Source organism: Cryptosporangium japonicum (genome assembly GCF_039524755.1).
Classification (GTDB): domain Bacteria; phylum Actinomycetota; class Actinomycetes; order Mycobacteriales; family Cryptosporangiaceae; genus Cryptosporangium; species Cryptosporangium japonicum.
Genome location: NZ_BAAAGX010000046.1, coordinates 382,374 through 437,858 on the forward strand (window position 1 = coordinate 382,374; position 55,485 = coordinate 437,858).

Sequence of the window (55,485 nt, forward strand, 5' to 3'; positions counted from 1 at the left end):
CGGCCGCCGAGGGCCGGCGGGACACCGACGGCCGCCGGGCCAAACTCAGCCGCTGACCGCGCGGACGAGCGCCGCGGTGGCGGCGGCCAGGACGACCACCAGCAGGAACGGCGCCCGGAACAGCACCGCGACGGCGGCGACCGCGACACCGGCCGCGCGGGCGTCGAGCACGAGCGCGCGGCCGTTCCCGAACGTCTGCGCCGCGACCAGGGCCGCCAGCAGGGCGACCGGCAGCAGGGTCGCGATCCGCAGCACCCGGGGATCGTCCAGCCAGGCCGAGGGCAACGACATCCCGACGACCTTGAACAGGTAACAGCCCGCCGCCGCGAGCCCGAGCGCGACCCAGATCACCGGGTCCTCACCGCGACCAGGACCCCGAACGAGGCGAGCAGGACGGGGACGCCCGGCGGGAGCCACGGCGTGGCCAGCAACGCGATCACGGCACCGGCGGCGGCCACGCGCCACACCCCGCCCCCCTCGCGCAGGCGCGGTGCGAGCAACGCGAGGAACCCCGCCGGAGCGGCGGCGTCCAGCCCGAGCACCGCCGGGTCGCCGACCGCGGTCGCCCCGACCGCGCCGATCAGCGTCGCGAGGTTCCACAGCACGAACACGCTCGTCGCGGTCGAGACGAACGCCAGCCGCGCGGCCCGCGGCTCGGGGCGCGCCAACGCCATCGCCGCGGACTCGTCGATCATCCCCTGCGCGGCGACCAGCCGGCGCCAGCCGGTCCAGCCCAGCACCCCCGAGAGCCGCACGCCGTACAGCGCGTTGCGTGCCCCGAGCAGCAGCGCCGAACCGACGGCCGCGGCGGCCCCGCCCCCCGCACCGATCACTCCGACCAGCGCGAACTGACTCGCCCCGGTGAAGACCAGCAGGCTGCTCAGGCACGTCTGCAGGACGCTGAACCCGGCCGCGACGCCGGCCGCCCCGAACGCGACCCCGTACGCGCCCGTGGCCATCCCCACCGCGACCGCGTCCCGCACGATGCTTCTGCGCTCCATGGCCGAACCGTAGATCGCGCCCGGGCAGGACTGGCCGGACCCCTACCCGCACGTAGAGTAGGGCTCATGGCGCTCTCCTCCACGCTCCCCGACGAAGCCGAGATCCGGACCGCGCTCGCGGGGGTCAACGACCCCGAGATCAAACGGCCGATCACGGATCTGGGCATGGTGGAGTCCGTCGCCATCCACTCCGACGGCGTCGTCGAGGTCGCGGTGCTGCTCACCGTGGCCGGCTGCCCGATGCGCGACACGCTCACCAACGACGTCACCGCCGCCGTGGCGAAGGTCTCCGGCGTCACGAACGTCCGGGTGAACTTCGGCGTCATGAGCGACGCCCAGCGCAAGGAGCTGCAGTCGTCGCTGCGCGGCGGCAAGGGCGAGCCGGTGATCCCGTTCGCCCAGCCCGGTTCGCTCACCCGGGTCTACGCGGTGGCCTCGGGCAAGGGCGGCGTCGGCAAGTCGTCGGTGACCGTGAACCTGGCGGCCGCGCTGGCCGCGCGCGGGTTGTCGGTCGGCGTGGTCGACGCGGACATCTACGGGTTCTCGGTGCCGCGCATGCTCGGCGTCGAGGGGCGCCCGACGCAGGTCGAGCAGATGATCATGCCGCCGCAGGCCCACGGCGTGAAGGTGATCTCGATCGGCATGTTCACGCCGGGCAACACCGCCGTGGTGTGGCGCGGGCCGATGCTGCACCGGGCGCTGCAGCAGTTCCTCGCCGACGTGTTCTGGGGCGACCTGGACGTGCTGCTGATGGACCTGCCGCCGGGCACCGGTGACATCGCGATCTCGGTGGCGCAGCTGGTGCCGAACGCGGAGATCCTCGTCGTGACGACACCGCAGCAGGCCGCGGCCGAGGTGGCGGAGCGCGCGGGGTCGATCGCGCTGCAGACGCACCAGCGGCTCGTGGGTGTGGTCGAGAACATGTCGTGGCTCGAGCTGCCGAACGGCGAGCGGATGGACGTGTTCGGGTCCGGAGGTGGTGAGGCCGTGTCCGCGGCGCTCAGCCGGACGCTCGGGGCGCAGGTGCCGCTGCTCGGGCAGATCCCGCTGGACCCGCGCGTACGCGAGGGCGGCGACTCGGGTGTGCCCCTGGTACTCGCCGACCCCGAGGCCCCGGCCGCGAAGGCCCTCCGTGCCGTCTCCGACAAGCTGGCCGTCCGCCAGCGAGGCCTCGCCGGAATGTCCCTGGGCCTCAGCCCGGCCCGCCGCTGATCTCCGCGCCGCCGACCGAATGAATCAGCCCCCTGCCCATGAGGGCAGGGGGCTGGTTTGTTCGCGTCAGGTCGCGTCGCTGTCGTACCGAGCCGCTCGGGATTCGGGTGTGGCGGGGTGGGCCTTGCCGTTCTTGGCGGCGCCGTCGTCGCGGTAGGCCTCGGTCACCTCGTCGACGTGCTGCAGTTCCTCGAAGTCACGCATCGCGTCCTTCAGCGGCTTACGCAGCGCCGCCTCGTCCTCCTCGCTGAGGAGGTGCTTGCGCACGAACCGCTTCGGGTGCAGATCTTCGATCTCGAAGTCGGTCCCGAGCTCGTCACGCAGCTCGGCGCTGGCCCCGCGGGCCATCTGCCGGAGCGTACGGAGCATCCGCCCCGCCTCGCCGATCACCTTCGGCAGCCGATCGGGCCCGAACACGAACAGCCCGATCAGCGCCAGGACGATGATCTCCCACCAACCGAGATTCTCGAACACCGCTGCTCCTCACCGCGGTCACCGCCGTGTCGACAGCTCGGTACCTGGCCGCTCAACCGCAGCCTAAACCGTGCCCCGAACGACCGGCAGACCACCCGGCTGTGGATCCTCTTACTTCTGCCCCAACGTCACCGTCGCCGTGACGGTCTGCCCGCCACGGCGATACGTGACCCCGACCTTCGTGCCCGGCGCCTGCTTGCGAACCAGGGCGATGAGCGCCACGCCGTCCTCGATCGGCCGATCCGCGAACTTCGTCACGATGTCCCCGGCCTTCAACCCGGCCTTCTCCGCCGGACCGCCCGCGACCACCGTGCTGAGCGGCGCGCCGCCCTCGGTCTGGTCGCCGCTCAGCGCGATCTCCGCGCCGATGATCGTCGTCCGGGCCTCCCCGGTGCCGATGATCTGCTCGGCGATGCGCTTGGCCTGGTTGATCGGGATCGCGAAGCCGATACCGATGTTGCCGCTCGTGCTCGACCCACCCTGGCTCGGCAGCGCGGCGATCGCGGAGTTGACGCCGATCACCCGGCCGGCCCCGTCGACGAGCGGGCCGCCGGAATTACCCGGGTTGATCGCCGCGTCGGTCTGGATCGCCGCGAGGTAGGCCGCGTCGTCACCACCGGCCTGGTTGCCGCCGCTCTCCCCGGCGGTGCGGACCGGGCGGTCCACCGCGCTGACGATGCCGCTGGTGACGGTGTCGGCCAGCCCGAGCGGCGAGCCGAACGCCACGGTCGGGTCGCCGATCGCGATCTTGTCCGAGTCACCGAACCGGACCGGCTTCAGGTTGTCCTTGTCGATCTTGAGCACCGCGATGTCGGACCCGACGTCACGGCCGACGATCGTCGCGGCGGCCGAGGACCCGTCGGAGAACACCACCCGGAGCGTGCCGCCGGAAGCAGCCGGAGCGGCGACGTGGTTGTTCGTGAGGATGTGCCCCTCGGCGTCGATGACGAAGCCGGACCCGTTGCCGTTGCCGCTGGCCGACCGGATCACCACGGTGACGACGCTGGGCTGCACGGTCTTCGCGATGCCGGCCAGCGACGTCGGCGGGCGCTCGGCCAGCGGCGGCGTGGAGCCCGAACTGCTGCCGAGCGAGAACGAGTTGCCGGCCGTGCGCGCGGCGACCACGTAACCGAGCGCACCGCCGAGCAGACCGGCGACGACGGCCACCACGATCGAGACCAGCATCATCGAGCCCATGCCGCCCCGGCGCGACGGCCCGTCGGACCCCATCGGCGGAGGCGACGGCGGCACCGGGCCGGGCGGCGTCGGCGCCAGCCAGGACGGCGACGCGGACGGATCACGCCAGGGGTCACGCGCGCCGGCCTGCGACCAGAACGGCGAACCGGGCGGCGGCGAGCCCGCACCGGGCACCGCCTGCGTGGGCTGCTGGCCGTAGGAGGGCTGCGACCCGTAGGACGACTGCGGCCCGTAGGACGACTGCTGCCCGTACGCGGGCTGCCCCGGGTAACCCGACGACGGGTAACCACCCGAACGGGGCTGAGCGGGCACGCTACCGGTGTTGTAGGCCTCGGACGGGGGTGCGTACCCCGGGTCGGGCTGCGGATCGATCCACGGCGAGCCGCCTGCGCCGCGACTCGGCGTGCCCTCTGCTGACGGCACGCCGGACACCGGCGGTTCGGCCGGTCGTCCGTCGACCCGGCTCGCGTCGGTCAAAGGGGTACCTCCGCCTCGGAACGCCAGGCCCGGTCGCTCGGCGTTTCCTCCAGTGTTCCTTGCTCGGTCCACGAATGCACACGGGCGGATCAGTGGAAAGGATCGACCCAGGATCCCACTCGGCGGATGCCCTTACTCATTCGGGCGAGTACGCCGGTGTCCTCCGCTACCGTCGGCAGCGACCCGACCACGGTCGTGACGGTGGCATCCGAAGCATCGGTGACCAGCGTATACACCATCCCCGACCCGGCCCAGCTGAGCTCGCGGTAGAGCCCGCAGCGCAGGTACACCTCGGTGTCGCCGACCTGCTGCCTGCTGAAGCCGCCGGGCACCGCGGAATCCAACCGGCCGCGCTGGGCGAAGAGCGAGAGCGCGAACAGCCCGTCGGAGTAGCTCAGCTGGATCGACCGGTCCGCCCCGGTGCCCACCGTGCGCGCGCAGACCCGCGTCAGCCCGGCGAGCTGCGTCCCGGGAAGGTCCCAGCCCTGGCCGTCGAGCTCGGCCAGCTGACGGGCCGACAACCCACCGGCGCACTCGTCCGGCCCGGCGGGGGCCGCGGGGGGCGGCGTCGACGTGGTGGGCAGGACGCTCAGGCCGGTGAACGTCGTCCGGCGGATCACCCGGCCGGCGGTGTCGAGCAGCTCACGCTGGACGGCGAGCCCGGTCGCGTCGTCGAGCCAGATCCGGCCGACGATCGTGCCGCTCAGCCGCAGGACGTCGACCCGGGTGACCGGCCGCTCGAGCATCCGCTCGGCCGCCGCGACCTGGATCTGGTAGGCCGACGTGAGCGTGTCGAGCGTCTCGTCGGAGAGGTCGAAGCTGTCCTCGGCGGTATCGATCTGGACGCCGCGCTGACCGCTCGCGCTGCGTGCCGACCCCTCGTCCGAGGCCACCGTGACGCCCTGCCCCGGCACGTTGCGGACGAACGCCGTCGCGGTCAGCTCGCCCCACCGCGACCAGCTCCGGAAGAGCTTCGTGCCCTGGTAGCTGGTCTCGGACTGCGCGCGGCCGGCCCGGCGCAACAGCCGGAGCGCCTCCTGCTCGGCCGGGCCCAGCGGCCGGCCGGCCGTGAACGGCGTGCTGCGCGGGGCGGAACCGCCGGACTGACCGGCGCCGAGCGTCTCGGTGGGCGCGGGGACGAACAGGTAGACGCCGGTGGAGCACACCACGGCGCCGAGGGCACCGGCGCCCACCACCAGCACCAGGCGTCGGGCCGCACGCAGCAGCCCGGCGCGTGGGTCGACCAGTTTCACTCGTCGGTGTCCGCGACGTCGACGACCGAGGCCTCCCGATCGCCGCCGGGCACGCCACTGGTGACCGCGCCGTGCTCCTTGATGTACGTCAGGACCGGCGGGTTGACGGTGCTGGTGGGCTGGTCGCCGCCGAGGACGACCACGGTGCCGAGGCTCAGCGCGAACGCGGCGACGCCACCGACCGCGGTGGCGACGACGCTGCGGCGCAGGCGGCGGCCGGCCGGACGGGCGCCACCCGGACGACGCCCGGACGGACGACGCCGGCCCGGAGCGACGGAGATCGGCCGGCGACCGGACACCGGACGACCGGCGGGCGCGACCGACCGGAAGCTGGCCTCCAGGCGCACCGGCGGCAGCTCCGGGGTGGCCCGCTCGGTGGGCGTGCACTCGGGCAGCGCCCGGAGCCGCTCGAGCAGCGAATCGGGGCACGGCGGCGGCGCGAGCCTGGCCAGCCGGGCCTTGACCTGGCGGTGTCCCTCGACCTCGGCCCGGCACTCGACGCAGTGGGCCAGGTGGACGAGGACCCGGTCGCGGGTCGTCGGGTCGAGCGCGTCGTCGGCGAAGGCGGACGCGAGCTCTCCGAGGTGCGGGTCTCGGCGCGGTGCGGTCATGAAACACCGTCCACGGGGTTGGAGCTGCGCGGTGCGCGGTGGGCCAGTGCCTCGCGGAGCTGGCTGCGGCCGCGGTGGATTCGGCTGCGCACGGTGCCGAGCTTCACGCCGAGCGTCGCCGCGATCTCCTCGTAGGAGAGACCCTCGATGTCGCAGAGCACGACCGGGGCCCGGAAGTCCGGCGGCAACGCGGCCAGCGCACGCTGGACGTCGTCGTCGAGGTTCTCGTCGATGTAGACCTGTTCGGGGCTGCGCTCGCGGCCGGGCACCCGCTCGGCGTCCTCGGGCAGCGCCTCGAACCGGATCCGGGCCCGGCGCCGGGCCAGGTCGAGGAAGAGGTTGGTGGTGATCCGGTGCAGCCAGCCCTCGAACGTGCCGGGGCGGTAGCGGTCGAGCGCGCGGAAGACCCGGACGAAGACCTCCTGCGTGAGGTCCTCGGCGTCGGGCCGGTTGCCGGTGAGGCGGTAGGCCAGCCGGTAGACACGCGCGGAGTGCTCGCGAACGACCTCGTCCCACGCGGGTGGGTCCCAGCTCACGGGCTCGGTGAAGTTGGCCTGGGCGGGAACCGAATCGTCAGCGGAGTCCCCGGAGGCTGGCACCAAGGCGACCTCCTTCTCAGGCGCTACAGGTGTGATCACCATTGTGCCCGGGCCCTCCCAATTCTCGCTGAGACGCGGCTGAGGAAACTCACGCCGCACCAGTGCCTTCCTGCCTGCCAACGGATCGCAGGCTCAGCGCGTTCCCCTACCCTGTCCGAGGCGACGCTGGGACGGGAGGACTGTGATGGATGCCTCAGCGCGCCCTGGTCCGCCTTCCATGCCCGATAGATCCGGCAATTCCGGGCTCGGCCTGGGGCGGTTGGACGTCGCGGCGGAGGACTCGATCCTCACCGCCGCGCGGGCCCGGGCCGAGGAACTCGGCTGCCTGGCGATCTCACCCGACTGCGGCGCCGCTCTCCGCCTGCTGGCCGCCGCGATGCGCGCCAGGGCGGTCGTCGAGGTCGGTACCGGCACCGGCGTCAGCGGGCTGTGGGTGCTCCGCGGCATGCGCCCCGACGGCATCCTGACCAGCATCGACGCCGAAGCGGAGCTGCAGAGCGCGGCCCGGTTGGCGTTCCGCGAGGCCGGCGTACCGGCCAGCCGCGCCCGGCTGATCAACGGCCGGGCGCTCGACGTGCTCCCCCGGCTGGCCGACGGCTACTACGACATGGTGCTGATCAGCGACGCACCCGTCGCCGAGTACCCGGAGTACCTGGTGGAGTCGCTCCGGCTCCTACGGCCGGGCGGCGCGGTGGCGTTCGGCGGCGTCCTGCTCGGCGGCCGGGTCGCGGACTCGTCGGTCCGCGACCCGATCACCGTGCTGCTGCGTGATCTGCTCCGCACGATCCGCGACCACCCCCGGCTGACGCCGGCGATCCTCCCGGTCGACGACGGCCTGCTGGTCGCGGTTCTGAACTCTTAGAGCTCGACGGGCTGGCCCTTGCCGAGCACGACGACGCCGCCCTCGCTCACGCGGTAATGGTGCCGGTCGAAGTCGGGGTCGACGCCGATGCGCGCACCGGGCGGCACGACCACGTTCTTGTCCAGGATCGCGTTGCGCACGATCGCGCCCTCACCGATGACGACGCCGTTGAGCAGCACGGACTCGGTGACCTCGGCCTTGGCCCCGACGAGCACGCCGGGCGAGAGCACCGAGTCGCGCACCTCACCGGTGACGATGCAGCCGGCCGAGACGATCGACTCGGTGGCCCGCCCGGTGAGCGCGAACTTCGCCGGGGGCAGCTGCGGCATGCTGGTGAGGATCGGCCAGGCCCGGTTGTAGAGGTTGAAGATCGGGTGCACGGACGCCAGGTCGCGGTGGGCCTCGTAGTACGAGTCGATCGTCCCGACGTCGCGCCAGTACCCGCGGTCACGATCGGTCTGGCCGGGCACGTCGTTGTGGGAGAAGTCGTACACCGCGGCCTCACCCTTCCCGACCAGCATCGGGATGATGTTGCCGCCCATGTCGTGCGCCGACGAGGGGTCCTCGGCGTCCAGCCGCAGCGCCTCCAGCAGCGTCTTCGTCGTGAAGACGTAGTTGCCCATCGACGCGTAGGCCACGTTCGGGTCGTCGGGGACGCCCGGCGGGTCCTTCGGCTTCTCCAGGAACTCGGTGATCGTGCGGCCGTCGTCGGCGGTCTTGATCACCCCGAACGCGGTGGCCTCGTGGCGCGGCACCCGGATGCCCGCGACCGTCACGCCGGCACCGGAGAACACGTGCTGCTCGATCATCTGCGCCGGGTCCATCCGGTACACGTGATCGGCGCCGAAGACCGCGATGTACTCCGGGTCCTCGTCGTAGACGAGGTTCAGCGACTGGTAGATCGCGTCGGCCGAACCGGTGTACCACCGGGGGCCGAGCCGCTGCTGCGCCGGCACCGGCGTCACGTAGTTGCCGAGCAGGGTGCTCATGCGCCACGTGGTGGTGATGTGCCGGTCCAGCGAGTGCGATTTGTACTGCGTCAGTACGCAGATCTTTCGAATCTCCGCATTGGCCAGATTCGAAAGCACGAAGTCGATCAGCCGATACGGACCGCCGAAGGGGACCGCGGGCTTGGCCCGGTCCGCTGTCAGCGGCATCAGCCGCTTGCCCTCGCCACCGGCCAGGACGATGCCGAGAACTGAACGTGTCACCGAGCCACCCACCATAATGCGACCCTAGTTCCCCGCAACCCGTGGACCTAGTCGCCTTCGTGGCTTCCGGTTTAACGCCGTTGACACACTCGGGAACAAACGGGTCGACACCGTAGGGTGTGCGCATGCGCGTCGCGGTCCTGACGAACGAGTACCCGCCCGAGGTGTACGGGGGGGCCGGCGTCCACGTCGACTTCCTCGTCCGAGAACTCCGCCGGCTGGTCGAGGTCGAAGTGCACTGCTTCGGCAAGCCCCGGAAGGACGCCCGCGCCTACCAGGCGCCGAGCGAGCTGGCCGACGCGAACGGCGCGCTGCGCGCCCTCGCCATCGACCTGGAGATGGCCGACGGCGTCGGCGACGTGAGCGTCATCCACTCCCACACCTGGTACGCGAACCTCGGCGGCCACCTGGCCAAGCTGCTGCACGACAAGCCGCACGTGGTCACCGCGCACTCGCTCGAGCCGCTGCGCCCGTGGAAGGCCGAACAGCTCGGCGGCGGGTACCGCATCTCGTCGTGGGCCGAGCGCACCGCGTACGAGGCGGCCGACGCCGTGATCGCGGTCAGCAACGGCATGCGTGAGGACGTCCTCGCCGCCTACCCCGCTCTGGACGCCGCCCGCATCCACGTGGTCCACAACGGCGTCGACACCGAGCTGTACGCGCCGACCACCGACGACGCCGCGCTGTCCAAGGTCGGCATCGACCCCGACCGGCCCTACATCCTCTACGTCGGCCGCATCACCAAGCAGAAGGGCATCACGCACCTGCTGGCCGCGGCCGAGCGGCTGGACAAGGACGTGCAGCTGGTGCTGTGCGCGTCGGCGCCGGACACCCCGGAGATCGCGGCCGAGGTCACCGAGCGCATCGAGCGGCTGCGCGCGAACGGGCACACGGTGCTGCACCAGGCCGAGATGCTGCCGCGCGAGGAGGTCATCTCGCTGCTCAGCCACGCGGCGGTGTTCGCCTGCCCGTCGGTGTACGAGCCGCTCGGCATCGTCAACCTGGAGGCGATGGCCTGCCGCGCACCGGTGGTGGCCAGCGCGGTCGGCGGTATCCCCGAGGTGGTGCAGGACGGCGTCACCGGGCTGCTCGTGCCCTACACGCCCGACGACCTGCCCGCGTTCGAGGCCGGCCTGTCCGACGCACTGGCGTCGGTCGTGGGCGACCCGGTCCGCGGCAACGAGCTGGGCCGCGCCGGCCGGCAGCGCGCCGTGGACCTGTTCAGCTGGGAAGCCATCGCCGAACAGACCACGACGGTCTACATGTCGCTGGGTTAGAGCGACTCGAGGTAGCGGGCCAGCGTGCGGGTGCCCCAGCCGGTGGCACCCTTGGTCAGCTCGTCGTTGGGGCCTTCGGACCAGGCCGGGCCGGACATGTCGATGTGGACCCACCGGTCGCGGGCCGCTCCGGTGAACGGCCGTAGGAACAACGCGGCGGTGGCGGTCTGCGCACCGCGTCCGCCCGAGTTGTTGGCATCCGCGACGTCCGAGTCGATCTGCTCCAGATAGTCCTCCGGCAGCGGCAGCTGCCAGACCCGCTCGCCGGCCTGCTCGGCCGCCTCGAACAGCGCCTTCGCCAGGTCGTCGTTCTCCGAGAACAACGCCGCGGTGCGCTTGCCGAGCGCGACCGACTGGCCGCCGGTCAGCGTGGCCAGATCGATGACGACGTCGGGCTGCAGGGTCGCGACCGCGTACGCCAGCGCGTCCCCGAGCACCATCCGGCCCTCGGCGTCGGTGCTGAAGATCTCCGACGTCCGCCCGCCGTAGTGGCGCACGACGTCGCCGGGGCGGTAGGCCGTGCCGCTGGGCATGTTCTCGGCCAGCGGCACCAGCACCGTGACCCGCAGCGCGAGCTCCTGCGCCGCCGCGGCGAGCACCGCGCCGACCACGGCCGCACCGCCGCCCATGTCCTTCTTCATCATCTGCATGCCCTGCGCGGGCTTGATCGAGATGCCGCCGGTGTCGAACGTGATGCCCTTGCCGACCAGCACGACGTGGCGCAGCGTGTGCAGCTCGACGCCCGGCGGCGCCCAGCGCAGTTCCAGCAGGCGCGGACCGCGGGTGGAGCCGCCGCCGACGGCGAGCACGCCGCCGAACCCGTTCGCCGCCAGCCACTCGGGGTCGCGGACCTGCACGTCGATACCGAGCACGGCGGCGCTCTCGGTGGCCTGGTCGGCGAACCACTCCGGGCTCTTGATGTTGCTCGGCGTGTTCACCAGATCGCGGGCGAACACGGTGCCGTTCGCGACCGCGCGGGCACGGGTGACGACGTCGGCGAAGCGCGCCGGGTCCTCGGTGACGACCCGGATGCTCCGCAGCGTCGACGGTTTCGGGTCCGAGGCCAGCGTGAAGCGGTAGGACGCGAGCAGCGCACCCTCGAAGAGGCCACGGACGGCGTCCGGCGTGACGTCCGCGGGGAGCGCGAGCACGACCTCGGGGTCACCGGAGGCCGCGCGGACCAGCGCGGCACCGGCCTTGCGCCAGTCCCTCTCCTCGCCGTCGCCGGTGCCGACCAGCAGCACCACGGCGGGCGAACCACCGGGCAGCGGCAGCGTGGCGACCTCGCCGGCCTTGCCCTTCGCCGGCGGTTCGGGCCGCCGCTCGTCGCCGAGCCACGCGTCGAGTGTCGCGGCCAGGCCGTCCGGGAGCGCGTACGGCGTGGTCAGGAGCACCGCTGGGGCGGCCCGCTCGTCCTCGTCGGCCTCCGTGACGTCGTCCACCGCGGTGCCCTCGACGCCGTGCGCACCCGGCTGGGCGCCGGTCACGTCGTGCGCGCCGGCGGGCGGCCCGGCGGCCCGCTCGACGTCCGCGACCGCTCCGGGCGCGTCGGCCGGTGCGGCGCCCTCGACGATCTCGGCGTCCGTCAGAGCGCCGGTCGCACCGGGCTCCGCGGCCTCCCCGGTGGGCTCGTCCGGCGCCGTCGGCAGTGCGAGCACCACCGGCGTGTCGGCGGAGTGATCGGCGACAGCCACCAGTCGGACGTCGAGCACGCGGGCTCCTCTACGAGAGTGGGTACGTCGGGGTCATTCTGCCCACGCGGGCCGGAGCGGCGTGGAGCGGCCACCCGCAACACGCGGACAACAGACAGCCGGCCCGGCCGACACGGTGCGGCTCCGTGTACGGCTGGGCCGGCTGCCCGGCTGAGCGCGTGCCTAACCTGTGACGTTCTTCAGAGCGTCCCCGAGCGCGCTGGCCTCGTCGGCGTTCATCTCGACGACGAGCCGTCCACCGCCTTCGAGCGGTACGCGCATCACGATGCCGCGGCCCTCCTTGGTGACTTCGAGCGGACCGTCACCTGTCCGCGGCTTCATGGCCGCCATCTCGTGCTCCCCTCGACCGGTAACCGTCCGTACTAGTACGGTCACTCTTTGCAGGCTCGCTGGATCTCACGTGCCCGGGACATCTCACTACTGTCTTATTCTCGCCCATACCCGCTGGCGTCCCAAACTCGACCCGGCTAAACACAGTGGACTAGCACCCGCCGGACCTGCACAAAAGGCCGTCGGCGGGGTCCGCAGGGCGCCGGAGTCCCCCTCGGGGGCGCGGAGATCGAGGTAGGTCCTTACGCCGTGTCCACGTGACAGCCCACGATGTGGTCATCGACCATACCGGTTGCCTGCATCAACGCGTACGCGGTCGTGGGGCCGACGAAGCGGAACCCACGCTTGCGCAGGCTGGTGGCGAGCACGGTCGACTCGGGCGTGGTGGCCGGCACGTCCGCCCGGGTGCGCGGCCGGGGACGCGCGGGCGGCGCGAACGACCAGAGCAGCGCGGACAGGCCCTCGGGCAGCTGCGCGGCCAGCTTCGCGTTCGCGATCGCGGCGTCGATCTTGGCCCGGTTGCGGATGATGCCGGCGTCGGCCAGCAGGCGCTCGACGTCCGCGTCGCCGAACGCGGCCACGGCCTCGATCGAGAACCCGGCGAAGGCCCGGCGGAAACCCTCCCGGCGACGCAGGATCGTCAGCCAGGAGAGGCCGGACTGGAACGCTTCGAGGCACAACCGTTCGAACAGCGCGTCGTCGCCGGTGAGACGGCGGCCCCACTCCCGGTCGTGGTATTCGACGTAGTCCTCGGTCGCGCCGGCCCAGGAACACCGCAGCCGCCCGTCGGCGCCCCGGAGCAGTCCGCGCTCGGTGGCCCCGTCGAGGGTGGTCACCGGGGCGCTGCCGCCGCGGCGGCGCGCGCGTTCACGTACCGGCGGAACCGGCGCAGGCCCACGGCCAGCGCGGCACCGGCGAGCGGGCCGGCGACCGGCCAGATGCGGTTGGCGATCGCGGGGAACGGGAGGTGGAGGTCCTCGCTCCAGGCCATCACCGTGCGTTCCGGGCCGCGTTCGGTCAACCGGAACGCACCGGGGCCGCGCACCAGACGCCCGACGTGCACGACGTCGACCCGGTGCGGTGGTTCCCAGCCGACCACGTGGAAGACGTCGAGGAAGCCCACCCGGCCGATGCCGGTGAACGCGTGCACGACGGTTCCGACGCCGCGCCCGTCGCCGGCGACGACCTCGACGCGGGTGAACGGGATCCAGCGGGCCTGCGCCGGCCAGTCGGTCGCGGCCGCGAAGACCGTGTCGACGTCCGCGTCCACGGTGACCTCGGCCTCGACCCGCCCGGGGCCGGCCACGGCCAGCTCGGCCGGGATCCCGGCGACGTCGGTCATCGCCCGCCCCCGGACCGCGGCCCGGCGATCCCGGCCTCTTCCGCTTCTTCCTCGTGCGCCTCGCGCGCCGGGCTCGGATCGGCGGTGCCGTCGTCCTTCGGGGCGGCGTCCGCGTCGGTTTCCGAGGCGGTGTCCGGTTCCGCGGAGGCCGGTGCGGGCTCGCCGGGTTCCTCGGTCTTCTCGGCGTCCCACGGGAACTCGAACGGCGGTTCCTCGTCGTCGTCGCCCTCCGACCGGCGGCCGTGCAGCTGGTCCTCGAGGTCGATGATCCGCGCGTGCAGGAAGTCGAAGTCGTCGGCGACCCGCTGGAAGATCTCGTCGACCTGGTCCATCCGGTAGCCGCGGAGCGCGGTGTCGACCCGCAGCCCGTCGACGTCGGCCCGCTCCAGCGGCCGGTCGGCGGGCAGGTCGAACGGCACACCGTCCGGCCGGGGCGGGGTCAGCCCGCGATCACGACCGAGCGTGAACGCGGCCGCACCGAACACGATGCCGGACAGGACGAGCGCGGCCACGACGACGAGGAGGAAGCTTCCCACCCCCGCATGGTGACACGTGCGCCACAGCGGCATGCGGCCGGACGCGAATCAGCGGGTAGGTTGAACCAATGCCACTCAGGCTGGGCCGCCGGGAGTTCGCCGACACCGACCTGCTGGTGATGGCCATCGTCAACCGCACGCCCGACTCGTTCTACGACCGCGGCGCGACGTTCACCGACGAGGCCGCGCTCGCCGCCGTCGACGTGGCGGTGCGCGACGGCGCGGACATCGTCGACATCGGTGGGGTGAAGGCCGGGCCCGGCGAGGCCGTGGACGCGGCCGAGGAGGCGCGGCGCACGGTGCCGCTGATCCGCCAGGTGCGTGCCCGCCACCCGGAACTGGTGATCAGCATCGACACCTGGCGTGCCGAGGTGGGCGAGGCGGCCGTGGAGGCCGGCGCCGACCTGCTCAACGACACCTGGTCGGGCGCCGACCCCGACCTCGCGGTGGTCGCGGCACGCACCGGAACCGGGCTGATCTGCTCGCACGCCGGTGGCCTGGCGCCCCGTTCCCGCCCGCACCGGCCGAGCTTCCCCGACGTCGTCGGGGACGTGGTGGGCACGGTGACGCGCCTGGCCGAGCGGGCGGTCGAGGTGGGCGTGCGCCCGGACGGCATCCTGATCGACCCGGCGCACGACTTCGGCAAGAACACCTGGCACTCGCTGACGCTGACCCGGGAGCTGGAGAAGCTCGTCGCCACCGGCTGGCCGGTCCTGGTGGCGCTCTCCCGCAAGGACTTCGTGGGCGAGACGCTCGACCTCGGCGTGGACGAGCGGCTCGAGGGCACGCTCGCGGCCACCTCGATCAGCGCCTGGCTCGGCGCGCGGGTGTTCCGCGCTCACGACGTGCGGGCGACCCGGCGCACGCTCGACATGGTCGCCTCGATCCGCGGCACCCGGCCGCCGACGTTCACGCGTCGGGGCCTGGCGTGACCCGCACCGGCGCGGACGGCCCGGCCTCCACCCGGACCTCCGAGCGCAGGCCCTCCTCGAGGGCGTCGAACGCGGCCGGCACCGAGTCGACGACGGTGAGCAGGGCCAGCGCCTCGGTGCGCACGAAGCCGCGCGCCGCGAGGTCACCGAGCCAGGCCAGCAGCCCGTCGTAGAAGCCGTCGGTGTTCAGGAGGACGACCGGCTTCGCGTGCATCCCCAGCGACCGCGACGTCCAGACCTCGAACACCTCCTCGAGCGTGCCGATGCCGCCGGGGAGGCCCAGGAACGCGTCGGCGCGGTCGTCCATCGCCGCTTTCCGCTCGCGCATGCCGGTCGTCCTGATCAGCTCGTCGGAGTCGAAGTCGGCGATCTCGCGGCTGCTCAGCGCCTCGGGGATCACCCCGACCGTGCGCGCTCCCCCGGCCCTGGCGGCGGCCGCCACCGCGCCCATCATCGAGACCCGGCCGCCGCCGGACACCAGCGAGTGCCCACGGCGGGCCAGTTCGGCGCCGACCTCGGCCGCCAGGTCGACCAGCGCGGGGTCGATCGACGTCGAGGACGCGCAGTACACGCAGACGGCGGCCATCAGGCTTCCACCGGCGCGTCGTCGATGCCGGTCGCCTGGTGGGCCGAGAGCGCCTCGGCCGAACTCACGGCGGCGACCGCCTCGTCGATGTCGTCGGTGAGCTGGATCAGCTCCAGGTCCTGCTCGGAGATCTTGCCGTCGGCGAGCATGCTCCGGCGCAGCCAGTCGACCAGCCCACCCCAGTACTCGGTGCCGATCAGGACGACCGGGAAGCGCGTCACCTTGCGGGTCTGCACCAGCGTGAGCGCCTCGAACAGCTCGTCGAGCGTGCCGAACCCCCCGGGGAGGACGCAGAACGCCTCGGCGTACTTCACGAACATGGTCTTGCGGGCGAAGAAGTAGCGGAAGTTCACGCCGACGTCGACCCACCGGTTGAGCCCCTGCTCGAACGGGAGCTCGATGCCCAGCCCCACGCTGACGCCGCCGGCCTCGCTCGCGCCCTTGTTCGCGGCCTCCATCGTGCCGGGCCCACCGCCGGTGATCACCGCGAACCCGGCCTCGACCAGGGCCCGGCCGAGCTTCTCGGCGCGCTGGTACTCGGGGTGGCCGACCGGGGTGCGGGCCGAGCCGAACACGCTGACCGCTGGACCCAGCTCGGCGAGCGCGCCGAAACCCTCGACGAACTCGCTCTGGATACGCAGGACACGCCAGGTGTCGGTGTGGATGAAATCCGCACGCCCGCTTTTGTTGTCGAGCAGCCGCTGATCAGTGGTACTAGTCGGTACCTGCTGGCGGCGGAGCGTGACGGGACCCCGCTGGTGCTCGGGACTACTCATGGTGGCAACGGTATCCCGACGACGGCAAACGCTAATCGGCGGCGAGGTAGCGACGAAGTGCCTGCACGGCTTCGGTGATCTTTCGGGTGTCGACGTACTCCCCGGCCTGATGGGCCAGGTTCGGGTCACCCGGTCCGAAATTGACCGCCGGAATCCCCAGCGACGCGAAGCGGGCGACGTCGGTCCAGCCCAGCTTCGCCTGCACCGGCGCACCGAGCTCGGCGACGAAGTTCGCCGCGGCCGGCGCGCTCAACCCGGGCAGCGCACCCGGCGCGGAGTCGGTGATCTCCACGTCGAACCCGGCGAACACCTCACGGACGTGCGCCTCGGCCTGGGCCTCGCTGCGGTCGGGCGCGAAGCGGAAGTTCACCGTGACCTCGCAGCGGTCGGGGATGACGTTGCCGGCGACGCCGCCGCTCACGGCCACCGCGTTCAACCCCTCGCGGTAGACGCAGCCGTCGATGTCCACCTGGCGCGCCTCGTACGCGTTGAGCGTGTCGAGGATCGCCGCGGCGGCGTGGATCGCGTTCACGCCGTGCCAGCTGCGTGCCGAGTGCGCGCGCTTGCCGTGCGTGGTGACCTTCGCTCGCATCGTGCCCTGACAGCCGCCCTCGACCGTGCCGTCGGTGGGCTCGAGCAGCACCGCGAAGTCCGCGGCGAGCCAGTCCGGGTGGTTGCGGCCGACCCGTCCGAGGCCGTTCTTCGACGCTTCGACCTCTTCGTTGTCGTAGAGCACGAGCGTGAGGTCGTGCGCGGGCTCCTCGACCGTGGCCGCCAGGTGCAGCAGGACCGCGTCGCCGCTCTTCATGTCGGTGGTGCCGCACCCATAGAGCAGGTCACCCTCGCGCCGCGAGGGCACGTTGCCGGCGATCGGCACGGTGTCGAGGTGCCCGGCCAGCACGACCCGGTGCGGCCGGCCGAGGTTCGTCCGGGCGACGACCGTGTCGCCGTCGCGGGTGACCTCGTACCGCTTCAGGCCCTCCAGGGCGCGGAACACCTCGTCGGCCAGCGGCCCTTCGGTTCCGGAGACCGAGGGGAAATCGACCAGGGCAGCGGTGAGAGCGACCGGGTCGCCCGCGAGGTCCAACGTCACGACCCGACAGTAACGCTCGATAGGGTGGACGCCGTGAGCATCTGGGGAGTGGGCCTGGCGACCGAGTACGCCGGACAGATTCTGGACGTGTGGTTCCCCACCGGGAAGTTGGGTGTGGGCGAAGCCGGGGTACCAGGACTTTCGCCCGGCGTCGCGCGGCTGGACAAGGCTCAGGGAGAGACCGCGCTCGGTTCGGAACTGGCGAGCGCGGTTGGGCCCGATCCGCTGCGCGGCGTCGAGGTCTCGGTGGTCTCGGTCGTCACCGGCCTGGACGAGGCCCCGGTCGACGCGGCGGACGCCTACCTGCGTCTGCACCTGCTCTCCCACCGGCTGGTGAAGCCGCACGGAGTGAACCTCTCCGGTCTTTTCGGGGTGCTGGCGAACGTGGCGTGGACCTCCGCCGGCCCGGTGCTGGCCACCGAGGTCGAGCCCGTCCGGGCCCGGGCCCGCGCGGCACGCACCCACTTCGAGGTGTACGGCGTCGACAAGTTCCCGCGGATGACCGACTACGTGGTGCCCTCCGGCGTGCGCATCGCCGACGCCGACCGGGTGCGGCTCGGCGCGCACCTCGCGTCCGGCACCACGGTCATGCACGAGGGCTTCGTGAACTTCAACGCCGGCACGCTCGGCAACTCGATGGTCGAAGGCCGGATCTCGGCCGGGGTCGTCGTGGGTGACGGCTCCGACGTCGGTGGCGGCGCGTCGATCATGGGGACGCTGTCCGGCGGCGGCACGACCGTGATCTCGATCGGCGAGCGGTGCCTGCTGGGGGCCAACTCCGGGCTGGGCATCCCGCTCGGCGACGACTCGGTCGTGGAGGCCGGCACGTACGTCACCGCCGGGTCGAAGGTGACGCTCCCCGACGGCTCGGTCGTGAAGGCCGCGTCGCTCTCGGGGGCCGACGGGGTGCTGTTCCGCCGCAACTCGGTCACCGGCGCGCTGGAGGCCGTACCCCGCGCCGGCCGCTCCTGGGGCGGGCTGAACGAGGCCCTGCACGCCAACTAGGTCGGCGCCTTCTCGGTCCCTTCCCGCGGGAAGGGACCGAGAACCCGGTTACTCGCTCAGTCGCTTCACTGCGGCGGCGACCCGCTCGTCCGTGGCGGTCAGGGCAACCCGCACGTGCCGCGCGCCCTCCGGCCCGTAGAAAGCCCCGGGGGCGACGAGGATCCCGCGCTCGGCGAGCCATCCCACCGTGTCCCAGCAGGGTTCGTCCCGGGTGGCCCACAGGTAGAGGCCCGCCTCGGAGTGCTCGATGCGGAACCCGGCGCCGGTGAGCGCCTCCCGCATCGAGGCCCGTCGTTTCGAGTACAACGCGCGCTGTTCGGCCACGTGGGACGCGTCACCCAGCGCCGCCGCCATCGCGGCCTGCACCGGCTCCGGGACGATCATCCCGGCGTGCTTGCGTACCGCGAGGAGCTCACCGACGATCGCCGGGTCGCCGGCGACGAAACCCGCCCGGTACCCGGCCAGGTTCGACCGCTTCGAGAGCGAGTGCACCGCGAGCAGGCCGGTGACGTCGCCGTCGGACACCTCGTCGGACAGGATCGAGACCGGCTCGGCGTCCCAGCCGAGCTCCAGGTAGCACTCGTCGGAGATCACGACCGTGCCGCGCTCCCGGGCCCAGGCCACCACCTTGCGCAGGTGCGGCACCCCGAGCACCCGCCCAGTGGGGTTCGACGGGGAGTTCACCCAGATCGCGGCGGTCTTCCCCGGCCCGGACGCGACAGTGGCGTCCGAGCGGACACCACGGGCCCCGGCGAGCCGGATGCCGACGTCGTACGTCGGGTAGGCCAGGGACGGGAACTGCACGGTGTCCGACGGGCCCAGCCCGAGCAGCGTCGGCAGCCAGGCGACGAGCTCCTTGGACCCGATCGTCGGCAGCACCCCGACCGGCGCCGAGGCACCGAGCCGGTTCCGGACCCAGGCGGCGATCGCGTCGCGCAACGGGGGCGTACCGGCCGTCAGCGGATATCCCGGGGCGTCCGCGGCCGCTACCAGCGCGTTACGCACCACCGCGGGCGTCGGGTCGACCGGCGTGCCGACGGACAGGTCGACGATGCCGTCGGCGTGCTCCCGCGCCCGCTTCCCGTAGGGCGCCAGCGTGTCCCACGGGAAGTCGGGCAACGATGCCGAGATCAGTGCTCACCTTCCTGCGGCGGGAGCGCGGCCACCAGCGGAGCGTCGTGCTTGATCAGCCCCAGCTTGGACGCACCGCCCGGCGAACCGATCTCGTCGAAGAAAACGACGTTGGCGTTGTAGTACTCGCGCCATTCTTCCTTCACGTCGTCCTCGTAGAAGATCGCCTCGACCGGGCACACCGGCTCGCAGGCACCACAGTCGACGCACTCGTCGGGGTGGATGTAGAGCATCCGCTCCCCCTCGTAGATGCAGTCGACGGGGCACTCCTCGATGCACGCCTTGTCCTTGACATCAACACAGGGCTCGGCGATGACGTACGTCACGTAGGTAGTCCTTCCAGGCGCGGTGGCGGCTTCACCGTACGGATGGTGGGGAACCGGGCCGCCTTAGCGGTATCTAGTATCGCTGGCTGCAGATCTCGATGCAGAGGCGGGTCAGATGTCGCTCCACCCGACGGACGTCGGTCACCGGGTCGTGGTACGGAGGGTGCTCACCGGCCCTGACGCCGAACGACCGCAGTTCGGCGACGTTCTGGGCGAGCTTATCGAGTTGGACGCCGAACGCCAGTGCGTGGTGGTGAGAACGCCCACCGCCGAGGTAGTGATTTCCGTCGCTGACATCGTGGCCGCGAAACGCATCCCGCCGCGGCGGGTCAAGGACCTGGAGCTCGAACGCATCGCCGCGCTGGGCTGGCGGGGGTCGGACACCGAGCAACTCGGCGGCTGGCACCTGCGCGCGGCCGGCGGCTGGACGGGCCGCGCGAACTCGGTGCTCCCGCTGGGCGACCCCGGTGTGCCGCTCGACGAGGCGCTGAACTTCGTCCGGAGCTGGTACGCCGACCGCGGGCTCCCGCCGTTGTTCCAGCTCCCGTTGCCGGCCACCCGGCGGCTCGCCCGATCGCTCGAGGAACGCGGCTGGCGCGACCTGCGCGGTGCGCTGGTGCTCACCGCGGAGATCGCCGACCTCCGGCTCCCGGCGAGAGACCTGCCGCCGGTGACGATCACCGGCGAACCCGACGCCGACTGGCTGGCCGCGTACCACTACCGCGGCACCGCGCTGCCCGACGTCGCCGTGGAGGTGCTGCGCAACGCCGCGACGCCCGGGTTCGCCTCCGTCCGCCAGGACGGCCGGACGCTCGCGATCTGCCGCCTCACGGTCGACGAGGGGTGGGTCGGGATCACGGCGGTCGAGGTCGATCCCGCCCACCGGCGGCGCGGTCTGGCCACCCACCTGCTGGCGGGTGCGCTCGACCGGGCCGACGCGCACAGCGTCTACCTGCAGACCGAGCCGGAGAACACGGCGGCCCGCGCGATGTACGAGAAGCTGGGCTTCACGCAGCACCACGTGTACCGGTACTACGGCGCGGCCTAGCGGCGGCGCGGTTTCTGGGCGGCGTAGGCGCCCCAGGCGCGGCTCTTCGGGTCGAGGCCGAACGCCACCGCGAGCAGCACACCGATCGCCGAGCCGATGAGCAGCACGCCGAGGCAGACCAGCAACTGGAGCAGCCACTGGGTGACGCCGGAGCCGAACGGCGTCGCGCCGGAGACGAACGGCCCGACGAGCGTCACCAGCAGCGCCGAGATCACCAGGTCGAAGAACAGGTCACCGGCGGTGACGCCCCAGAGGTACCGGCGCGCGGTGAGGAAACCGGCGACGGCGATGACGACGCCCATCGCGGCCAGCGACACCAACGCGGTCGTGAGTTCGACGTCCTCGCTGGTGCCGTTGGCGAGGCGCAGCACCAGCCGCGCGCCGAAGTTCACCACGATCAGCACCGCGACGACGACGCCGACCCGGGTCCACCTGTTCTGCATTCGCGACACGTTAGGGCACGACGTTCCGCGGTGACCTGGGAATTACCACGGTCACAGCCAACGTCACGACGATCGTCAGCATCCCGAGGAGCAGGAGGCCGTACCCGACCCAGTCGCCCTGGACGACCAGGTCACCCTCGGACGTGCGGGTGGAGAGCGGGAAGATCGTGAGGAACCAGGCCACGGCCGGGATGATCGTGGCGCCACCGTGCCCGGCGCCGTACCGGGTGACCGACAGCCCGAGCACGATGCCGACCACGACGATCACCCAGCTGATCGGGATCGGCGTCGTCCCGATGCGGAACGGGGTGAGGAACGCGGCGATCAACTCGGTCGTGACGACCAGGAGCGTGCCCACCAGCACGGCGGCGACCCGCAGCGGCCACTCCATCTACAGCCCCGCGAACAGGTCGTCTTCCAGCCCCGCGCCGCTGCTGTGGCCCACCGCGCGGATGTAGTACTCGACGCCGACCGGCTCCACCCCGAGGTTCTCGGCGAGCGCGTGCAGCCACGTCCCCGGGTCGACCTGGGTGGCGTGCGCACGCATCGCGGCCTGCTTGGCCAGGGCGAACGCCGACGCGTCGATGCGCGCGCCGAGCTTCTCGTCGGCGGTGACGAACGGCAGCAGGTCGACGTCGCGCTCACCGGCGAACGGGTTCTCGGCCGACGTGGCGAACGTCTCGATGCCGCGGGCGAGCAGCGACCGGGGCTCGCTGGGGTAGTACACCTTCGCCACCCGCCAGGAGTCGGCCGCCAGCTCGATCGCGCGCATCGTCACGCGGTGGGCCTGGATGTGGTCGGGGTGCCCGTAGAGCCCTTCCGGGTCGTACGTGACGACCACCTGCGGCTGGACCTCCCGGATGACGTCGGCCAGCCAGGCGGCGGCCTCCTCCACCGGGGCGCGCCAGAACGCCCGTGGGTGGTCGTTCTGCGGGGTGCCGATCATGCCGCTGTCGCGGTAGCGGCCGGTGCCGCCGAGGAACCGCTGGTCGCTGACGCCGAGCGCCTTGAGCGCGACGTCCAGTTCGCCGATCCGGTACCCGCCGAGCTGGTCGGCCTGGTCGGCGGCGAGCCCCGCCAGCGCGGGCACCAGTATCTCGCCCTCCTCGCCGAGCGTGCAGGTGACGAGCGTGACGTGGGCACCTTCGGCCGCGTACCGGGCCATCGTGGCGCCGGTGGTGATCGTCTCGTCGTCGGGATGCGCGTGCACCAGTAGTAGTCGTCGGGCGGGGAGGCTCATGGCGGCAAGCCTAGGATGGCGTGGTGAGTGCGCAGACGTCGTTCCCCCGGTTGGCCGCCCGGACCCGCAACTTCACGCTGGGAGCGCCCCGCACGGTGGCCGTCTCCCGGGACGGCGAGCGGGTCGCGTTCCTCCGCTCGGCCGGCCCCACCGACCCGGTGCACGCGCTCTGGGTGCTCGACGTCGGCAGCGGCGCGGAGCGCATCGTCGCCGATCCGCGGGCGTTCCGCGACTCCGACGACGAGGACCTGCCGCCGGAGGAGAAAGCGCTGCGTGAGCGTCGCCGGGAGGCCGGCGGCGGCATCGTCTCCTACGCCACCGACGAGGACATGCGCAGCGCGGTGTTCACGCTCGGCGGGAAGCTGTTCCGGATCGGGCTGCTCCCCGGTGACGACCCCACACCGCTCGAGCTTCCGGTGGCCGGGCCGGTGCTGGACCCGCGGCCCGCTCCGCGCGGCGACCGCGTCGCGTACGTCACCGGGGGCGCGCTGCACGTCGTGGAGCGCTCCGACGACACCTGGACCGACCGCACGCTCGTCGCCGAGGACGGCGTCACCTGGGGTGTCGCCGAGTTCGCGGCCGCCGAGGAGATGAACCGTTTCCGCGGCTACTGGTGGTCGCCGGACGGCGAGCGCATCCTCGCCGCGCGCGTCGACGAGTCGCCGGTGCGGACCTGGTACATCGCCGACCCCGCGCAGCCCGGCCGCGCGCCGGGCTCGATCCGCTACCCGCAGGCCGGCAGCCCGAACGCGCTGGTGAGCCTGCACATCGTCGCGCTGGCCGGCGATCGGCTGCCGCTGGCGTGGGACGCCGAGCAGTACCCGTACCTGGTCACCGGCGGCTGGGACGACAGCGGCTGCCCACTCTTCACGGTGATGGACCGCCGCCAGTCCAAGGCACTGGTGCTCGGCGCCGACCCCGACACCGGCGAGCTCACCACCCACCTGGAGACCACCGGCACCCCGTGGCTGGAGGTCCTGCCGGGCACCCCGGCGCTGCTGGGCGACGGCCGTCTGGTGTGGAGCACCGACCAGGGCGACGCCAGGCAGCTGCTGGTCGGCGGGGTGCCGGCCACGCCGCCCGGGCTCTACGTGCGGCGCTACGTCGGGCCGGACGGCGCCGACGTGCTGGTGGAGGGCACCGAGGGTGCGCCCGAGCAGAACCACCTGTACCGGGTGGGGCCGGACGGCGTGGCCCGTCAGGTCACCGAGGGCGTCGGCTGGTTCAGCGCGGTGTCGGGTGGCTCCACCCGGGTGGAGGTGCGGCGCACGCTCGACACGGTCGGCGTCACGTACGTCGTCGACGGCAGCCGGGCGCTGGAGTCGTTCGCGTCCGCGCCGCCGTTCACGGCGAACCCGGTGCTCAGCCGGGTCACCGACCGGCGGCTGCCCGCGGCGGTGCTCTACCCGCGCGACCACGTGCCGGGCACGCGGCTGCCGGTGCTGATGGACCCGTACGGCGGGCCGCACCACCAGGAGGTGATGGCCGCCGGGTCGCTGTGGCTGGAGCCGCAGTGGTGGGCCGACCAGGGCTTCGCGGTCGTGATCGTGGACGGGCGGGGCACGCCCGGCATCTCACCGTCGTTCGAGACCGCGATCCGTTCCGACTTCGCCGGGCCGGTGCTCGACGACCAGGCCGACGGGTTGCTGGCGCTGGCGAAGGAGCACCCGGACCTCGACCTCGGCCGGGTCGGGATCCGCGGCTGGTCGTTCGGGGGGTACCTGGCGGCGTTGGCGGTGCTGCGGCGTCCGGACGTGTTCCACGCCGGTATCGCGGGCGCGCCGGTGACCGACTGGATCCTCTACGACACGTTCTACACCGAGCGGTACCTCGGGCTGCCGGACGAGGACCCGGAGGCGTACCGCCGCTCGTCGCTGATCGAGGACGCGGGGAAGCTCTCGCGGCCGTTGATGATCGTGCACGGCCTGGCCGACGACAACGTGGTCGCGGCGCACACGCTGCAGCTCTCCTCGGCGCTCCTGGCCGCCGGCCGCCCCCACGAGGTGCTCCCCTTGACCGGCATCACCCACATGGCCACCGACGAGACCGTGAAAGAGAACCTGCTGCTCCTGCAGCTGGATTTCCTACGGAAGTCTCTTGGGTTCTGACCTGGAGCCCGCCCAGGGCGACGCTGCCAGTCGAGCGCGAATCCGCCGCGTATAGCTGATACTCAAGGGTTCGCGCTCGCCTGGCAGCGTCGTTCTGGGCGGGCCGCCCACTAGGTTTCCGGGAAGTGGCAGGCGGCGAGGGAGCCGCCGTTCTTGATGGTGAGCGGCGGCGCCTCCTGGGCGCACTTGTCCTGCGCCTTCCAGCACCGGGTGCGGAACCGGCAGCCGGACGGCGGGTCGAGCGGCGTCGGCACGTCACCGGTCAGCCGGATGCGCTTGGAGTCGGCGTTCCCGAGCTGCGTCACGTCCGGCACCGCGGACAGCAGCGCCCGCGTGTACGGGTGCGACGGACGCTCGTAGATCGCCTCGCGGTCGCCGATCTCGACGATCTTCCCCAGGTACATCACCGCGATGCGCTGGGAGAAGTGCCGGACGACGGCCAGGTCGTGCGCGATGAACAGGAACGCCAGGTCCAGCTCGCTCTGCAACTGGCGCAGCAGGTTGATGATCTGCGCCTGGATCGACACGTCGAGCGCGGACACCGGCTCGTCGGCGACGATGAACCGCGGCTGCACGACGAGCGCCCTGGCGATGCCGATGCGCTGGCGCTGCCCGCCGGAGAACTCGTGCGGGTAGCGGTTGTAGTGCTCGGGGTTGAGCCCGACCAGCTCCAGCATCTCCTGGACGCGCTTCTTGCGGCCGCCCGGCGGGTCGATGCCGTTGACGTTCAGCGGCATCTCGATGATGCGGCCGACCGTGTGCCGCGGGTTCAGCGACGAGTACGGGTCCTGGAAGATGATCTGCATGTCCTGACGCAGCTGCGTCAGCGACCGGCCCTTCGCCTTGGTCACGTCCTTGCCTTCGAACGTGATCGAGCCGGCCGAGGCCTCGAGCAGGCGGATCACCATCCGGCCGGTCGTGGTCTTCCCGCAGCCGGACTCCCCGACCAGCCCCAGCGTCTCGCCGGGCGCGACGTCGAAGTCGACGCCGTCGACGGCACGCACCACGGCCTTCTCGCCGAACAGCCCGCCGGTCACCGGGTAGTGCTTCGCGAGCCCACGGACGGAGAGCAGTGCCTCCCGCGAGGGCTTCGTGTCCTCGACCGACGTCTCGGTCACCTCGACGCTCACAGCGCCACCCCTGCTTCCGCGATGTCCCGCTGGTAGATCTCGCGCCGGCGGTCGGCCGGCAGGTGGCACGCCACCGAGTGCCCGACGTCGTCCAGCACCGGCAGCAGCTCCGGCACGTCGGTGAACGAGCGGTCGCCGTTCTGGCCGGCGTACGGGCAGCGCGGGTGGAACGCGCAGCCGGACGGACGGTTGAGCAGGCTGGGCGGGCTGCCCTTGATCGGGACGAGGTCGGCCTCGGCGTCGCCGTGCAGCGACGGCACCGAGTTCAGCAGACCCCAGGTGTACGGGTGCTGCGGGCGGCGCAGCACCTGCTCGACGGTGCCCTTCTCGACCGCGCGCCCGGCGTACATCACCAGGACGTCGTCGGCGATCTGGCTGATCACGCCGAGGTCGTGCGTGATGATGATGACCGCCGAGTGGAACTCGCGCTGCAGGTCCTCGAGCAGGTCGAGGATCTGGGCCTGGACGGTCACGTCCAGCGCGGTGGTCGGCTCGTCGGCGATCAGCAGGTCGGGGTCGTTGACCAGCGACATCGCGATCATCGCGCGCTGGCGCATACCGCCGGAGAACTCGTGCGGGTAGCTGTCGACGCGCTTGTCGGGGCGCGGGATGCCGACCCGGTCGAGCATCTCGATCGCCCGCGTACGGGCTTCCTTCTTCGACGCGTTCGGGTGGTGGATCCGGTACGCCTCGACGATCTGCCGACCCACCGTGTAGTAGGGGTGCAGCGCGGAGAGCGGGTCCTGGAAGATCATGGCCATCGTCTGGCCACGCAGCTTCCGCACCTCCTCCTCCGGGCAGCCGACGATCTGCCGTCCGCCGACCGTGATGCTTCCGGTGATCTCCGCACGCTTGGCGTCGTGCAGCCCCATGATCGCCATGCTGCTCACCGACTTGCCGGAGCCCGACTCGCCGACGATGCCGAGCGTCTGGCCGCGGCGGACGCCGTAGCTCACGCCGTCGACGGCCCGCACGGTGCCGTCCATCGTCGCAAAGGAGACCTTGAGGTCGTCGACGCGCAGGAAGTCTTCTTCCTCGGTTGTGTCAGTCATCCGAGCCTCACCCGCGGGTCGATGTACGCGTAGAGCCAGTCGACGATCACGTTCGTCAACACGATGAAGAACGCGGCCAGCAACACGGTGGCCATGACGACCGGCAAGTTCAACTGTCGCGCGGCCTCCGCCGCGGTGAACCCGACACCCGGCATGCCGAACACGTTCTCGGTGATGACCGCACCGCCGAGCGACACACCCAGGTCCAGACCGAAGATCGTGACGATCGGGGTGATACCGGCGCGCAGCGCGTGGCGCAGGTAGACCTGCCGCGACGGCAGACCCTTGGCCCGCGCCGTGCGGACGAAGTCCTCGGACAGGGTCTCGAGCATCTGGGCGCGGGTGAGCCGGGCGTAGATCGCCGAGTTGAGGAACGCGAGCGTCGTCCAGGGCAGGATCATCCCGACGATCCAGTCGCCGAAACTCTCGAACGGACTGGTGTAGGTGGGCGTCGGTAGCCATTTCAGGGTGTAGACGAACAACACCTGCAAGAGCAGGCCGACGAAGTAGATCTGCAGCGAGGCACCGGCGAGCGAGAAACCGATCGCCGACCGGTCGATCCAGGTACCTCGGCGCAACGCGGAGATGAAGCCGAGCGAGACCCCCAGCAACGCCCACATCGCGGCTCCACCGAGGACGATCGAGATCGTCACCGGGAGCGCGCGTCCGACGATGCTGGACACCGCCTCACTGCTGCGGAACGACCAGCCGAGGCAGGGCGCCTCGCACTTGATCGCGGTGTCACCCTGGCCGATCGTGCGGCCGACCACGATGCCCTTCATGTACTGGCCGTACTGCGTCCAGAGCGGCTGGTCCAGGCCGAGTTGCCTCTCGATGTTCTGAACCTGGGCGGGGCGGCAGTCGCGACCGCATTGCAGTTCGGCCGGGCTGGTCGGAACCGCGAAGAACATAAAAAAGGTGAGGACGCTCACGCCGAACAGAGTCAGCAGCGCGAGTGAGCCTCGCCGCAGGATGAACCGGGCCACGGACCTCTCCCAGCCGGGTGCTCCGGTCGGCCGCCGAGTCGGCGGCCGACCGGAGCAGTGGTGACTACTTGACGTACAGGTTGTTCAGACCCGAGTTGCCGTACGGCTTGCTCAGGTAGATGCCGCCGATCTTCGAGCCGTACAGGGTCGTCTGCTTGTCGTAGATGACCGGGATGGTCGGCGCGAGGCGGGTCATGATGTCCTTGTCCAGCGCGCCCCAGGCCTTGTCGGCCTCGGTCAGGTCGGACAGCCCGAGGATCCGGACGATCTCCTCGTTGGTCTTCGGGTCGTTCAGGTACGCCGTGTTGTTGTTGCCTTCCGGCGTGATCCGCTTGCCGTCCCACAGCGGCGGGATGACCGTTCCGGCTCCCGGCCAGTCCGAACCCCAGCCGTACATGTACATGTCGAACTGGTTGTTCTTCTTTCCGATGACCGTGTAGTACTGGTCCTCGTCGACCGGCTGGATCGTGAGGTCGACACCGGCCGGCTTCAGGCTGCTCCGCAGGAACGCGGCGATCGCCTGGTTGCGCTCGGTGTTGCGGTAGGCGTAGGTGAGCTTGACGGTCTTGTTGCCGAGCAGCTCCTTGGCCTTCTCGATGTTGCCGGTCGGGCCGCCGTCGTAGGCGTTGTACTTCTCGTAGCCCGACGTCGTCGGCGAGAGCAGCGTCGAACCCGGCTCGCCGGCGTAGGAGCCCCACACCTTGAGCAGACCCTGGCGGTCGATCGCGTAGTTCAGCGCCTGGCGGAGCTTGAGGTCGGTCACCCGCTGGGTGTTGAAGTTGATCTGCCAGACGTACTGCGTCGGGCCGGTCAGGATCCGGTCCTTGGCCTGCGCCACGGCCTTCGGGTAGACGCTCGCGGGGATCGTCATGTCCTGGAAGGTCAGCGCGGTCTGGGCCGCACCGGCGTCGGAGATCAGCAACTCGCTGGCCTGCTCCGCGGTCCGGGTGAAGTCGACCACGTACTGGTCCGGGTAGTCGTGCCGGATCGGGTCGGTCTTCGGGTCCCAGTTCTCGTTACGCACCAGCACCATCTTCTGGGTGCGGTTGTACGTCTGGATCTTGTACGGACCGGACGAGAACGGCCGGTTGTCGTACTGGATCTTCGTGTCACGCGCCGGCGGCACCGGCGACGCGGTCGGCAGCGCCATCGCGAACGGGGTGTCCGCGTGGGCCTCCGGGAAGTTGAAGATGATCGTCTTCGCGTCCGGCACCTGCACGTTCGGCGGCACCTTGGCGCCACCGTTGTACGGGCCCTTGTACTTCGCGTTGTAGTCCGCGCTACCGGCCAGCCACTGCTGGATGTAGTGCGGGCCGTTGGGCAGGTCCGGGCTGAACGAGCGGGCGATGCCGTACGCGACGTCCTGGGCGGTGATCGCCGAGCCGTCCTCGTACTTCAGGCCGTCCTTCAGCGTGTACTTCCAGGTCTTACCGCCGTTGGACTCCTCGCCGGTGTTCGTGGCGAGGTCACCCACGACCTCCAGCTTGCCGTCGCCGTTCTCCCGGTACTGGGTCAGCGTCCGGTACAGCAGGTTCGAGCCGGTCGTCTGCGACGGCACGACGTAGTTCTGCTGCGGGTCGAGGTGCTCGAAGTCGCCGCTGGTGTACAGCGTGACGGTGCCGCCCTTCTTGGCACCGGAAACCTCGGGAGCGGGTCCGTCCGAGTTCTCCGCGAGCGTGGCGGTCTGCGTCTCCGCCTTCGTCGTCTCACCGGAGTTGGTGTCCTCGCCGGTGTTTTTGCTGCATCCGGCGGCGGCGAGCGCCACCGCAAGGATGCCGACGCTCAGCATCCGTACTGGTCGTCGCACGAGTACCTCTCTTCTTCCCAAGGAACCGGTCATCGCGCAGACCGGGGATCAAGTGCGTCGCGCAGCGAGTCACCGAACAGGTTGAACGCCAGCACGAGCAAGAACAGTGCGATGCCGGGGAAGAACGCGTACGCCGGGTCGGCGGACACGTAGCTGGTGGACCGGAAGATCATCCGACCCCAGTCCGGCACCGGTTCGGTGACACCGATACCGAGGAACGACAACGCCGCCTCGGTGGTGACGTACTGCGGGACCGCCAGCGAGAACGTCACCAGGATCGGAGCCCACAGGTTCGGCAGCAGCTGCCGGAAAATGATGTGCCGGGTTCCCGCGCCGGCCGCGCGCGCGGCGTCGACGAACTCACGTTCGCGGAGCGAGAGGACCTGGCCGCGGACGAGCCTCGACGTGCTCATCCAGCCGAATGTCACGAGCACGCCGACGACGACGTAGATGCGTGATTCGACGCTCGGTTGTTTCTGCACGGAACCCGTGATCAACGTGTTGATGATGGGAATTGCCGCGAGCGAGAAGATGATGAAGGGAAACGCCAGTAGCAGGTCGGTGATCCAGCTGATCACCGAGTCGACCCAGCCACCCAGGAAACCCGAGACCAGGCCCATGATCACGCCGAGGACCGTGCTGAACACCGCGGCCGCGAATGCGATGCCGAGTGACGTCCGGGCGCCGTAGACCAACTGCACGAAGATGTCCCGGCCGAGCTGCGGCTCGAGGCCGAACCAGTGGTCGCCGCTGACTCCGCCCAGGTAACCGAGCGGATAGCCGATCGAGTCGAGCTGGTCGCCGAAGAGCTGGTCCTTGTTAATTCCGTAGGCAGACACGATGAGGTCTGCGAAGATCGCGACCAGAAGGAAAAACACCAGCACGACGACGCTGGCCACCGCGATCTTGTCGCGGCGCAGGCGCAGCCAGGCGAGTTGCCCCGGCGAGCGACCCTGAACCTTGGGCTGCTTGCTCCCGGTTTCGCCGGGCTCGTCTCCGGCAGCCGGCGCGAGCACCGCCTCCGTGTCGAGCGGCAGGACGGGGCCGGGGCCGCTGAGGCCGCCGGCCGCTTCCGTCGCGGGCCGATCGCCGCCGACATGGCTCATCGCTGGCGTTCTCCTTCCTTCTATTACGGAGCGTCAGCACAAAGTTGCAGCATGCAACACAGACGGGTCGTCCCGTTGTGACGTGCACATGCCGGTCTGCGCCGCCCCGCCGAAAAGCTACGCGAATGTTCATAACGGCGAGGCGTCCCTAGCCCACAATCGTGTAACAGGTCAATCACGGGCGCTGAGCCGACGCGACAGCGCGTAGCAGTGTCGTCTACGGATTTAACTTCGGTATCGATTCGCTAACGGCACCGGGCCGGTAAAACAAAACCGCTCCGGGCCAGCGGCCCGGAGCGGTATGAGACCGGAATTACGCCGGTGGGTTGGCCCACTTGCGCCGGCCGCGCGTCTTCTCCCGCTCGTGACCGGAGAGTACGACCTTGCGAATCCGCACGGTGGCCGGGGTGACCTCGATGCACTCGTCCTCGCGGCAGAACTCGAGCGCCTGCTCCATCGACATCTGCCGGTAGGGGATCAGCGGCACCAGCACGTCGCCGGAGGACTGGCGCATGTTGGTGAGCTTCTTCTCCTTGGTCGGGTTGACGTCCATGTCGTCGGACCGGGAGTTCTCGCCGACGATCATGCCCTCGTACACCTCGGTGCCGGGGCCGACGAACATCACGCCCCGCTCCTGCAGGTTCGCCAGCGCGAACCCGGTGGTGGGGCCCCGCCGGTCGGCGACCAGCGAGCCGGTCGGCCGGGTGCGCAGCTCACCGTGCCACGGCTCGTACTTCTCGAACACGTGGTGCAGCAGGCCGGTGCCGCGGGTGTCGGTGAGGAACTCGGTGCGGAAGCCGATCAGGCCACGCGCCGGAACCAGGTACTCCATCCGCACCCAGCCGGTGCCGTGGTTGACCATCTGCTCCATCCGGCCCTTGCGCAGGGCCATCAGCTGCGTGACGACCCCGAGGTAGTCCTCCGGGATGTCGATGGTCAGCCGCTCCATCGGCTCGTGCACCTTGCCGTCGATCTCGCGGGTGACGACCTGGGGCTTGCCGACGGTGAGCTCGAAGCCCTCCCGGCGCATGATCTCGACCAGGACGGCCAGCTGCAGCTCACCGCGGCCCTGGACCTCCCAGGTGTCGGGCCGCTCGGTGTTGAGCACGCGGATGCTCACGTTGCCGACGAGCTCGGCGTCCAGCCGGCTCTTGACCAGGCGGGCGGTGAGCTTCTTGCCGCTCTCGCCGGCCAGCGGCGAGGTGTTGATGCCGATCGTCATCGAGATGCTGGGCTCGTCGACCGTGATGACCGGCAGCGGACGCGGGTCCTCCGGGTCGGCGAGCGTCTCGCCGATCGTGATGTCGGGGATGCCGGCGATCGCGATGATGTCCCCGGGGCCGGCCGACTCGACCGGCTTGCGCTCGAGCGCGTCGGTCATCAGCAGCTCGGTGATCTTGACCCGCTCGATCGAGCCGTCGGCCCGGCACCAGGCGGCCTGCTGGCCCTTCTTGATCGTGCCGTTGTGCACCCGGCAGAGCGCCAGGCGGCCCAGGTACGGCGACGAGTCGAGGTTCGTGACGTGCGCCTGCAGCGGGACGCTCGGGTTGAACTTCGGCGCCGGGATCGTCTCCAGGATCGCGTCGAACAGCGGCTTGAGGTTCTCGCTGTCGGGCAGGCTGGCGTTCGCCGGCCGCTCGAGCGAGGCCCGGCCGGCCTTCGCGCTGGCGTAGACGATCGGGAACTCGATCTGGTGCTCGTCGGCGTCCAGGTCGAGGAAGAGCTCGTAGGCCTCGTCGACGACCTCGGCGATGCGCGAGTCGGGCCGGTCGACCTTGTTGACGACCAGGATCACCGGCAGCTTGGCCTCGAGGGCCTTGCGCAGCACGAACCGGGTCTGCGGGAGCGGGCCCTCGCTGGCGTCGACGAGCAGCAGCACGCCGTCGACCATCGACAGGCCGCGCTCGACCTCACCACCGAAGTCGGCGTGGCCGGGGGTGTCGATGATGTTGATCGTCGTGTCGCCGTACTTCACGGCCGTGTTCTTCGCGAGAATGGTGATGCCCTTCTCGCGCTCGAGGTCCATCGAGTCCATGACCCGGTCGTCGACGTCCCCCTGCTCCCTCTGGTGCTCACTGAACGCACCGGACTGCCAGAGCATGGCGTCGACCAGCGTGGTCTTACCGTGGTCGACGTGCGCGACGATCGCGACGTTGCGCAGATCCTCGCGGCGGGACAGCACCGTGTCCTCGGACTGGGCGGGCATGACGAGGTCACTCCTGAGTTGGTTCGGGGTTCGCCCGCGACGCAGATGACACCGGGCCAAATCCCATTCTACGGGGCTCCGCCGCTGCCTCTTTACACCGCTGCTTCACCCCGCCGCGACGGCCGGGGTTGCCCGCGGCGCCGCGGCGGGCCACGGTCGGACCATGGCTGTCACGACGCTCAGTGCCGAGGAAGTCACCGCCGGACTCGCGACGCTGCCGGAGTGGTCCGGTGACCCCACCGGGATCCGGCGAACGGTGGAGGCGGAGTCCTTCCCGGCGGCGATCGCGCTCGTCGACCGGGTGGCGGTCGTCGCCGAGGCCCGCGACCACCATCCCGACATCGACATCCGGTGGCGGACGGTGACGTTCGCACTCGTCACCCACTCGGCCGGCGGGGTGACCGCGAAGGATCTCGACCTGGCGTCCGAGATCGATGCACTCGTCACCGGCTGAACTGATTCCGTGACTACTTGATTCGGACTTTGCTCGATTAAGTCCCAATCGCGCCGCGCCGGTTAGACGTAAACGCTTCCCGTGTGGGATGGATCACGGCAGACTGCCGGTACGTAGGGTCGACGCGCACAGGGGCGCCGGCGGGCTGACGTTGCCCGGCGTCCCCGAACCGCGTCGAGGCGCCACGGAGGTGGTCACGATGTCGGTGCGTGCGAACGAAACCACGGAGCTCGCGCAGGTCAGGCGCGCGCTTCTCGAACTCGACCGGGCAGTCGGTCAGCTACAGGCCCAGCACACCGAAACGCTCGGCGTGCGGCGGCTCGTGAGCGACGTCCGCCGGCTCATCGAAGACCTGGACGAGATCGGCGAGCTACCGCCGGCTCGAGCCGAGGAAGCTCGCCTCCACTACGTGTCCGACACGCCGTATCCACCGGATCTCTGGCGCGATTGTGACGACGAAGGCCTCGGCGGCCGCAGGTAGGCCACGCACATAACTTCACAGGAGCCACCCCAGGCATGAGTGCACCCCCTATTCCCCCAGCTGCTGTCTCCCCCGAGCCTCGCGCCCGCGCGAAGATCACCGCGCGGACCCTGCGCACGGACCGCTGGTGGCTGACACCCCTGCTGACCGTCCTGGGCCTGGTGGCCTGGATCGCCTACGCGACCGTGCGGGCGTTCATGCAGAAGTACTACTGGGTCGACGACTACCACTACCTGACGCCGTTCTACTCGCCCTGCGTCTCCAACGGCTGCGTGCCGGAGGCCGCGCACTTCGGGCGGGTGCTGCCGGACGTCTGGTTCATCCCGTACGCCGCGCTCAGCCTGCCGTTCCTGCTGCTGTTCCGGCTGACCTGCTACTACTACCGGAAGGCGTACTACCGGTCGTTCTGGCTCTCGCCGCCGGCCTGCGCCGTGGCCGAGCCGCACACGAAGTACACCGGTGAGACCCGCTTCCCGCTGCTCGGGCAGAACGCCCACCGCTACGCGTTCTACGCCGCGTTCCTGATCTCGATCATCAACACGTTCGACGCGTTCGCGGCGTTCCGGTCGGGTGACGGCTTCGGTTTCGGGCTGGGCAACGTGATCCTGCTCGCCAACGTCGTCGCGCTCTGGGCGTACACGTTGTCGTGCCACTCCTGCCGTCACATCGTCGGCGGGCGGCTCAAGCACTTCTCCAAGCACCCGGTGCGCTACCGGGCCTGGACGTTCGTGTCGCGGCTCAACGGCAAGCACCAGGAACTGGCGTGGCTCACGCTCGGCACGCTCGCCTTCACGGACTTCTACGTGATGGCGGTGTCGGCCGGCTGGTTCTCCGATCTGCGATTCGTCGGGTGAGTGCAATGACCAACATCGAGAAGCATTCGTACGACGTCGTGGTGATCGGCGCCGGTGGCGCCGGTCTGCGCGCGGCGATCGAGGCACGCCAGCAGGGCATGCGGACGGCGATCATCTGCAAGTCGCTGTTCGGCAAGGCCCACACGGTGATGGCCGAGGGCGGCGCGGCGGCCGCCATGGGCAACGTCAACAGCAAGGACAACTGGCAGGTGCACTTCCGCGACACGATGCGCGGAGGCAAGTTCCTCAACCACTGGCGGATGGCCGAGCTGCACGCCCGCGAGGCGCCGCAGCGGATCTGGGAGCTGGAGACCTACGGTGCGCTCTTCGACCGCACCAAGGACGGCAAGATCAGCCAGCGCAACTTCGGTGGCCACGAGTACCCGCGGCTCGCGCACGTCGGCGACCGCACCGGCCTGGAGCTGATCCGGACGCTGCAGCAGAAGATCGTCAGCCTCCAGCAGGACGACCAGCGCGAGCACGGCGACTTCGAGAAGTACCTGCGGGTGTTCCACGAGGTGACGGTCAGCGAGCTGCTCAAGGACGGCGACCGGATCTCCGGGGCGTTCGGCTACGCGCGTGACGACGGCCGGTTCCTGCTGTTCGAGGCACCCGCGGTGGTGCTGGCGACCGGCGGCATCGGCAAGTCGTTCCAGGTCACGTCGAACTCGTGGGAGTACACCGGCGACGGCCACGCGCTGGCCCTGCGGGCCGGCGGCACGCTCGTCAACATGGAGTTCGTGCAGTTCCACCCCACCGGGATGGTCTGGCCGCCCTCGGTCAAGGGCATCCTCGTGACCGAGTCGGTCCGCGGTGACGGCGGGGTTCTCACGAACTCCGAGGGCAAGCGCTTCATGTTCGACTACATCCCGGACGTGTTCAAGGACAAGTACGCGACCAGCGAGGAAGAAGCCGACCGCTGGTACACCGACGCCGACAACAACCGGCGTCCCCCGGAACTGCTCCCCCGCGACGAGGTCGCGCGCGCGATCAACTCCGAGGTGAAGGCCGGGCGCGGTTCCCCGCACGGCGGGGTCTACCTGGACGTCTCCAAGCGGCTGCCGGCCGACGAGATCCGGCGCCGCCTGCCGTCGATGTACCACCAGTTCAAGGAGCTGGCCGACGTCGACATCACGGCCGAGCCGATGGAGGTCGGCCCGACCTGCCACTACGTGATGGGCGGGATCGAGGTCGACCCGGACTCGCAGGCCGCGGTGGGCGTCTCCGGGCTGTTCGCGGCCGGTGAGGTGTCCGGCGGCATGCACGGCTCCAACCGGCTGGGCGGTAACTCCCTCTCCGACCTGCTGGTGTTCGGGCGTCGCGCGGGTTCGTACGCCGCGGAGTACGTCACCGGCCTGGAGGGGCGTCCGTCCGTGCTCGACTCCGACGTCGAGGCCGCGGTGTCGTTCGCGCTGGCGCCGTTGTCCCGCGAGGACGGCGAGAACCCCTACCAGGTGCAGCTCGACCTGCAGAAGACGATGCACGAACTGGTCGGCATCATCCGGAAGGCGCCGGAGATCGAGAACGCCCTGTCCACGCTGGTCGCGCTGCGGGAGCGGGCGTCGACGGTGTCGGCCGTCGGCGGGCGGACGTACAACCCCGGCTGGCACGTTGCGCTCGACCTGCGCAACCTGCTGGTCGTCGCGGAGTGCGTGGCACGGGCCGCGTTGATCCGCGAGGAGAGCCGCGGTGGGCACACCCGGGACGACTTCCCGGAGATGTCCGCCCACTGGCGGCAGCGCAACCTGATCTGCTCGCTGGCCAAGGACGAGCCCGGCGTGACCGTCCGGGAGCAGCCGCTGCCGACGATGCCGGTCGAGCTGCTCTCGCTGTTCGAGCGGACGGAGCTGTCGAAGTACCTCACCGACGAGGAGCTTTCCGTGCTGGCCTCCTCGCCGGAGGCACCGCCCGCGGTCGTCGCTGCCGCTCGGCAACCGTCCGAGGACACCTCGCGCGACTCGTCGCCCGAGACCGTCGCGGACGAGCGCAGTACCACCGGCGACGCGGTCGGTAGGAGCCACTCCGAGGGAAGCAGGGGCTGATGGGGTACCAGGCGAAGTTCCGGGTCTGGCGCGGCGCCGGCCGTCCCGACGAGACGATCACGGCCGCCGAGGCCGACGGGGCGCTGCACGACTACGAGGTCGAGGTCAACGAGGGCGAGGTCGTCCTCGACGTCATCCACCGGCTGCAGCAGACGCAGACGCCCGACCTGGCCGTGCGGTGGAACTGCAAGGCCGGCAAGTGCGGGTCGTGCTCGGCCGAGGTCAACGGCAAGCCGCGGCTGATGTGCATGACCCGGATGTCGACGTTCGCCGAGGGCGAGACCGTGACCGTCACTCCGATCCGGACGTTCCCGCTGATCCGTGACCTGGTTACCGACGTCTCGTACAACTACCAGAAGGCGCGCGAGATGCCCGCGTTCGCGCCGCCGCCGGGGGTGGAGCCGGGCGAGTACCGGATGCAGCAGGTCGACGTCGAGCGGTCGCAGGAGTTCCGGAAGTGCATCGAGTGCTTCCTCTGCCAGAACACCTGCCACGTCGTGCGTGACCACGACGAGAACAAGCAGGCGTTCGCCGGCCCGCGCCTGTTCATCCGGGCCGCGGAGCTGGACATGCACCCGCTGGACGCCAAGCCGGACCGCAAAGAGTTCGCCCAGGCCACCCAGGGCATCGGGTACTGCAACATCACGAAGTGCTGCAGCGAGGTGTGCCCGGAGCACATCCACATCACCGACAACGCGATCATCCCGATGAAAGAACGCGTCGTCGACCGCAAGTACGACCCGATCACCTGGCTGGGCTCGAAGATCGGCCGCCGGAAGAGCTAGTCGTCGCCGAGGTGGGCCCTGACCTCCATCAGGGCCCACCCGAGCAGGTTGAGGCCACGCCACTTCGACGGAACGCGGGCGTGCTGGTGGTCCTCGGCCAGGCCGATGCCCCAGATACGGTCGAGCGGGCTGGCTTCGACCAGCAGTTTCTCCCCGGTGCCACGCAGGTAGGCCGCGAGTTCCGGGGCGCGGAACTTGGCCCGGTTGCCCTCGACCACGATCTCGAAGCGGTGCGCCTTCCACACCTTCTCGTCGAAGTCGCGCACCGACTGGCCCAGTTTCTTCACGAGCACCGGGTGCTCGGCGGCCAGGATCTTCGCGAGCGCCTCGTCGTCACCGAACAGCCGCGCTTTCCCGGCCATCATCCAGTGCTCGGCGCTGCCGTACTCCACGCCGTCGACCGTGAACGGCTGCTGCCACCACTGGCTGAGACAGCCCGGCCCGTTCGCTCCGGGCAGCGCTTTCCAGAAGAACAGGAAGTCGACGGGTTCGCCCGCGGCCTCGCGCCGGGCGAAGGTGTCGAGGTACTGCGCGGGCGTCGGCATTCCGGCACAGTGGCAGAGGGGTACGACCGGAGGCACCCGAATAATCTGGGGTGCATGCCCGACTGGCCCACCACCGAGGCCGAAGCCGTCGCCGTGCAGGACGCGCTGCGCGACCGGGTCCTCCGCTCGGGGCCGCCGCTCGACGCGCTGCGCCTGGCCGCCGGCGTCGACGTGGCGTACGACACCGGATCGGACCTGATCGCCGGGTCCGTGGTCGTGCTCGACGTGGCCAGCAGGCAGCCGGTCGCCGAGGCCACCGTCGTCGGCCGGGCCGCGTTCCCTTACGTGCCCGGGCTGCTGGCGTTCCGCGAGATCCCGATCCTCCGCGCGGCGCTCGACCAGCTGGACGTCCAGCCCGACGTGCTCGTCTGCGACGGCTACGGCTGGGCGCATCCGCGCCGGTTCGGCCTCGCCTGCCACCTCGGCGTGCTCACCGGCCTCCCCGCGGTCGGCGTCGCCAAAACGCCGTTCGTCGGACGCGCCGAGGGCGCCGTCGGCGGTCGCCGCGGTGACACCGCCGATCTCCGGGACGGCACCGAGGTCATCGGGCGTGTGCTGCGCACCCGGGACGGCGTCAAGCCGGTGTACGTCTCGATCGGTCACCGCACCGACCTCGACACGGCGTGCGCACTGACGCTCGCGCTGAGCGTCGGCTATCGGCTCCCGGAGACCACCCGGCGGGCCGACTCCGCGTGCCGTACCGCACTCCGGGGTGCACTTTCCCGCCGGAATGGGACTTCCGAAGATCCGTTCGTTAGCCTGACTGCGGTAGTCGGAGAGGACGGGAAGGCCGCACCGTGACGAGTTCCGAGCCGGGTCGACAGGGTTGGCAAGGGTCGGTCCTGCGAGACCTCGCACCTGAGTCCACCAGCGTCAACGGCCATCAAACCAGTGCTGGACCGGACCTCGATCCGGATGATTCGACGGCGACGCAGCGGGTCGATCCGGCCGCGTTAGGCGTCACCGCGCCGATTCCGACCGCGTTCCCACCGGTCGCGGACGAGCCCGGTGCGGAGGCCACCACGATGCTTCCGCCCGGTGGGTTGCCGTCGTTGATCCCGACGCAGAACGGTGCGCCGGGCGCGGAGAGTGCGGCGCCCGAGGCCGTTCCGCCCGCCACCTCGTTCCCGCCGCTGCCGCCGCTGGGGGCGACGCCGCCGCTCGATCCGAATGGGTTCCCGGCGCCGGCCCCGGGCCAGCCGTTTCCTCCTGGCGCCGGGTACGCGCCGGAAACGGGCTTTCCCGCCCCGTACCCGGCCGCTGACGGTGGGTTGCCGGCGCCGTATCCGGCGGGTTTTCCGCCCGCGAACGGTGCGGTCCCGGGGTTACCGGCGCCCGGGGCTCCGGTCTCGGGTGTACCGGGTAGCGGGGGTACGCCGGGGTTTCCGGTGCCCGGGGCCGGTTCGCCGGGGGTCGGCGGTGCCGGCGTGACGGCGTTACCGGGCTCGTCGGTTCCCGGGGCTCCGATGCCCGGAACGCAGGTGCCGGAAGGCCTGGTCAACGGGGCTCCGATGCCCGGGGCCCAGCCGCCCGCAGCTCAGATGCCTGGGGCGCCGATGCCTGGGGCGCCGATGCCCGGGGCGCCGATGCCCGGGGCGCCGATGCTTCCGGCTCAGATGCCCGCGGGTCAGATGCCCGGGGTACCGGGTGCGGCCGGGCCGGTTCCGGGGGGTCAGATGCCCGGTGCGCCGGGCGCGCCGCAGCCGGGCGGTGGCTTCGGAGGCGGGGCACCACAGGGGGCACCACAGGGGGCACCACAGGGGGCACCGCAAGGGCAGCCTCCCCTGCCCCAGGGCCCCTCCAAGGTCTTCGGCCCCGACGCGACGCCCGTCCAGCAGCAGTGGACCCCGTCGGGCCTGCTCCCGATGCCCGAACACGCCGACAGCCGCCTCCAGCGCCTGCGCAGCAGCGTCCGCGGCGCCGGCCGCAACACCCGCGGAGCCGACGACGTCGCCGGCGAACTCGCCGCACCGGTCACCACCGGCCGCCGCATCGCCGTGCTCGGCATCCGCGGCGGTTCCGGCAAGAGCACCGTCGCCGCACTGCTGGTCAGCGCCTACGCCACCCACCGCGGCGACCGGGTGCTCGCGGTCGACGCCGACCCCGACCTGGGCTCACTGGGCCTACGCCTGGGCGCGAACTCCCCCACCTCGCTGGCCAACCTCGGCCGGGTACCCCGCGTCTGGTCGACCCTCGACGAAGCCGAGCGGTGCCTCGGCCGCAGCCAGTCCGGTGCCTGGATCCTCTCCGGCGAACGCGGTTCCGCCGCCCCGGAAACCGTGGCGCCCAACGCCTACTTCGGCGTGCTGCACGGCATCAGCCGGTACTTCGCCGTCACGGTCGTCGACGCCGGCGCGGGCATGGTGACGCCGCTCAACCAGGCCGTGCTCTCCGACGCGCACGCGATCGTGCTCGCCACCCCGGCGAGCATCGACGGCGTGGTGAGCGCCCGGCGGGCGTTGGAGTGGATCCGCGAGTGGAACCCGCAGCGCCTCCAGCAGGCCACGATCGCGTTGACCGCGATGTCCCCCCAGGCCGTGAGCATCGACCTGAACCGCACCGCCGAGGCATTCGCCCCGTTCGGCGTGGTTCCGGCCCTGTTGCCCTACGACCGGCACCTGGCGACGGGCTCGACCATCGAGCCCTGGCGTCTGGGCGAGCGCACGCGCAACTCGGCCGTGCAACTCGCCGCCGCCACGTTGTCGAAGGCTAGGGCGTTGCCCTGACCTCGGCCCGCCGTTTGAGGTGGGCGTTGCGCGCGATCAGGATCGAGAGGAGCTGACGCCGCACCGCCACCTCGTCGGCGACCCGGCCGAGCAGGCCGAGCGGTGACTCCCAGACGATCCGGTCGGTCACCAGCGTCCCGGCGCCGGTCTCGGCGAACACGTGATCGTGACGCAGCGTGCGGAACGGACCGCGCACCTGCTCGTCGCTGAACCGGCGCGGGGCGTCGACCTCCACCACCCGCGCGTCCAGCGCCAGCGGGAGCCCGAAGTGCCGGGCCCGGAAACACACCAGGTCACCGGCTTCCAGCAGCCCGCTCACCCGGCCCGGCGCGACGGTGCGCTCGGCGGTGTGCACCAGCGCGGCGGTGTGCTCGCGCACGTCCCGCGCGAGGTCGAACACCAGCGCCGCCGGGGCGTGGATCAGCGTCGTCGTGATCAGAACCGACACGTCACACCCTCGCCAGACGGACGCGTAGCTCGTCGATCAGCGGCGCGTCGGCGGGCAGCCAGGCGACGTCGTCGAGCTGGGTGGCGTCGAGCCAGCGCAGCGCCGCGTGTTCGAGTGCGGTGGGCTCTCCGGCGACGAGACGCACGATCCACACCCGGAGCACGCCCCGGTCGCGTTCCAGCGGCAGGTCGCCGCCGAGCCGCTCGACGACTTCGACCTCCACGCCGAGTTCCTCCCGGCATTCCCGGACGATCGCGGCCTCGTCGCGCTCTCCCGGCTCGACCTTGCCGCCGGGGAACTCCCAGCCTCCGGCCAGCGCGGGAGGCTCGGCGCGCTGGGCGGCCAGCACCTGACCGCGGTCGTTGACGATCGCTGCGCCGACGACGATCAGCAGAGGGGTGACCACCGCTTCAGCCTGCCAGAGGTTCCCGGATCGGTCGGACGGGGCACTCAAGGAAGGATCTGACCGCCTGCCGCGTTGTTCTGACACGACAAGCGACAACCGAGGGAGACACTGATGGCCACGGTGGAACTGACCACCGAGAACTTCAACGAGACGCTGGCGCGCGATGGCATCACGCTGGTGGACTTCTGGGCTAGCTGGTGCGGCCCGTGTCGCCAGTTCGCGCCGGTGTTCGAGAAGGCCTCCGAGACTCACGAGGACATCGTGTTCGGCAAGGTCGACACCGAGGCCCAGCAGCAGCTGGCCGCCGCGTTCGACATCCAGTCGATCCCGACGCTGATGGTGATCCGCGACCGCGTCGTGCTCTACGCCCGGCCGGGTGCGCTGCCCGGTGACGTACTCGAGGACCTGATCGGCCAGGCGCGTGAGCTCGACATGGACGAGGTGCGCAAGCAGGCCGAGGACACCGAGGCCGCGGACGCCGGTACGCAGGTCTGACCTGCACTGACCTGGGAGATCGGGGCCATGGGCCCCGCATCTCTCAGGTTTTGTGTTTTCGGCCCGATGGGCTACCCGAGGTGTGACCACGGGAGACCAGGGCGAGGGCATGCGCGACGCGGGTGAAGAGTCGGCCGGATGAGCAGCCCTCCGGTGACGGGCCTCGCCGAGCCGGGCTACGACCCGCTCGACGACTCCACCTCGTGGTGGGGTGGCCAGAAGATCCGCTCGCGCCCGACCATGCCGCCCGACCCGGCCGCGATCCGGCGCCAGCGGGCCTGGCGCACCGCGATCACCGAGGTGCTGGCCGCGCCCGAGCAGATCCGCGTCGTGTTCCAACCGATCGCCGACCTCGCCCGCGGCACCGTCGCCGGCTACGAGACGCTGGCACGCATCGACTCGCCGGTTCCCGGCGTCGGCGACCGCCTCGCCCCCGATCAGTGGTTCGGCGCCGCCGAGGAGAACGGGCTCGGCCCGGCCCTGGAGGGCGTGGTGATCACCCGGGCCCTCTCCCGGCTCGGCGAGCTGCCGCCGAACGCGTTCCTCACGGTGAACGTCAGCCCGCACCTGCTCGGTTCGCCGGAGCTCGACGAGGCGTTCGGCAGCGTCACCGACCTGTCCCGGGTGGTCGTCGAGCTCACCGAGCACGTGGCGTTCGGTGACCTGGAATCGATCACGGCCCAGACCCATCGCCTGCGTGCCGCCGGCGCGTTGATCGCCGTCGACGACGCGGGCAGCGGGTACGCCGGCCTCCAGCAGATCCTCGAACTGCGGCCGCACCTGGTGAAGCTCGACCGGGCCCTCGTCGCGGGCGCCGACCGTGACCCGGCGCGCGCGGCGCTGGCCGAGCTGCTCGGACAGTTCGCCGGCCGGCTCGACGCGTGGCTGCTGGCCGAGGGCATCGAGACCGTCGGGGAGCTGGCGACGTTCTGCCGGATGGGCGTACCGCTCGGCCAGGGATGGCTGCTCGGCCGCCCGGCCGACGAGATGGTGCCGCTGGCCGACGAGGTGCGCTCGCGGATCCTGGCCGAGACCTCCCGGGTGGCGGCGACCGAGGCGATCGCCAGCGTGATGCTCAGCAAGGTGGCCGTCACCACCGCGGACCGCGTGGACGCCGGCACCTCGACCGAGCCGACGGTGGTGGTGGATGCCGGCGGCTCGCCGGTGGCGATGCTCGCACCCGACCCCCGGGACGGTGGGTTCCGGCAGCTGCCGGTGAGCCTGCGGGTGCTCGCCTCGGACGCGGCCGAGGACGTGCTGATGCGCGCGCTGACCCGGGAAGCAGCCCACCGCTTCGACCCCGTGGTGTGCACCGACGGCTGGGGCCAGGTGATCGGGCTCGTGCTGATGGACGAGCTGACACGGCACGTCGTCGGGGCCCGAGACACCGCTCACAGCTGAACGCCTCAGGCGCGGGCGCGGCGCGCCGATCCTGGCAGAGCCGCCCATCACCCGGCCCGGGCGGCTCCCCTGCGAACGGAGACCGCTCATGAAGCACTTCGCCTGTGGTGACGTCGTCCGCGGCTGCACGGCCGTGTTCGCCGGTGACACCGACGACGAGATCCTGGCCCTGGTGGGGCAGCACGCACGGGCCGACCACGGGCTGGTCGACCTGCCCGGGGAACTCGTCGCCGCGGTGCGGAGCGCCATCACGACTCAGGCGGCGTGAGCAGGGAGAACTCGGTACGACCGGCGACGACGCCGTTGAGCTGGAGCTCGATCGCGTGCAGCCCCGGGTGGTAGCGGCGGGTGGTGATCTCGCGGAACGAATGGCTCCGCGAGATCTCCCGCCGCTCACCCGGCGCCAGCGTCGCGGTGGTGAGCTTGAACGTCTTCCCGGTGAGCCGACCGTCGGCTTTCCGGTGGTGGACGACGTAGTCCACGGCGACGACCGCCGGCTCACCGGTGAGGTTGGTGACCGCCGCGGTGAAGTGCAATGCGCCCCCGTACGGGACCTCCACCGCCGCCAGCGTCGGCCCGACCACGTCGAGCGTGGCGCCCGTGGTGAAGCCCAGCAGGGCCAGCGCCGCCGGATCACCCTTCTTGACCAGCGTGCGCAGCGCGTGCCGGACCAGCCGCGCGGTGTTCTCGTCGGGAGCCGCCAGCCAGTCCGCGGCCGTCCGGACGACCAGCTCCGGATGGTGGCGGCTCAGGTCGTTGAGATGGTTGGCCACGGACCGGCGCACGTACTCGCTCTCGTCGCGGTAGAGCGCGGCGAGGATCGGGATCGTCGCGTGCGGCCGGGCCAGGATCGCCGGCACGCGTTTCGTCCAGGGAAGGAACGGGCGCGTGCCTTCCGACGCCAGCCGACGCACGTGCTCGTCGGGCGACCGGGCCCAGGCCAGCACGATCGGGAGCGCCCGGTCGAGGTCGTGCGAGAGCAGCGCCCGGATCGCGAACTCGCCGGTCAGCCGCGGGGTGAGTTCGGCGAGCAGTGCGAACACGTCGACGAACGCCGCGTCGCCGCCGTCGTCGAGCGCGCGGGTGACCGCGGCGGTGGTGGCGGGCCAGATGCCCCAGCCGCGCAGCGACGCCGCCCTGATCGTCGCCGCGAACGGGTCGTAGCCGCCGGGCAGGTCGGCGAGCAGTGCGTCACGGATCAGGTCGCTGCGCTCGCGGAGCGGGAGATCGCCCAGCTCCACCCGGCGGAGCGCGGTGAGCGGATTTCCCGGTGCGGCCGCGGCCAGCGCACGCGTCAACGCGGCCAGCGCGGGTGCGCCCAGTAGCTCGTCGGCGAAAGGCATGACCGCATCCTGCGCCGGGGGTACGACAGTTCTCAGGCCCGCACCGCGAACCAGATCCGCTCGGGCAGCACGCGGGCCGCGTCGGCCAGGTCGATGCCGGGTGCGCCGGCCAGGTACCGGCGGGCGGTCTCCGCCACCGGGCCGATGATCAGCATCTCCAGCAGCGCGTCGGGCAGGTCGACGACGCGGCCGGCCCGCACGTGCGACCGGACCCACTCGACGACCGGCTCGATGGCCGGTTTCTTCGCCGCGGCGATCGTTCCGGCGTGGGCGGCGAGGTAGCCCGACGCCGGGGACGCGTGCACGAACCGGGCCGCCGCCGGATGGTCCGCGACGAACGTCAGATACGCCGTGGCGATCGCCCTGACCCCCTCCTCCGCCGACACCGCCGGGCTCAGCGGAGCGGCCACCGCGGCCAGCAGCTCGCCCATGCAGCGCGTGTACAGCGCCGCGGCGAGCCCGTCGGCGCTGCCGAAGTGGTGGTAGAGGCTCCCGAGGCTGACGCCGCTGGCCGCGCTGATGGCCTGCACGGTGAACGGGGACCCGTCCTCGTGCACGGCCAGCGCGGCGTCGAGCAACCGCTGTGCGGTCTCGGCGCCGCGCTGCTGTTTGGGCGACATCAGACCCGCACGCCGGTCAGTTCGGCCGCCTGGCTCCAGAGCCGCTCGGCCAGGGCCCGGTCGGTGGCCGGCGCGGTCAGCGGCGTCGGTTCGTCCAGGTGGTGGTAGGCGCCGGTGCCGGTCGGTTCGGTGACCAGACGGACGATCGGCCCGGCGCCCTCCGCGGGCGTCGCCCAGCGTCGTTTGGCCAGCCGGAGCAGGACGCCGATCGGGCCGGAGCGGTCGCCGAGCCCGGTGCGGATCACGCCGGGGTGGACGGCGTTGATCGTGATCCCCCGGTCGGCCCAGCGCTCCGCGAACAGCGGCATCAGCAGGAGGTTGCACAGCTTGGTGTCGGCGTAGGTGCGCAGGCCGCTGAAGTCCGCGCCGGTGGGCGTCCGCGCCGGATCGGCCCGGCCTTTGACGTAGAGCCCGGCGCTGACCTGCACGACCCGGCCCCGCGCGGCGGCGAGCTCCGGTTCGAGCAGGTGGTTGAGCAGGAACGGGGCGAGATGGTTGACCGCGAACGACTCCTCGAAGCCGTCGGCCGTGAGCGTGCGGCGGGACGGCCACAGACCGGCGTTGTGCACGAGCACGTCGAGCCGCGGGCACGCGTCCCGGATCGTGTCGGCCGCGGCCCGGATGCCGCTGAGCGTCGCGAGGTCGCCGACCGCCGCGACCGGTGGCGGGCCGGACGCGACGGGCGCCAGTGCGGCCGCGGCCGCCGCACTGGCGCCCGCCCGGCGACTGACCAGCACCACCCGGTACCCGCGGCGCACGAGTTCCTCGGCGACGGCGTACCCGATACCGCGATTGGCGCCGGTGACCACGACCGTCTTCGCGTCCATGCCGCGACCGTACCGAGAACCAAGAAAATTTTCTAGAAAACTTTCCTACTTCCGGACGATCGCGAACAGCAGCGAGTCGCGCCAGACACCACGCACGAGCACGTGGTCGACGAGGTGGTCGACCTGCTGGAGCCCGGCCTTGGTGAGCACCCGGGCCGACGCGAGGTTCTGCGGCGAGCACGTCGCCTCGATCCGTGCCAGCCCCAGCGACCCGAACCCGTACTCCACGAGGAGCCGTGCGGCCTCGGTGGCGTGACCCCGGCCCCAGTACGCGCGCGCCAGCGTGTACCCGAAGACGCCGACGTCACCGAGCACGCGGAGCTCGACGCCGCCGATCACCTCACCGGACTCACGCAGCTCCACCGCGAACGGATGCACGGAGGCCGGCGGGTCGACGACCGCGCGGATGAACTCGGCGGTGTCGGCCGGGGTGTTGGGACCCCAGTCGGTGAACCGGGTGACCTCGGGGTCCGAGGCGTACCGGTGAACGGCCGCCTCGTCCGCCGATCGGAACGGGCGCAGCCGCAGCCGCGCCCCGGCCAGTTCGCTCACGGCCTCACCCCAGTGGCCCCGCGACGCCGACGAGGTTGCCCTCGGGGTCGACGAACTGCCCGACCCGGAACTCGCCCGACGCCGGCTCCGGCCCCAGCACCCGGGTGCCACCCAGCCGCTCGGCGTCGCGCAGCGCGGCCTCCACGTCCGGCACCGCGACGTAGAACAGCACCCGTGGCCGGTGGCCCTCACCCCCGCCGATCCCGCCGTTGAGGCCGGCCGTGCCCGCCTCGACGAAGCCGTACTCACCGGGCCGGGAGACCTCGTCGGTGGTGGCGTCGCCGACGCGGTACTCCCAGTCGAACAGCGCGGCGTAGTAGTCGCGGAGCTTCGCCGGCTCCGCGCCGATGATCTCGAAGTGCACGACCTGTCGTCCCACGGCTCTCTCCTCACTCGTTTACAGAATGACGAGCGGAACCAGCGGTTTTCTACTTCACCGCGACGATCCGGAGCCGGCGGTAATCGGCCCACCAGGCCCCGTTGCGCCAGAGCACCTCGTGCACGCGCTCCTCGAGCTTCCGGAAGAACACCGCCTCGTCGACACCCTCGAGCAGGAACCCGGCGAACATGCGCACCCAGTTCTCCAGACCGGCCGTGCCGTCGAGCACGGTGGGGCGGTCGAAGAGCCACGCCGAGCGCACCTCGAGCCCGGCCCGCTCGACCACCCTCGCGTACTGCGCCACCGACGGGTAGTACCAGGGCGTCTTCGCGGCCGGCAGGCCCGCTTCGACCCGGACGTCCTGCGCCGCGCCGATGATCGTGCCGACGTTGCCCGAGCCGCCGAACTCGGCGACGAACCGGCCGCCGGGCTTGAGCGCCTTGGCCACCGAGGAGGCGACCCGCCACGGCTGCGGCACCCAGTGCAGCACGGCGTTGGAGAACACCGCGTCGTACCGGCCCTCGACGCCCAGCTTCCGGGCGTCCGCGACCGCGAAGTACGGGAAGTCGGGGTACTTCTCCTCGGCGCGCGCGATCATCTCGGCGCTGGCGTCGACCCCGTCGGCGACCACCCGGCGCGACCGCAGCAACGCCACGTGATCGCCGGTGCCGCACCCCAGGTCGAGCACCCGCTCGCCCGGGAGCGCGGCCAGCAGTTCGAGCAGATCCTGCCCGTACGAGGCGACAAAACCGTGGTGGCGGTCGTACAGCGCGGCATCCCAGGTCTGCGTGCTCATGCCTGCGACCCTATCGGTGTTCTCACGATTCAGGAATAGCGTCTCACTATGTGGAGGAGAGCTGACCGAGCAGCCGGCTGAGCAGGGCGGCGACGCCCGGCACGCTGACGATCACTCCCAGCACGGCGAGCACCGTGAACGCGGGCACCAGCACCGTGCGCTCCACTGTGCCACCGGCCCGGACCGCGATCTTGTCGGGCATGCCGACCTCGTACCAGCGCTCCCCGCGGATCGGCAGCGGCCAGAGCACCGGGCAGCCCGCCTTGGTGATCATGTCGCCGAACGTGTGCACCACGCAGCCGATGCCGACCGAGAGCCCGAGCAGCGGATAGCCCCGGTCGGCCGGCAGCGTGTCGATCGCGACGTACGCGGCGGTCGCGGACAGCGCGGTGACGATGATCCACCCGGAGGCCTTCACCGCGTCGGCCATCAGCCCGCGGATGCCGAGCCCGAACAGGAAGAACAGCGCGATGGCCACGGCCGTCTTGCCGTACTGCTCGGCCAGGTAACCCGTGCCGGCACCGAGCCCGGCCGCGAACAGCCAGGTGTGCGTGAACGTGCGGTGGCCGTTGCTGCGCTTGCCGTCACGCTTCGAGCGGGTGAGCTTGTAAACGCCGAGCGAGAACTTCTCCACGCATTCGGCGAGGAATAGCGAGACCACGCCGAAGGTGCGGGCTACCGTGGCCCCACCCTTGTTCTTGGTCACTTTGCCCGAGGTATCCAGGTCAGGCAGTAACGCGGCCCCGGCGCACGCGACCGTGTAGGTCGTCAGCTCGATCGGCGACTGCATGTAATGACCGAGTTGGGCCGCCACCGCGGAGCCGACCAACCAGGCGGCCGCTCCGGAGATGGCATGGGTAGGCCCCATGACCATGCGCGCTCACTTTCCACTGTGTACGTCCGAGATCCACGGTAGAACCTCGGCGAAACCCGCACAGTGAAGCACGCATCGTTCGACCAACCGGACAGCGACACGCGTGAAATCAAACGTCTGTGCGAGCCTCGTGATCGAGCAGCCGACGCTTGACCTGGACGCCCCAGCGGAAGCCGCCGAGCGTGCCGTCCTGACGCAACACCCGGTGACACGGCACGAACAGCGCGGCGGCGTTACGTGCACAGGCCGACGCCGCGGCCCGGATCGCGGCCGGCTTGCCGGCCAGCCGGGCGTACTCCGTGTACGTGATCGCCGAGCCCGGCGGCACCGTGCGCAGGACCTCCCACGCCTGCTGCAGGAAGTCTCCGGATTTCTGGCGTACCGGGATCGTGTCGACGGCCGTGAGGTCACCCTCGTGGTACTGGACGATCGCCTTGGTGACGTCGCCCAGCTCGGCCCTGGCCACGAACTCGGCCGGACGCAACGACGGATGGATGATCTCGATCAGATCCTCGATCGTGCTCGTCCAACCGCTGGCGAGCACGGTGCCGCCGGTCTCGACCGCGGTGAACGGGCCGATCGGAGTGTCGACGGTGGAGTAGTAGGTCGGGGAGGACATCACGTCCGTCCTTTCTCACTGCTGGAGTTCGGATTGCCACAGGTGGAGCACGGCGTACGACCGCCACGGGCGCCAGCGGCTCGCGTGGTCGTCAAGCGCGCTCGGCGACTCGGGCAGACCGAGACGCGCGGCGGCGCGCCGGACACCGAGGTCGCCGGAGAGGAACACATCGGGGGCTCCGGTAGCGCGCATCGCGATGTAACCGGCGGTCCACGCCCCGATGCCGGGGATTTCCTGGAGAGCGGCCAGCGCGTCGGCCGGATCGGTGCCGGAGTCGAGGACGAGCTCGCCGCTCGCGAGCGCGGCGCAGAGCGCGAGCAACGACCGGGCCCGGTTGCCCGGCATCGGGAGCTCGGCCGGGGAGAGTTCGGCCAGCGCCTCGGCCGACGGGAAGACGCGTGCGCCTTCGGGCTCGACCGCCTCCCCGTAGGCCTCGGCCAACCGGCCGGCAATCGTGCGTGCGGCCGCCACCGACACCTGCTGGCCGAGCACCGCGCGGACCGCGAGCTCGGTGCCGTCGACGGCGCCCGGCACACGCAGCCCCGGATGCGCGGCGACGAGTCGGCCGAGCACCGGGTCGGTGGCCAGCGCGGTGTCGACCGCCACCGGGTCGGCGTCCAGATCGAGCAGGCGGCGGCAGCGGTGCACGGCGGTGCCGAGATCGCGCAGGTCGGCCAGGGCCAGCTCGGCGTGGACGTGCCCGGCGGCCGGCGTGAGCGCGACCGACCCGACGCCGCGCGGCAGCCGGAGCGTCCGCCGGTAGGTGTCGCCGTCGAACTCCTCCACGCCCGGCACCGCCCGCGCGCCGAGGAACGCCCACAGCGCCCCGGCGTCGAACGGCTCCCGGTACGCCAGCCGGAGACCGATCAGGCCGGGGCCGCCGACCGCTTTCGCGCCGCGCTTCGCCCGCAGCTCGCTCGGCGTCGCCGCGAACACCTCACGCACGGTGTCGTTGAACTGCCGGATGCTGCTGAACCCGGCCGCGAACGCGACCTCGGCGAACGGCAGCGCGGTGGTTTCGATGAGCGTGCGTGCGATCTGCGCCCGCCGGGCCCGCGCCAGGGCCAGCGGCCCCACGCCGAGCTCGGCGATCAGCTGCCGGTTGAGGTGGCGGGCCGAGTAGCCGAGCCGCTCGGCCAGGCCGCGGACGCCGTCACGCTCGACGACACCGTCGCTGACCAGACGCATCGCCCGCCCGACCAGGTCGGCACGCAGATCCCAGTCGGGCGAGCCGGGCGCCGCGTCGGGCAGGCAGCGCAGGCAGGCCCGGAAGCCCTCGGCCTGCGCGGTGGCCGGTGTGCGGTAGAAGCGGACGTTGCTGCGCTTCGGCGTCATCGCCGGGCAGCTCGGACGGCAGTAGATACCCGTGGACGTCACCGCGAGCACGAACTGCCCGTCGAACCGCGAGTCGCGGCTGCGGGCGACGCGGTAGCAGAAATCGGGGTCGAGTAGCGCGGTCACGTCACTGATCCTGCCCCGGCGACCACGCCGCTGGCTGGCGGAAATCGGACCTGTGCATAACGTGCGATCCTGTGGCGTGACCGAAACAGATTTCGAGTTCCACAGCGATGGGCTGGCGCTGGCCGGCATCCTGCGTGTCCCGTCCGGCCCGGCACCGGAAGGCGGTTGGCCCGCGCTCGTCTTCACCGGTCCGCTCTCCGGCGTCAAGGAACAGGTCGTCGGCGGGTACGCCGAGCGCCTCACCGCGGCCGGCTACGTGACGCTGGCGTTCGACCACCGCAACTTCGGCGCGAGCGACGGCGAACCCCGCCAGCACGAGGACGCCGCGGGCAAACTCGCCGACCTGCGTAACGCGGTCAGCGCGCTCGGGATCCACCCGGCCGTCGACGCCGCACGCATCGGTGCGGTCGGGATCTGCCTCGGTGGCGGGTACGCGCTGCGCTTCGCCGCGTTCGACCCGCGGATCAAGGCCGTCGCGTGCATTGCCGGCGGCTACAACGACCCCGCCGCGATGCGGTCGGCGATGGGCGCCGACGGCTACCGGGCCCAGCTCGCGCACTTCGCCGAGGCCGCCGCCGAGCAGTACCGCACCGGCCGGGTCGACTACCTCGCCGCGGTCTCCGACGACGAGGACGAACCGGCGGTGATGGCCGGCGCCGAGCCGTTCGCGTACTACGGCACCGAGCGCTCGGCCAGCCCTGGCTGGGTCAACCGGCTCACCCGCCAGACCGTCCGTGAGCTCATCACCGTCGACCTGGCCATCGGCGCCGACTTCCTCGGGCCGACGCCGCTGCTGGTCGTGCACGGCACCACCGACGCGTTCTGCTCCCCCGACGGCGCGCGAGCGGTGTTCGAGCGCGCGACCGGCCCGAGCGAGATCCTCTGGCTCGAGACGTCGAATCACATCGATCTCTACGACCGCCCCGAGTACGTCGATCCGGCTACAGAGCGGGCAGCGGAGTTCTTCGCCCGGCATTTGTGACAAGTTCCGGATTCGGCTGTGATGATTGTCCGCCGGATAGCTGACAGCATCCACTTGTCAGGCGCGGCACAATAAGTGGAGCCGAAACACTAACTCGCGCGATGCTCCGGGGGGTGATCGACCCATGACGCTGGCAAACGCATCGAGCCATCCCGTCGGCGCCCACCGGGTCAGCGCCGCTCCGCCCGTGGAGACCGGCCTCTGGGCCCGCGCCATCGACAAGGTCAGGGGACGCCGCCGGCGGCGCTACGTGGCCGCGGTGAAGCGCCGCCTGCGCCGCTACGACCCACCCTCGGGCAAGTAGGACGGCTCCTCCTCGAGCCGCTCCACCTTGGCCCGGTTGCGGGCCCGCACCCCGTGGCGCCGACGCACCGCGTGGAACGCCCGCTCCGCGGCCTTGCGTTCGACCCTCGTCGCCCGCTCGGCCGCGAGCTGCTCGACCCACGATTCCGGCTGCACACGACCGACCGTAGCCACCGGCCCGCCCCGTACGGGGACGACGGACGACGCCCTGTGGACATCCGGCCGCCGTGTGGACAGCCCTAGACGTTGAAGCGGAACTCGGTGCGGCTCGGCGGTGACCTGCCGCGTTGCCGCTGACCAGCGACGCGGGCCTTCAACGGTTGCCGCTCGTTGACACCGGTTTCCGGGGCCTTGTGCCCCGTGCGTGCCCCGTCTGTTGGGCTTCTTGGGGTCGCCGCCTGCGGCCCTGAGCTGCGGGACTAGTACGCGGACTAGGAGGTAGCGAGCGAACGGACTAGTTGCGGGACCTTCTTCGTCAGCCGTCGACGCGGTCGGATAGATGCACCCGGTTGTAGACGGCCCGGGTCGGTGTTCCAGCACCGTCCCGGGCCTTGATCCTCACCCTCCTCAGAAGGGCGAAGACCCAGTGACGGACTCTATCGACGTACCCCGGCCCAGGTTCCGGGTTGAGCTCGACGACGGTCAGATCGTTGAGAACGACGGAAGCGCAATCCTCGATCCCGAGAGCGGCGATCAAGTCCCCGCGGTCGTCCTCCGGATGAGCCGAGCCCGGGCGCATGTCCTGGCGCATGTGCTCGAAGACTGGTCAAGCGTCGCGCTCGTCGTCGCCACGCCGCGCTCGTCGTGCGTGACCGAGCGGGCGTTGGCGCTGACGCTCGACTCAGCTTGACGGTGACCGCGCCGTCTTCCCAGGTGTACTCGACTGCATAGCCGGGCTCGTTCGATGCGATGCCAACGATGCGGGAGGCAGGCTGCAGACCGGCGAAGCCGTGGATCGCTGCTGCGGGTCGGAGCTCGCCGCTTCGCTCGTCCACGACCATGGCGCGGCCATCGTCGTCGAAGAGTTGGACTGGTCGCTGCCTTCGGGAGGGTGCTTCGTCCTACGTGGCTTCCCAACCGGTCGGGGTGAAGTGCACCATCCAGCGATTTTCGCGCGACGCTGCGTCATCCGCTCTTGGTTTGGCGGTGACGGCCTATGATGCCGCGCGGTGCCTACTCTGCTTGTACAAGTTCGGTACTCTCGGTGAGCAGAGGTTCTCGGGTTGTGGCCTTCGCGTAAACTTAGGCACTCAAATCTCCGGTCAGGAGAGGTGGCGCATGTCGGAGACTCATGACGAGCAGTCGGCTTCGGAGGCTGCTGAAGATGGGACCGAACGTATGCGTAGAGAAGCGCGCGAGATCTTTGGGAGTCAAACCTATAATGTTAGTTTTGGCGAAATTAGAGGGTCGACTCTAAACTTCGGTATTCAAACTGGGGATTCCAAAGAGAAGACTGATGTTCGCGATCCGCTCGTAGAAGGCGTGCTCGAAAATCGAAATAACTTTATGAGTGCGTTTCTCCAGTCTGCGCTACTGGAGGCGCGTGTCACTTTCTATCTCAGCATCCTTTTCTTAGCGATTGGCGCTTCCCTTATTCTGATCGCGGCCATAGTCGGCACCGCGAGATTCTGGTCGGGCGATTCAATTGTAGTATCTGTCGTTCCAGGTGCGATTGGTGTCGTACTTAGCGGGATGGGCGGGGTGTTGGCTTCAAGGGCCGACAAGGCACGTAATCATGCCGCCGAACAAGCCAACTTGGTGGGCGCGCATTGGAATGCGGAGACACAACTAGCGCAAGCTGTGTTGATCGCAGAGGCCATTGACGACGATGCCCTTCGGAACAACGTTCGAGCTGAGATTGCTCGAGGGCTGGTGGCGCCTCGGATCACGGAACAAATCGAGGCCAAGCCGATTATCGACGGGGAAGTCTCGTCGTCGTGAGGCATCCCGTCTGCCGTCGAACCGCCCGTAGGGGAAGCGGGGCGGCGGCCGGCGGCGCGCCTGTCAACGGCGGCTTGACACTCCAACGGCGGATCGTGCCGCCGGCTGCTGGTCGGCTCGGCTCCGCTCGGGTCGTCGGCAGGCGGGATTCCGTCCTTCTGCCAGAGATCCCCTCCGGAGGAACGGCTTTTCGTCTTTCGGCGGCCTCTGCCGCCACTTTCGCACTCAGCCGAGCGACCGCGGCTGCGCGTCAGCTAGCAGCCGCGGTCGTGTCCTCCGGCGGCTGGTGCGGCGGCCCGCTCAGGGCCGCCCTTGACTGAGAGGAGAAAGTCCTCACCGGCGTCGCCTGTTTACTGAGCGAATGCTTTGAGCACTTCAAAGGCCGTGTTTCCTGCGATGCCTAGCGCCAACGCTTCGCAGACTTGAACAACTTTAGAGACTGCAGTCTTAAGACCGCGGGTATTCACGTCTCCGCTCGTAACGACAGTTTCCAGTGTCTGTCGCGCCTCTACTAGGGCAGGAGAATCCCACGGCACCTCATTGTCTTTCAAGACGATTTGGAGCGCTGCGACTAAGTCGGCTGGCGATATATCCTCCCGGCTAAAGCTCTGCTTGCTCGTATTGTTGCCCTCGGCGTAGCTGAAATTCACGTTGGAGTACGAACCGAAGGAGAATGATTGCCGCCGGTTAGGCATTTGCTTACCCTTCTGGATTGCGGTGGCCGTTTTTTGATCCGCCAGTGCTCGATGCCACGCATGGCCAGCGGGAGTGAGGCTGACGGCCAAGCCGTTGAACGACTCGGCAAAATCTGCCGCCCCGTTTCTAGTTCGCTGATAAGCCTGAAAAAAATCTCGCCTTCCCAATGCATCACGCCTTACTTCAATCATATGCCACCAAAATGCTGCAACTAGCGCGTGAAGCTCTTCAGGGGAAATTTCTCGCGTGTCAGCAATCGCAAGATCGATAATAGGGACATGCCGGTTCTCCAGCGCCAGAAAGGAAATGATCCGCTCCAGATGGCTAGCCATCTGGGTGGAGTCCAAATCTGAGCCGTGCGAACGACTTGAGTGCGTATCGGGTTG

The 55,485-nt window shown here is 70.8% G+C and carries 61 protein-coding genes and 1 pseudogene (1 of these 62 cut by a window edge); 21 read left to right on the forward strand and 41 right to left on the reverse strand.

The genetic code is table 11. The features are described from left to right. Positions 1–45 precede the first annotated feature (45 nt). Complete coding sequence (locus tag ABD437_RS42120; protein WP_425558388.1) at positions 46–291, reverse strand: AzlD domain-containing protein; 246 nt, start codon at positions 289–291, stop codon at positions 46–48. A 56-nt stretch (positions 292–347) separates the two neighbouring features. Then, entirely contained in the window at positions 348–1,001 is a 654-nt protein-coding gene (locus ABD437_RS42125) for an AzlC family ABC transporter permease (RefSeq protein WP_344654597.1), read from the reverse strand. A gap of 66 nt (positions 1,002–1,067) precedes the next feature. On the opposite strand from ABD437_RS42125, the gene ABD437_RS42130 reads away from it, so the two are divergent. Beyond that, the gene (locus tag ABD437_RS42130; protein WP_344654598.1) at positions 1,068–2,213 is read left to right on the forward strand and encodes an Mrp/NBP35 family ATP-binding protein; all 1,146 of its coding nucleotides are present in this window, start codon (positions 1,068–1,070) and stop codon (positions 2,211–2,213) included. Positions 2,214–2,279: 66 nt separating this feature from the next. Here ABD437_RS42130 and ABD437_RS42135 read toward each other — a convergent pair whose 3' ends face one another. From ABD437_RS42135 to sigE, 5 genes are all read right to left on the reverse strand, one after another. Continuing rightward, complete coding sequence (locus ABD437_RS42135) at positions 2,280–2,687, reverse strand: sec-independent translocase (RefSeq protein ID WP_344654599.1); 408 nt, start codon at positions 2,685–2,687, stop codon at positions 2,280–2,282. A gap of 111 nt (positions 2,688–2,798) precedes the next feature. Next, a complete protein-coding gene (locus tag ABD437_RS42140) occupies positions 2,799–4,058 on the reverse strand; it encodes a S1C family serine protease (RefSeq protein WP_425558389.1) in 1,260 nt (419 codons plus the stop codon). 392 nt (positions 4,059–4,450) lie between these two features. After that, a complete protein-coding gene (locus ABD437_RS42145; RefSeq protein ID WP_344654601.1) occupies positions 4,451–5,614 on the reverse strand; it encodes a sigma-E factor regulatory protein RseB domain-containing protein in 1,164 nt (387 codons plus the stop codon). Continuing rightward, positions 5,611–6,225 carry an anti-sigma factor family protein gene (locus ABD437_RS42150; protein ID WP_344654602.1) on the reverse strand — a complete coding sequence of 205 codons (615 nt, stop codon included), beginning with the start codon at positions 6,223–6,225 and terminating at the stop codon, positions 5,611–5,613. The genes ABD437_RS42145 and ABD437_RS42150 overlap by 4 nt, the downstream gene beginning before the upstream one ends. After that, entirely contained in the window at positions 6,222–6,827 is a 606-nt protein-coding gene (sigE, locus tag ABD437_RS42155; protein WP_344654603.1) for an RNA polymerase sigma factor SigE, read from the reverse strand. Before sigE ends, ABD437_RS42150 begins: the two co-directional genes overlap by 4 nt. Before the next feature lie 214 nt (positions 6,828–7,041). Here sigE and ABD437_RS42160 point away from each other — a divergent pair, with 214 nt between their 5' ends. Then, positions 7,042–7,686 (forward strand): O-methyltransferase, encoded by a 645-nt coding sequence (locus ABD437_RS42160; protein WP_344654604.1) that lies wholly within the window; start codon positions 7,042–7,044, stop codon positions 7,684–7,686. On the opposite strand, the gene glgC is transcribed toward ABD437_RS42160, so the two are convergent. After that, positions 7,683–8,897, reverse strand: a complete 1,215-nt coding sequence (gene glgC, locus ABD437_RS42165) for a glucose-1-phosphate adenylyltransferase (protein WP_344654605.1) — start codon at positions 8,895–8,897, stop codon at positions 7,683–7,685. The two genes, ABD437_RS42160 and glgC, sit on opposite strands and share 4 nt — an antisense overlap. A 125-nt stretch (positions 8,898–9,022) precedes the next feature. Between glgC and glgA the strand changes: the two genes are divergently transcribed. Next, complete coding sequence (glgA, locus tag ABD437_RS42170) at positions 9,023–10,174, forward strand: glycogen synthase (RefSeq protein WP_344654606.1); 1,152 nt, start codon at positions 9,023–9,025, stop codon at positions 10,172–10,174. On the opposite strand, the gene ABD437_RS42175 is transcribed toward glgA, so the two are convergent. The 5 genes from ABD437_RS42175 to ABD437_RS42195 form a co-directional block, all read right to left on the reverse strand. Further along, on the reverse strand, positions 10,171–11,886 hold the full coding sequence (locus ABD437_RS42175; protein ID WP_344654607.1) for a leucyl aminopeptidase: 1,716 nt from the start codon (positions 11,884–11,886) through the stop codon (positions 10,171–10,173). The two genes, glgA and ABD437_RS42175, sit on opposite strands and share 4 nt — an antisense overlap. Before the next feature lie 162 nt (positions 11,887–12,048). Further along, complete coding sequence (locus ABD437_RS42180; protein ID WP_344654608.1) at positions 12,049–12,216, reverse strand: DUF3117 domain-containing protein; 168 nt, start codon at positions 12,214–12,216, stop codon at positions 12,049–12,051. 242 nt (positions 12,217–12,458) lie between these two features. After that, positions 12,459–13,052 carry a DNA-3-methyladenine glycosylase I gene (locus tag ABD437_RS42185; RefSeq protein ID WP_344654609.1) on the reverse strand — a complete coding sequence of 198 codons (594 nt, stop codon included), beginning with the start codon at positions 13,050–13,052 and terminating at the stop codon, positions 12,459–12,461. Next, on the reverse strand, positions 13,049–13,558 hold the full coding sequence (locus ABD437_RS42190; RefSeq protein ID WP_344654610.1) for an SRPBCC family protein: 510 nt from the start codon (positions 13,556–13,558) through the stop codon (positions 13,049–13,051). The genes ABD437_RS42185 and ABD437_RS42190 overlap by 4 nt, the downstream gene beginning before the upstream one ends. Further along, on the reverse strand, positions 13,555–14,094 hold the full coding sequence (locus tag ABD437_RS42195) for a hypothetical protein (protein ID WP_344654611.1): 540 nt from the start codon (positions 14,092–14,094) through the stop codon (positions 13,555–13,557). Before ABD437_RS42195 ends, ABD437_RS42190 begins: the two co-directional genes overlap by 4 nt. A gap of 68 nt (positions 14,095–14,162) precedes the next feature. Here ABD437_RS42195 and folP point away from each other — a divergent pair, with 68 nt between their 5' ends. Then, on the forward strand, positions 14,163–15,026 hold the full coding sequence (folP, locus tag ABD437_RS42200; protein WP_344654612.1) for a dihydropteroate synthase: 864 nt from the start codon (positions 14,163–14,165) through the stop codon (positions 15,024–15,026). Here folP and ABD437_RS42205 read toward each other — a convergent pair. Genes ABD437_RS42205 through dapE form a run of 3 tightly spaced genes read right to left on the reverse strand, consistent with a single transcriptional unit; the run spans position 15,004 to position 17,481 of the window. Then, a complete protein-coding gene (locus ABD437_RS42205) occupies positions 15,004–15,612 on the reverse strand; it encodes an LOG family protein (protein ID WP_344654613.1) in 609 nt (202 codons plus the stop codon). The genes folP and ABD437_RS42205 overlap by 23 nt on opposite strands. Continuing rightward, positions 15,612–16,388 (reverse strand): LOG family protein, encoded by a 777-nt coding sequence (locus ABD437_RS42210; protein WP_344654614.1) that lies wholly within the window; start codon positions 16,386–16,388, stop codon positions 15,612–15,614. The genes ABD437_RS42205 and ABD437_RS42210 overlap by 1 nt, the downstream gene beginning before the upstream one ends. A 31-nt stretch (positions 16,389–16,419) precedes the next feature. Next, the gene (dapE, locus tag ABD437_RS42215) at positions 16,420–17,481 is read right to left on the reverse strand and encodes a succinyl-diaminopimelate desuccinylase (RefSeq protein ID WP_344654615.1); all 1,062 of its coding nucleotides are present in this window, start codon (positions 17,479–17,481) and stop codon (positions 16,420–16,422) included. A 33-nt stretch (positions 17,482–17,514) separates the two neighbouring features. Here dapE and dapD point away from each other — a divergent pair, with 33 nt between their 5' ends. Further along, positions 17,515–18,486, forward strand: coding sequence for a 2,3,4,5-tetrahydropyridine-2,6-dicarboxylate N-succinyltransferase (dapD, locus tag ABD437_RS42220; RefSeq protein WP_344654616.1), 972 nt, complete (start codon positions 17,515–17,517; stop codon positions 18,484–18,486). Positions 18,487–18,534: 48 nt separating this feature from the next. Here dapD and dapC read toward each other — a convergent pair whose 3' ends face one another. Further along, positions 18,535–19,605, reverse strand: a complete 1,071-nt coding sequence (gene dapC / locus ABD437_RS42225; protein WP_344654617.1) for a succinyldiaminopimelate transaminase — start codon at positions 19,603–19,605, stop codon at positions 18,535–18,537. 11 nt (positions 19,606–19,616) lie between these two features. Beyond that, positions 19,617–19,943, reverse strand: coding sequence for a ferredoxin (fdxA, locus tag ABD437_RS42230; protein WP_035857536.1), 327 nt, complete (start codon positions 19,941–19,943; stop codon positions 19,617–19,619). A gap of 115 nt (positions 19,944–20,058) precedes the next feature. On the opposite strand from fdxA, the gene ABD437_RS42235 reads away from it, so the two are divergent. Then, positions 20,059–20,991, forward strand: coding sequence for a GNAT family N-acetyltransferase (locus ABD437_RS42235; protein ID WP_425558378.1), 933 nt, complete (start codon positions 20,059–20,061; stop codon positions 20,989–20,991). Here ABD437_RS42235 and ABD437_RS42240 read toward each other — a convergent pair. Genes ABD437_RS42240 through mshB form a run of 3 tightly spaced genes read right to left on the reverse strand, consistent with a single transcriptional unit; the run spans position 20,988 to position 22,674 of the window. Beyond that, positions 20,988–21,434 carry a hypothetical protein gene (locus tag ABD437_RS42240; protein WP_344654619.1) on the reverse strand — a complete coding sequence of 149 codons (447 nt, stop codon included), beginning with the start codon at positions 21,432–21,434 and terminating at the stop codon, positions 20,988–20,990. The genes ABD437_RS42235 and ABD437_RS42240 overlap by 4 nt on opposite strands. 10 nt (positions 21,435–21,444) lie before the next feature. Then, positions 21,445–21,825 carry a hypothetical protein gene (locus tag ABD437_RS42245; RefSeq protein WP_344654620.1) on the reverse strand — a complete coding sequence of 127 codons (381 nt, stop codon included), beginning with the start codon at positions 21,823–21,825 and terminating at the stop codon, positions 21,445–21,447. After that, complete coding sequence (gene mshB / locus ABD437_RS42250) at positions 21,826–22,674, reverse strand: N-acetyl-1-D-myo-inositol-2-amino-2-deoxy-alpha-D-glucopyranoside deacetylase (RefSeq protein ID WP_344654621.1); 849 nt, start codon at positions 22,672–22,674, stop codon at positions 21,826–21,828. 23 nt (positions 22,675–22,697) lie between these two features. Between mshB and ABD437_RS42255 the strand changes: the two genes are divergently transcribed. Next, complete coding sequence (locus tag ABD437_RS42255; protein WP_344654622.1) at positions 22,698–24,782, forward strand: S9 family peptidase; 2,085 nt, start codon at positions 22,698–22,700, stop codon at positions 24,780–24,782. A 110-nt stretch (positions 24,783–24,892) separates the two neighbouring features. Here ABD437_RS42255 and ABD437_RS42260 read toward each other — a convergent pair whose 3' ends face one another. The 6 genes from ABD437_RS42260 to typA form a co-directional block, all read right to left on the reverse strand. Next, positions 24,893–25,912: an ABC transporter ATP-binding protein gene (locus ABD437_RS42260; RefSeq protein WP_344654623.1), complete on the reverse strand. Its 1,020-nt coding sequence runs from the start codon at positions 25,910–25,912 to the stop codon at positions 24,893–24,895. Then, complete coding sequence (locus tag ABD437_RS42265; protein ID WP_344654624.1) at positions 25,909–26,964, reverse strand: ABC transporter ATP-binding protein; 1,056 nt, start codon at positions 26,962–26,964, stop codon at positions 25,909–25,911. Before ABD437_RS42265 ends, ABD437_RS42260 begins: the two co-directional genes overlap by 4 nt. Continuing rightward, on the reverse strand, positions 26,961–27,950 hold the full coding sequence (locus ABD437_RS42270; protein WP_344654625.1) for an ABC transporter permease: 990 nt from the start codon (positions 27,948–27,950) through the stop codon (positions 26,961–26,963). Before ABD437_RS42270 ends, ABD437_RS42265 begins: the two co-directional genes overlap by 4 nt. Positions 27,951–28,014: 64 nt before the next feature. Then, complete coding sequence (locus tag ABD437_RS42275; RefSeq protein ID WP_344654626.1) at positions 28,015–29,757, reverse strand: ABC transporter substrate-binding protein; 1,743 nt, start codon at positions 29,755–29,757, stop codon at positions 28,015–28,017. Between the two features lie 29 nt (positions 29,758–29,786). Beyond that, a complete protein-coding gene (locus tag ABD437_RS42280; RefSeq protein WP_344654627.1) occupies positions 29,787–30,863 on the reverse strand; it encodes an ABC transporter permease in 1,077 nt (358 codons plus the stop codon). Between the two features lie 313 nt (positions 30,864–31,176). Beyond that, the gene (gene typA, locus ABD437_RS42285) at positions 31,177–33,069 is read right to left on the reverse strand and encodes a translational GTPase TypA (protein WP_344654628.1); all 1,893 of its coding nucleotides are present in this window, start codon (positions 33,067–33,069) and stop codon (positions 31,177–31,179) included. Between the two features lie 163 nt (positions 33,070–33,232). Here typA and ABD437_RS42290 point away from each other — a divergent pair, with 163 nt between their 5' ends. The 5 genes and pseudogenes from ABD437_RS42290 to ABD437_RS42310 all read left to right on the forward strand — a co-directional run. Continuing rightward, on the forward strand, positions 33,233–33,523 hold the full coding sequence (locus ABD437_RS42290; RefSeq protein WP_344654629.1) for a 4a-hydroxytetrahydrobiopterin dehydratase: 291 nt from the start codon (positions 33,233–33,235) through the stop codon (positions 33,521–33,523). A 199-nt stretch (positions 33,524–33,722) separates the two neighbouring features. Further along, the gene (locus ABD437_RS42295) at positions 33,723–34,004 is read left to right on the forward strand and encodes a hypothetical protein (protein ID WP_344654630.1); all 282 of its coding nucleotides are present in this window, start codon (positions 33,723–33,725) and stop codon (positions 34,002–34,004) included. A gap of 35 nt (positions 34,005–34,039) precedes the next feature. Continuing rightward, positions 34,040–34,858 (forward strand): hypothetical protein, encoded by an 819-nt coding sequence (locus ABD437_RS42300; RefSeq protein WP_344654631.1) that lies wholly within the window; start codon positions 34,040–34,042, stop codon positions 34,856–34,858. Positions 34,859–34,863: 5 nt separating this feature from the next. Further along, the gene (locus ABD437_RS42305) at positions 34,864–36,900 is read left to right on the forward strand and encodes a fumarate reductase/succinate dehydrogenase flavoprotein subunit (RefSeq protein WP_425558379.1); all 2,037 of its coding nucleotides are present in this window, start codon (positions 34,864–34,866) and stop codon (positions 36,898–36,900) included. Then, positions 36,900–37,676 (forward strand): annotated as a pseudogene (locus ABD437_RS42310) (succinate dehydrogenase/fumarate reductase iron-sulfur subunit); the annotation flags it as partial. The gene ABD437_RS42305 and the pseudogene ABD437_RS42310, both read left to right, overlap by 1 nt. A gap of 5 nt (positions 37,677–37,681) precedes the next feature. Here ABD437_RS42310 and ybiA read toward each other — a convergent pair. Next, a complete protein-coding gene (gene ybiA / locus ABD437_RS42315; protein WP_344654633.1) occupies positions 37,682–38,230 on the reverse strand; it encodes a riboflavin biosynthesis intermediates N-glycosidase in 549 nt (182 codons plus the stop codon). Between the two features lie 54 nt (positions 38,231–38,284). On the opposite strand from ybiA, the gene ABD437_RS42320 reads away from it, so the two are divergent. Then, positions 38,285–39,031, forward strand: coding sequence for an endonuclease V (locus ABD437_RS42320; RefSeq protein WP_344654634.1), 747 nt, complete (start codon positions 38,285–38,287; stop codon positions 39,029–39,031). A 1,064-nt stretch (positions 39,032–40,095) separates the two neighbouring features. Then, positions 40,096–40,956, forward strand: coding sequence for a CpaE/TadZ family protein (locus ABD437_RS42325; RefSeq protein WP_344654635.1), 861 nt, complete (start codon positions 40,096–40,098; stop codon positions 40,954–40,956). Here ABD437_RS42325 and ABD437_RS42330 read toward each other — a convergent pair. After that, a complete protein-coding gene (locus ABD437_RS42330) occupies positions 40,940–41,404 on the reverse strand; it encodes an SRPBCC family protein (RefSeq protein WP_344654636.1) in 465 nt (154 codons plus the stop codon). The genes ABD437_RS42325 and ABD437_RS42330 overlap by 17 nt on opposite strands. A gap of 1 nt (position 41,405) precedes the next feature. Continuing rightward, on the reverse strand, positions 41,406–41,810 hold the full coding sequence (locus ABD437_RS42335) for a (deoxy)nucleoside triphosphate pyrophosphohydrolase (protein ID WP_344654637.1): 405 nt from the start codon (positions 41,808–41,810) through the stop codon (positions 41,406–41,408). A gap of 111 nt (positions 41,811–41,921) precedes the next feature. Between ABD437_RS42335 and trxA the strand changes: the two genes are divergently transcribed. The 3 genes from trxA to ABD437_RS42350 all read left to right on the forward strand — a co-directional run bounded on the left by trxA (position 41,922) and on the right by ABD437_RS42350 (position 43,974). Then, positions 41,922–42,305: a thioredoxin gene (trxA, locus tag ABD437_RS42340; RefSeq protein WP_344654638.1), complete on the forward strand. Its 384-nt coding sequence runs from the start codon at positions 41,922–41,924 to the stop codon at positions 42,303–42,305. Positions 42,306–42,443: 138 nt separating this feature from the next. Next, a complete protein-coding gene (locus ABD437_RS42345; protein ID WP_344654639.1) occupies positions 42,444–43,706 on the forward strand; it encodes an EAL domain-containing protein in 1,263 nt (420 codons plus the stop codon). Positions 43,707–43,794: 88 nt separating this feature from the next. Then, positions 43,795–43,974, forward strand: a complete 180-nt coding sequence (locus ABD437_RS42350; RefSeq protein ID WP_344654640.1) for a DUF1059 domain-containing protein — start codon at positions 43,795–43,797, stop codon at positions 43,972–43,974. Here the strand turns inward: ABD437_RS42350 and ABD437_RS42355 are convergent. The 9 genes from ABD437_RS42355 to ABD437_RS42395 form a co-directional block, all read right to left on the reverse strand. Next, a complete protein-coding gene (locus ABD437_RS42355) occupies positions 43,955–45,049 on the reverse strand; it encodes a DNA alkylation repair protein (RefSeq protein ID WP_344654641.1) in 1,095 nt (364 codons plus the stop codon). The two genes, ABD437_RS42350 and ABD437_RS42355, sit on opposite strands and share 20 nt — an antisense overlap. Positions 45,050–45,081: 32 nt before the next feature. Then, positions 45,082–45,669, reverse strand: a complete 588-nt coding sequence (locus ABD437_RS42360) for a TetR/AcrR family transcriptional regulator (protein WP_344654642.1) — start codon at positions 45,667–45,669, stop codon at positions 45,082–45,084. Continuing rightward, entirely contained in the window at positions 45,669–46,496 is an 828-nt protein-coding gene (locus tag ABD437_RS42365; RefSeq protein ID WP_344654643.1) for an SDR family NAD(P)-dependent oxidoreductase, read from the reverse strand. The genes ABD437_RS42360 and ABD437_RS42365 overlap by 1 nt, the downstream gene beginning before the upstream one ends. A gap of 45 nt (positions 46,497–46,541) precedes the next feature. Beyond that, entirely contained in the window at positions 46,542–47,048 is a 507-nt protein-coding gene (locus ABD437_RS42370; protein ID WP_344654644.1) for a GNAT family N-acetyltransferase, read from the reverse strand. A gap of 4 nt (positions 47,049–47,052) precedes the next feature. Further along, positions 47,053–47,427 (reverse strand): VOC family protein, encoded by a 375-nt coding sequence (locus tag ABD437_RS42375; RefSeq protein WP_344654645.1) that lies wholly within the window; start codon positions 47,425–47,427, stop codon positions 47,053–47,055. A 49-nt stretch (positions 47,428–47,476) separates the two neighbouring features. Beyond that, positions 47,477–48,223 carry a class I SAM-dependent methyltransferase gene (locus tag ABD437_RS42380; protein ID WP_344654646.1) on the reverse strand — a complete coding sequence of 249 codons (747 nt, stop codon included), beginning with the start codon at positions 48,221–48,223 and terminating at the stop codon, positions 47,477–47,479. A 46-nt stretch (positions 48,224–48,269) separates the two neighbouring features. Beyond that, on the reverse strand, positions 48,270–49,097 hold the full coding sequence (locus ABD437_RS42385) for a metal-dependent hydrolase (RefSeq protein WP_344654647.1): 828 nt from the start codon (positions 49,095–49,097) through the stop codon (positions 48,270–48,272). A 109-nt stretch (positions 49,098–49,206) separates the two neighbouring features. Next, positions 49,207–49,716 carry a methylated-DNA--[protein]-cysteine S-methyltransferase gene (locus tag ABD437_RS42390; protein WP_344654648.1) on the reverse strand — a complete coding sequence of 170 codons (510 nt, stop codon included), beginning with the start codon at positions 49,714–49,716 and terminating at the stop codon, positions 49,207–49,209. Positions 49,717–49,731: 15 nt separating this feature from the next. After that, positions 49,732–51,177: an AlkA N-terminal domain-containing protein gene (locus tag ABD437_RS42395; RefSeq protein WP_344654649.1), complete on the reverse strand. Its 1,446-nt coding sequence runs from the start codon at positions 51,175–51,177 to the stop codon at positions 49,732–49,734. 76 nt (positions 51,178–51,253) lie between these two features. Here ABD437_RS42395 and ABD437_RS42400 point away from each other — a divergent pair, with 76 nt between their 5' ends. Further along, positions 51,254–52,159, forward strand: coding sequence for an alpha/beta hydrolase (locus ABD437_RS42400; RefSeq protein ID WP_344654650.1), 906 nt, complete (start codon positions 51,254–51,256; stop codon positions 52,157–52,159). Between the two features lie 124 nt (positions 52,160–52,283). Next, positions 52,284–52,463, forward strand: coding sequence for a hypothetical protein (locus ABD437_RS42405; protein WP_344654651.1), 180 nt, complete (start codon positions 52,284–52,286; stop codon positions 52,461–52,463). On the opposite strand, the gene ABD437_RS42410 is transcribed toward ABD437_RS42405, so the two are convergent. Then, positions 52,439–52,618: a hypothetical protein gene (locus ABD437_RS42410; RefSeq protein WP_344654652.1), complete on the reverse strand. Its 180-nt coding sequence runs from the start codon at positions 52,616–52,618 to the stop codon at positions 52,439–52,441. The genes ABD437_RS42405 and ABD437_RS42410 overlap by 25 nt on opposite strands. 430 nt (positions 52,619–53,048) lie before the next feature. Between ABD437_RS42410 and ABD437_RS42415 the strand changes: the two genes are divergently transcribed. Together ABD437_RS42415 and ABD437_RS42420 are read left to right on the forward strand one after the other, a co-directional pair. Continuing rightward, positions 53,049–53,312, forward strand: coding sequence for a hypothetical protein (locus tag ABD437_RS42415; RefSeq protein WP_344654653.1), 264 nt, complete (start codon positions 53,049–53,051; stop codon positions 53,310–53,312). 428 nt (positions 53,313–53,740) lie between these two features. Continuing rightward, a complete protein-coding gene (locus tag ABD437_RS42420) occupies positions 53,741–54,403 on the forward strand; it encodes a TRADD-N-associated membrane domain-containing protein (RefSeq protein WP_344654654.1) in 663 nt (220 codons plus the stop codon). A 350-nt stretch (positions 54,404–54,753) separates the two neighbouring features. On the opposite strand, the gene ABD437_RS42425 is transcribed toward ABD437_RS42420, so the two are convergent. Further along, positions 54,754–55,485, reverse strand: the 3' portion of a protein-coding gene (locus tag ABD437_RS42425) for a hypothetical protein (protein ID WP_344654655.1). 432 nt of this gene lie beyond the right edge of the window; only the last 732 of its 1,164 coding nucleotides appear in the window; its start codon lies off the right edge, out of view — the gene reads right to left on this strand; it ends in the stop codon at positions 54,754–54,756.

Bases quoted from the DNA above. Each gene is read 5' to 3' on its own strand.
- ABD437_RS42120 (WP_425558388.1), bottom strand. From the start codon at position 291: ATGTCGTTGCCCTCGGCCTGGCTGGACGATCCCCGGGTGCTGCGGATC.
- ABD437_RS42125 (WP_344654597.1), bottom strand. From the start codon at position 1,001: ATGGAGCGCAGAAGCATCGTGCGGGACGCGGTCGCGGTGGGGATGGCC.
- ABD437_RS42130 (WP_344654598.1), top strand. From the start codon at position 1,068: ATGGCGCTCTCCTCCACGCTCCCCGACGAAGCCGAGATCCGGACCGCG.
- ABD437_RS42150 (WP_344654602.1), bottom strand. From the start codon at position 6,225: ATGACCGCACCGCGCCGAGACCCGCACCTCGGAGAGCTCGCGTCCGCC.
- ABD437_RS42160 (WP_344654604.1), top strand. From the start codon at position 7,042: ATGCCCGATAGATCCGGCAATTCCGGGCTCGGCCTGGGGCGGTTGGAC.
- glgA (WP_344654606.1), top strand. From the start codon at position 9,023: ATGCGCGTCGCGGTCCTGACGAACGAGTACCCGCCCGAGGTGTACGGG.
- ABD437_RS42180 (WP_344654608.1), bottom strand. From the start codon at position 12,216: ATGGCGGCCATGAAGCCGCGGACAGGTGACGGTCCGCTCGAAGTCACC.
- ABD437_RS42190 (WP_344654610.1), bottom strand. From the start codon at position 13,558: ATGACCGACGTCGCCGGGATCCCGGCCGAGCTGGCCGTGGCCGGCCCC.
- folP (WP_344654612.1), top strand. From the start codon at position 14,163: ATGCCACTCAGGCTGGGCCGCCGGGAGTTCGCCGACACCGACCTGCTG.
- ABD437_RS42205 (WP_344654613.1), bottom strand. From the start codon at position 15,612: ATGGCCGCCGTCTGCGTGTACTGCGCGTCCTCGACGTCGATCGACCCC.
- ABD437_RS42210 (WP_344654614.1), bottom strand. From the start codon at position 16,388: ATGAGTAGTCCCGAGCACCAGCGGGGTCCCGTCACGCTCCGCCGCCAG.
- ABD437_RS42235 (WP_425558378.1), top strand. From the start codon at position 20,059: ATGTCGCTCCACCCGACGGACGTCGGTCACCGGGTCGTGGTACGGAGG.
- ABD437_RS42240 (WP_344654619.1), bottom strand. From the start codon at position 21,434: ATGCAGAACAGGTGGACCCGGGTCGGCGTCGTCGTCGCGGTGCTGATC.
- ABD437_RS42245 (WP_344654620.1), bottom strand. From the start codon at position 21,825: ATGGAGTGGCCGCTGCGGGTCGCCGCCGTGCTGGTGGGCACGCTCCTG.
- mshB (WP_344654621.1), bottom strand. From the start codon at position 22,674: ATGAGCCTCCCCGCCCGACGACTACTACTGGTGCACGCGCATCCCGAC.
- ABD437_RS42265 (WP_344654624.1), bottom strand. From the start codon at position 26,964: ATGACTGACACAACCGAGGAAGAAGACTTCCTGCGCGTCGACGACCTC.
- ABD437_RS42280 (WP_344654627.1), bottom strand. From the start codon at position 30,863: ATGAGCCATGTCGGCGGCGATCGGCCCGCGACGGAAGCGGCCGGCGGC.
- typA (WP_344654628.1), bottom strand. From the start codon at position 33,069: ATGCCCGCCCAGTCCGAGGACACGGTGCTGTCCCGCCGCGAGGATCTG.
- ABD437_RS42290 (WP_344654629.1), top strand. From the start codon at position 33,233: ATGGCTGTCACGACGCTCAGTGCCGAGGAAGTCACCGCCGGACTCGCG.
- ABD437_RS42295 (WP_344654630.1), top strand. From the start codon at position 33,723: ATGTCGGTGCGTGCGAACGAAACCACGGAGCTCGCGCAGGTCAGGCGC.
- ABD437_RS42300 (WP_344654631.1), top strand. From the start codon at position 34,040: ATGAGTGCACCCCCTATTCCCCCAGCTGCTGTCTCCCCCGAGCCTCGC.
- ABD437_RS42305 (WP_425558379.1), top strand. From the start codon at position 34,864: ATGACCAACATCGAGAAGCATTCGTACGACGTCGTGGTGATCGGCGCC.
- ybiA (WP_344654633.1), bottom strand. From the start codon at position 38,230: ATGCCGACGCCCGCGCAGTACCTCGACACCTTCGCCCGGCGCGAGGCC.
- ABD437_RS42320 (WP_344654634.1), top strand. From the start codon at position 38,285: ATGCCCGACTGGCCCACCACCGAGGCCGAAGCCGTCGCCGTGCAGGAC.
- ABD437_RS42325 (WP_344654635.1), top strand. From the start codon at position 40,096: ATGCCCGAACACGCCGACAGCCGCCTCCAGCGCCTGCGCAGCAGCGTC.
- trxA (WP_344654638.1), top strand. From the start codon at position 41,922: ATGGCCACGGTGGAACTGACCACCGAGAACTTCAACGAGACGCTGGCG.
- ABD437_RS42345 (WP_344654639.1), top strand. From the start codon at position 42,444: ATGAGCAGCCCTCCGGTGACGGGCCTCGCCGAGCCGGGCTACGACCCG.
- ABD437_RS42350 (WP_344654640.1), top strand. From the start codon at position 43,795: ATGAAGCACTTCGCCTGTGGTGACGTCGTCCGCGGCTGCACGGCCGTG.
- ABD437_RS42355 (WP_344654641.1), bottom strand. From the start codon at position 45,049: ATGCCTTTCGCCGACGAGCTACTGGGCGCACCCGCGCTGGCCGCGTTG.
- ABD437_RS42360 (WP_344654642.1), bottom strand. From the start codon at position 45,669: ATGTCGCCCAAACAGCAGCGCGGCGCCGAGACCGCACAGCGGTTGCTC.
- ABD437_RS42365 (WP_344654643.1), bottom strand. From the start codon at position 46,496: ATGGACGCGAAGACGGTCGTGGTCACCGGCGCCAATCGCGGTATCGGG.
- ABD437_RS42380 (WP_344654646.1), bottom strand. From the start codon at position 48,223: ATGAGCACGCAGACCTGGGATGCCGCGCTGTACGACCGCCACCACGGT.
- ABD437_RS42385 (WP_344654647.1), bottom strand. From the start codon at position 49,097: ATGGTCATGGGGCCTACCCATGCCATCTCCGGAGCGGCCGCCTGGTTG.
- ABD437_RS42390 (WP_344654648.1), bottom strand. From the start codon at position 49,716: ATGTCCTCCCCGACCTACTACTCCACCGTCGACACTCCGATCGGCCCG.
- ABD437_RS42405 (WP_344654651.1), top strand. From the start codon at position 52,284: ATGACGCTGGCAAACGCATCGAGCCATCCCGTCGGCGCCCACCGGGTC.
- ABD437_RS42420 (WP_344654654.1), top strand. From the start codon at position 53,741: ATGTCGGAGACTCATGACGAGCAGTCGGCTTCGGAGGCTGCTGAAGAT.